54 protein-coding genes and 1 pseudogene (1 of these 55 running past the window's edge) are annotated in these 54,655 nt (G+C 71.5%); 6 read left to right on the forward strand and 49 right to left on the reverse strand.

Annotated elements, in window-relative coordinates:
- Nucleotides 1-2,232 carry the 3' portion of a DEAD/DEAH box helicase gene (locus tag VNG13_06960; GenBank protein ID HVA60261.1) on the forward strand. Its footprint begins 2,250 nt before the window's first position, so only the last 2,232 of its 4,482 coding nucleotides appear in the window; the start codon falls outside the window, past its left edge; the stop codon is at nt 2,230-2,232.
- Nucleotides 2,233-2,271: 39 nt separating this feature from the next.
- Here the strand turns inward: VNG13_06960 and VNG13_06965 are convergent, their stop codons facing one another.
- From VNG13_06965 to thyX, 11 genes are all read right to left on the reverse strand, one after another.
- Complete coding sequence (locus VNG13_06965) at nt 2,272-4,125, reverse strand: sialidase family protein (protein HVA60262.1); 1,854 nt, start codon at nt 4,123-4,125, stop codon at nt 2,272-2,274.
- Nucleotides 4,126-4,217: 92 nt separating this feature from the next.
- Entirely contained in the window at nt 4,218-4,847 is a 630-nt protein-coding gene (locus VNG13_06970; protein ID HVA60263.1) for a TetR/AcrR family transcriptional regulator, read from the reverse strand.
- An 8-nt stretch (nt 4,848-4,855) separates the two neighbouring features.
- Complete coding sequence (locus VNG13_06975) at nt 4,856-5,179, reverse strand: helix-turn-helix transcriptional regulator (GenBank protein ID HVA60264.1); 324 nt, start codon at nt 5,177-5,179, stop codon at nt 4,856-4,858.
- 70 nt (nt 5,180-5,249) lie between these two features.
- Nucleotides 5,250-6,512: a competence/damage-inducible protein A gene (locus tag VNG13_06980; protein ID HVA60265.1), complete on the reverse strand. Its 1,263-nt coding sequence runs from the start codon at nt 6,510-6,512 to the stop codon at nt 5,250-5,252.
- The gene (pgsA, locus tag VNG13_06985) at nt 6,509-7,168 is read right to left on the reverse strand and encodes a CDP-diacylglycerol--glycerol-3-phosphate 3-phosphatidyltransferase (protein ID HVA60266.1); all 660 of its coding nucleotides are present in this window, start codon (nt 7,166-7,168) and stop codon (nt 6,509-6,511) included. Before pgsA ends, VNG13_06980 begins: the two co-directional genes overlap by 4 nt.
- Nucleotides 7,168-8,526 (reverse strand): 30S ribosomal protein S12 methylthiotransferase RimO, encoded by a 1,359-nt coding sequence (rimO, locus tag VNG13_06990; GenBank protein HVA60267.1) that lies wholly within the window; start codon nt 8,524-8,526, stop codon nt 7,168-7,170. Before rimO ends, pgsA begins: the two co-directional genes overlap by 1 nt.
- A 7-nt stretch (nt 8,527-8,533) precedes the next feature.
- A complete protein-coding gene (locus VNG13_06995) occupies nt 8,534-9,325 on the reverse strand; it encodes a RodZ domain-containing protein (GenBank protein ID HVA60268.1) in 792 nt (263 codons plus the stop codon).
- A gap of 97 nt (nt 9,326-9,422) precedes the next feature.
- Nucleotides 9,423-11,918, reverse strand: a complete 2,496-nt coding sequence (locus VNG13_07000) for a DNA translocase FtsK (GenBank protein ID HVA60269.1) — start codon at nt 11,916-11,918, stop codon at nt 9,423-9,425.
- A 317-nt stretch (nt 11,919-12,235) separates the two neighbouring features.
- Nucleotides 12,236-13,921: a ribonuclease J gene (locus tag VNG13_07005; protein HVA60270.1), complete on the reverse strand. Its 1,686-nt coding sequence runs from the start codon at nt 13,919-13,921 to the stop codon at nt 12,236-12,238.
- The gene (gene dapA / locus VNG13_07010; protein HVA60271.1) at nt 13,918-14,817 is read right to left on the reverse strand and encodes a 4-hydroxy-tetrahydrodipicolinate synthase; all 900 of its coding nucleotides are present in this window, start codon (nt 14,815-14,817) and stop codon (nt 13,918-13,920) included. The genes VNG13_07005 and dapA overlap by 4 nt, the downstream gene beginning before the upstream one ends.
- Nucleotides 14,818-14,904: 87 nt before the next feature.
- Nucleotides 14,905-15,618 (reverse strand): FAD-dependent thymidylate synthase, encoded by a 714-nt coding sequence (thyX, locus tag VNG13_07015; protein HVA60272.1) that lies wholly within the window; start codon nt 15,616-15,618, stop codon nt 14,905-14,907.
- Between the two features lie 136 nt (nt 15,619-15,754).
- Here thyX and VNG13_07020 point away from each other — a divergent pair, with 136 nt between their 5' ends.
- Nucleotides 15,755-16,237: a GNAT family N-acetyltransferase gene (locus VNG13_07020; protein HVA60273.1), complete on the forward strand. Its 483-nt coding sequence runs from the start codon at nt 15,755-15,757 to the stop codon at nt 16,235-16,237.
- Nucleotides 16,238-16,262: 25 nt separating this feature from the next.
- Here VNG13_07020 and VNG13_07025 read toward each other — a convergent pair whose 3' ends face one another.
- A complete protein-coding gene (locus VNG13_07025; protein ID HVA60274.1) occupies nt 16,263-17,081 on the reverse strand; it encodes an FTR1 family protein in 819 nt (272 codons plus the stop codon).
- Between the two features lie 23 nt (nt 17,082-17,104).
- On the opposite strand from VNG13_07025, the gene VNG13_07030 reads away from it, so the two are divergent.
- Nucleotides 17,105-17,818 carry a metal-dependent transcriptional regulator gene (locus tag VNG13_07030; GenBank protein ID HVA60275.1) on the forward strand — a complete coding sequence of 238 codons (714 nt, stop codon included), beginning with the start codon at nt 17,105-17,107 and terminating at the stop codon, nt 17,816-17,818.
- On the opposite strand, the gene dapB is transcribed toward VNG13_07030, so the two are convergent.
- The 13 genes from dapB to rimP all read right to left on the reverse strand — a co-directional run bounded on the left by dapB (nt 17,815) and on the right by rimP (nt 31,073).
- Nucleotides 17,815-18,552: a 4-hydroxy-tetrahydrodipicolinate reductase gene (gene dapB / locus VNG13_07035; GenBank protein ID HVA60276.1), complete on the reverse strand. Its 738-nt coding sequence runs from the start codon at nt 18,550-18,552 to the stop codon at nt 17,815-17,817. The two genes, VNG13_07030 and dapB, sit on opposite strands and share 4 nt — an antisense overlap.
- The gene (locus VNG13_07040; protein ID HVA60277.1) at nt 18,553-19,899 is read right to left on the reverse strand and encodes a pitrilysin family protein; all 1,347 of its coding nucleotides are present in this window, start codon (nt 19,897-19,899) and stop codon (nt 18,553-18,555) included. It abuts the gene before it with no gap.
- Nucleotides 19,900-22,125, reverse strand: coding sequence for a polyribonucleotide nucleotidyltransferase (locus tag VNG13_07045; protein HVA60278.1), 2,226 nt, complete (start codon nt 22,123-22,125; stop codon nt 19,900-19,902).
- Nucleotides 22,126-22,327: 202 nt separating this feature from the next.
- Complete coding sequence (gene rpsO, locus VNG13_07050; GenBank protein ID HVA60279.1) at nt 22,328-22,597, reverse strand: 30S ribosomal protein S15; 270 nt, start codon at nt 22,595-22,597, stop codon at nt 22,328-22,330.
- A gap of 94 nt (nt 22,598-22,691) precedes the next feature.
- A complete protein-coding gene (locus VNG13_07055; protein ID HVA60280.1) occupies nt 22,692-23,678 on the reverse strand; it encodes a bifunctional riboflavin kinase/FAD synthetase in 987 nt (328 codons plus the stop codon).
- Between the two features lie 2 nt (nt 23,679-23,680).
- A complete protein-coding gene (truB, locus tag VNG13_07060; protein HVA60281.1) occupies nt 23,681-24,577 on the reverse strand; it encodes a tRNA pseudouridine(55) synthase TruB in 897 nt (298 codons plus the stop codon).
- 2 nt (nt 24,578-24,579) lie between these two features.
- On the reverse strand, nt 24,580-25,584 hold the full coding sequence (locus tag VNG13_07065; GenBank protein HVA60282.1) for a DHH family phosphoesterase: 1,005 nt from the start codon (nt 25,582-25,584) through the stop codon (nt 24,580-24,582).
- Nucleotides 25,581-26,039, reverse strand: a complete 459-nt coding sequence (gene rbfA, locus VNG13_07070; GenBank protein ID HVA60283.1) for a 30S ribosome-binding factor RbfA — start codon at nt 26,037-26,039, stop codon at nt 25,581-25,583. Before rbfA ends, VNG13_07065 begins: the two co-directional genes overlap by 4 nt.
- A gap of 10 nt (nt 26,040-26,049) precedes the next feature.
- Nucleotides 26,050-26,349: a DUF503 domain-containing protein gene (locus tag VNG13_07075; GenBank protein HVA60284.1), complete on the reverse strand. Its 300-nt coding sequence runs from the start codon at nt 26,347-26,349 to the stop codon at nt 26,050-26,052.
- 5 nt (nt 26,350-26,354) lie between these two features.
- Nucleotides 26,355-29,078: a translation initiation factor IF-2 gene (infB, locus tag VNG13_07080; protein ID HVA60285.1), complete on the reverse strand. Its 2,724-nt coding sequence runs from the start codon at nt 29,076-29,078 to the stop codon at nt 26,355-26,357.
- A 93-nt stretch (nt 29,079-29,171) separates the two neighbouring features.
- Entirely contained in the window at nt 29,172-29,489 is a 318-nt protein-coding gene (locus VNG13_07085) for a YlxR family protein (GenBank protein HVA60286.1), read from the reverse strand.
- Nucleotides 29,490-29,556: 67 nt separating this feature from the next.
- Nucleotides 29,557-30,597: a transcription termination factor NusA gene (gene nusA, locus VNG13_07090; protein HVA60287.1), complete on the reverse strand. Its 1,041-nt coding sequence runs from the start codon at nt 30,595-30,597 to the stop codon at nt 29,557-29,559.
- On the reverse strand, nt 30,594-31,073 hold the full coding sequence (rimP, locus tag VNG13_07095; GenBank protein HVA60288.1) for a ribosome maturation factor RimP: 480 nt from the start codon (nt 31,071-31,073) through the stop codon (nt 30,594-30,596). The genes nusA and rimP overlap by 4 nt, the downstream gene beginning before the upstream one ends.
- 87 nt (nt 31,074-31,160) lie before the next feature.
- Here rimP and VNG13_07100 point away from each other — a divergent pair, with 87 nt between their 5' ends.
- Complete coding sequence (locus tag VNG13_07100; GenBank protein ID HVA60289.1) at nt 31,161-31,610, forward strand: hypothetical protein; 450 nt, start codon at nt 31,161-31,163, stop codon at nt 31,608-31,610.
- A complete protein-coding gene (locus tag VNG13_07105; GenBank protein ID HVA60290.1) occupies nt 31,607-32,050 on the forward strand; it encodes a ferritin-like domain-containing protein in 444 nt (147 codons plus the stop codon). The genes VNG13_07100 and VNG13_07105 overlap by 4 nt, the downstream gene beginning before the upstream one ends.
- A 17-nt stretch (nt 32,051-32,067) precedes the next feature.
- Here VNG13_07105 and VNG13_07110 read toward each other — a convergent pair whose 3' ends face one another.
- From VNG13_07110 to ffh, 24 genes and pseudogenes are all read right to left on the reverse strand, one after another.
- Nucleotides 32,068-32,910, reverse strand: a complete 843-nt coding sequence (locus VNG13_07110; GenBank protein ID HVA60291.1) for a GNAT family N-acetyltransferase — start codon at nt 32,908-32,910, stop codon at nt 32,068-32,070.
- A 17-nt stretch (nt 32,911-32,927) separates the two neighbouring features.
- A complete protein-coding gene (ispG, locus tag VNG13_07115; GenBank protein HVA60292.1) occupies nt 32,928-34,085 on the reverse strand; it encodes a flavodoxin-dependent (E)-4-hydroxy-3-methylbut-2-enyl-diphosphate synthase in 1,158 nt (385 codons plus the stop codon).
- A 5-nt stretch (nt 34,086-34,090) separates the two neighbouring features.
- Nucleotides 34,091-35,281, reverse strand: a complete 1,191-nt coding sequence (locus tag VNG13_07120; protein HVA60293.1) for a site-2 protease family protein — start codon at nt 35,279-35,281, stop codon at nt 34,091-34,093.
- The gene (dxr, locus tag VNG13_07125) at nt 35,278-36,435 is read right to left on the reverse strand and encodes a 1-deoxy-D-xylulose-5-phosphate reductoisomerase (GenBank protein HVA60294.1); all 1,158 of its coding nucleotides are present in this window, start codon (nt 36,433-36,435) and stop codon (nt 35,278-35,280) included. The genes VNG13_07120 and dxr overlap by 4 nt, the downstream gene beginning before the upstream one ends.
- A 75-nt stretch (nt 36,436-36,510) precedes the next feature.
- Nucleotides 36,511-37,587: a 23S rRNA (adenine(2503)-C(2))-methyltransferase RlmN gene (rlmN, locus tag VNG13_07130; protein ID HVA60295.1), complete on the reverse strand. Its 1,077-nt coding sequence runs from the start codon at nt 37,585-37,587 to the stop codon at nt 36,511-36,513.
- Between the two features lie 157 nt (nt 37,588-37,744).
- On the reverse strand, nt 37,745-38,602 hold the full coding sequence (locus VNG13_07135) for a phosphatidate cytidylyltransferase (GenBank protein ID HVA60296.1): 858 nt from the start codon (nt 38,600-38,602) through the stop codon (nt 37,745-37,747).
- A complete protein-coding gene (frr, locus tag VNG13_07140; protein ID HVA60297.1) occupies nt 38,602-39,159 on the reverse strand; it encodes a ribosome recycling factor in 558 nt (185 codons plus the stop codon). The genes VNG13_07135 and frr overlap by 1 nt, the downstream gene beginning before the upstream one ends.
- Nucleotides 39,160-39,187: 28 nt before the next feature.
- Nucleotides 39,188-39,955: a UMP kinase gene (gene pyrH, locus VNG13_07145; protein HVA60298.1), complete on the reverse strand. Its 768-nt coding sequence runs from the start codon at nt 39,953-39,955 to the stop codon at nt 39,188-39,190.
- A gap of 18 nt (nt 39,956-39,973) precedes the next feature.
- A complete protein-coding gene (tsf, locus tag VNG13_07150; GenBank protein ID HVA60299.1) occupies nt 39,974-40,816 on the reverse strand; it encodes a translation elongation factor Ts in 843 nt (280 codons plus the stop codon).
- A 51-nt stretch (nt 40,817-40,867) separates the two neighbouring features.
- On the reverse strand, nt 40,868-41,797 hold the full coding sequence (gene rpsB / locus VNG13_07155; protein HVA60300.1) for a 30S ribosomal protein S2: 930 nt from the start codon (nt 41,795-41,797) through the stop codon (nt 40,868-40,870).
- Nucleotides 41,798-42,005: 208 nt separating this feature from the next.
- Nucleotides 42,006-42,821: an RNA polymerase sigma factor WhiG gene (whiG, locus tag VNG13_07160; protein HVA60301.1), complete on the reverse strand. Its 816-nt coding sequence runs from the start codon at nt 42,819-42,821 to the stop codon at nt 42,006-42,008.
- A gap of 52 nt (nt 42,822-42,873) precedes the next feature.
- On the reverse strand, nt 42,874-43,797 hold the full coding sequence (locus VNG13_07165; GenBank protein HVA60302.1) for a tyrosine recombinase XerC: 924 nt from the start codon (nt 43,795-43,797) through the stop codon (nt 42,874-42,876).
- A 52-nt stretch (nt 43,798-43,849) separates the two neighbouring features.
- Entirely contained in the window at nt 43,850-45,091 is a 1,242-nt protein-coding gene (gene dprA / locus VNG13_07170; GenBank protein ID HVA60303.1) for a DNA-processing protein DprA, read from the reverse strand.
- A 23-nt stretch (nt 45,092-45,114) separates the two neighbouring features.
- A complete protein-coding gene (locus tag VNG13_07175) occupies nt 45,115-46,665 on the reverse strand; it encodes a YifB family Mg chelatase-like AAA ATPase (GenBank protein HVA60304.1) in 1,551 nt (516 codons plus the stop codon).
- Nucleotides 46,665-47,018: a YraN family protein gene (locus VNG13_07180; protein HVA60305.1), complete on the reverse strand. Its 354-nt coding sequence runs from the start codon at nt 47,016-47,018 to the stop codon at nt 46,665-46,667. The genes VNG13_07175 and VNG13_07180 overlap by 1 nt, the downstream gene beginning before the upstream one ends.
- 136 nt (nt 47,019-47,154) lie before the next feature.
- Entirely contained in the window at nt 47,155-47,481 is a 327-nt protein-coding gene (locus tag VNG13_07185) for a DUF2469 domain-containing protein (GenBank protein HVA60306.1), read from the reverse strand.
- A 106-nt stretch (nt 47,482-47,587) separates the two neighbouring features.
- Nucleotides 47,588-48,214: pseudogene (locus VNG13_07190) on the reverse strand (ribonuclease HII).
- A complete protein-coding gene (gene lepB, locus VNG13_07195) occupies nt 48,211-49,143 on the reverse strand; it encodes a signal peptidase I (protein ID HVA60307.1) in 933 nt (310 codons plus the stop codon). Before lepB ends, VNG13_07190 begins: the two are co-directional and overlap by 4 nt.
- Before the next feature lie 84 nt (nt 49,144-49,227).
- Nucleotides 49,228-49,587 carry a 50S ribosomal protein L19 gene (rplS, locus tag VNG13_07200; GenBank protein HVA60308.1) on the reverse strand — a complete coding sequence of 120 codons (360 nt, stop codon included), beginning with the start codon at nt 49,585-49,587 and terminating at the stop codon, nt 49,228-49,230.
- Between the two features lie 88 nt (nt 49,588-49,675).
- Nucleotides 49,676-50,419: a tRNA (guanosine(37)-N1)-methyltransferase TrmD gene (gene trmD, locus VNG13_07205; GenBank protein HVA60309.1), complete on the reverse strand. Its 744-nt coding sequence runs from the start codon at nt 50,417-50,419 to the stop codon at nt 49,676-49,678.
- Between the two features lie 5 nt (nt 50,420-50,424).
- Nucleotides 50,425-50,934 (reverse strand): ribosome maturation factor RimM, encoded by a 510-nt coding sequence (gene rimM, locus VNG13_07210; GenBank protein HVA60310.1) that lies wholly within the window; start codon nt 50,932-50,934, stop codon nt 50,425-50,427.
- Nucleotides 50,935-50,939: 5 nt separating this feature from the next.
- Nucleotides 50,940-51,179 (reverse strand): RNA-binding protein, encoded by a 240-nt coding sequence (locus tag VNG13_07215; protein HVA60311.1) that lies wholly within the window; start codon nt 51,177-51,179, stop codon nt 50,940-50,942.
- Complete coding sequence (gene rpsP, locus VNG13_07220; protein HVA60312.1) at nt 51,180-51,755, reverse strand: 30S ribosomal protein S16; 576 nt, start codon at nt 51,753-51,755, stop codon at nt 51,180-51,182. It abuts the gene before it with no gap.
- Between the two features lie 144 nt (nt 51,756-51,899).
- Nucleotides 51,900-53,411 carry a signal recognition particle protein gene (gene ffh / locus VNG13_07225; protein HVA60313.1) on the reverse strand — a complete coding sequence of 504 codons (1,512 nt, stop codon included), beginning with the start codon at nt 53,409-53,411 and terminating at the stop codon, nt 51,900-51,902.
- Between the two features lie 51 nt (nt 53,412-53,462).
- On the opposite strand from ffh, the gene VNG13_07230 reads away from it, so the two are divergent.
- Nucleotides 53,463-54,655 (forward strand): AMP-binding protein (locus VNG13_07230; GenBank protein ID HVA60314.1); only part of this gene is annotated, 1,193 nt, incomplete at its 3' end.

Below are 54,655 nucleotides of genomic sequence, written 5' to 3' on the forward strand. Positions count from 1 at the left end.
CGCCGCCGGCCCGATCGGCGGACACCGTTGTGGCAGCAGCGGCAGCGGGCCGCCCAGTTGCTCGCGGTGGCCAGCCGATTCGGCTCGTTCCCGGTGGTGCTCGAAACGATGCGCGAGTGCCTCCAGGACGTGTACGACCTGCCGGGGCTGGTCGGGCTGATGCGGGAGATCGCCGGCCGCAAGGTCCGCGTCGTCGAGGTCGAGACCGAGGTGCCGTCCCCGTTCGCCCGGTCCCTGCTCTTCGGCTACGTCGCGGCCTTCATGTACGAGGGGGACGCGCCGCTCGCCGAGCGCCGGGCGGCCGCGTTGTCGTTGGATTCCAGCCTGCTCGCCGAGCTGCTCGGGCAGGCCGAGCTTCGCGAGCTCATCGACCCGGCGGCGCTGGAATCGCTCGAGGCCGAGCTGGCGTGGCTGACCCCCCAGCGACTCGTCCGCGACAGCGAGGGCGCCGCCGATCTGCTGCGGGTGCTCGGCGACCTAGCCGCGGCCGAGGCGGCCCTGCGCGGTGTTCAGCCCGACTGGCTGCTCACCCTCGAGGAGACCCGCCGGGCGATCCGGGTGCGCATCGCCGGCGAGGAGCGCTGGGCGCCGATCGAGGACGCCGGCCGGTTGCGGGACGCCCTCGGGACGCCGCTGCCGGTCGGGGTACCGGCGGCCTTCCTCGAGCCGGTGGCCGATCCCTGGGCCGAGCTCGTGGCGCGATACGCGCGAACCCATGGGCCGTTCCGCGCCGGCGATATCGCGGCGCGCTACGGGGTCGGCACGGCGGTGACCGGCGACGCGCTGTCCCGGCTGGCCGCTGCCGGCCGGGTGGTGCGCGGCGAGTTCCGGCCGGACGGGGCCGGGGTCGAGTGGTGCGACGCCGCGGTGCTGCGCGGACTCCGCCGGCGCTCGCTGGCCCGGCTCCGACAGGAGGTGGAGCCGGTCCCGGCCACCGCGCTCGCCCGGTTCCTTCCGGCCTGGCAGCAACTCGCCAGCGCGGCCGGACGGGGCCCGGAGACGCTGCTGCGGGTAATCGAAAACCTCCAGGGTTACCCGCTGCCCGCGTCCGGGCTCGAGTCCGCGGTGTTGCCCGCCCGCGTCAGCGACTACCACCCGGCCATGCTCGACGAGCTGTGCGCGGCGGGCGAGGTGGTCTGGATCGGACGCGGCGCGTTGCCCGGCGCGGACGGCTGGATCACCCTGTTGCGCAGCGACACCGCGGCCCTGCTTGCCGGGGCCCCCGGGCTCGACGAGGGCGCACCGACCCCGATGCACGCCGCGGTCCTCGAGGCACTGTCCGGCGGGGCGGCGCTGTTCTATCGGGCGCTGGCCGAACGGGTCGGCGGCGACGAGCCCGCGTTGCTCGGCGCGCTGTGGGACCTCGTGTGGGCCGGGCGGGTGACCAACGACACGCTGGCCCCGCTGCGGGCCCTGCTCGCCGGGGCGGGGGGGTCCGCAGCCCGGGCCCGGACCCGGGGCGGCGGGCGACGCCGACCGGCGCTGCCGTTGCGCTCCGGACCGCCGGCGGCCGCCGGACGCTGGTCACTGGTCCCGGCACCGGCGGGCGATCCGACCCGCAGGCTGCATGCCCTGGCCGAAACCCTGCTCGACCGGTACGGGGTCGTCACCCGCGGCGCGGTCGCCGCCGAGCATGTTCCGGGCGGCTTCGCCGCGATCTACCGGGTGCTCAGCGGATTCGAGGCCGCCGGCCGAGCCCGGCGCGGCTACTTCGTCGAGGGCCTGGGTGCCGCGCAGTTCGCCGCCCCCGGTGCGGTGGATCAGCTCCGCGCGCTGGCCGCAGGGGCCGGCGGGGAGGATCCGTGGCAGCCGCCGGTACCGGGCGGCTGGGCCGCCACCGGCTGGGCCGAGCAGCGCCGTCGCCGGGAGCGCTCCGGCGCCCTGGTCCTGGCCGCCACCGACCCGGCCCAGCCCTACGGCGCCGCCCTGCCCTGGCCGAAGGGCACCGGGCATCGACCCGGCCGCAAGGCGGGGGCGATCGTCGTCGTGGTCGACGGGACGCTGGCGCTCTACGTCGAGCGCGGCGGGAAGACGTTGCTGTCCTTCAGCGACGCCGCACAGGTGCTCACCCCGGCGGCGGACGCGCTCGCGCTGGCCGTCCGGGAGGGGGTCCTCGGCCGGCTGGCCGTGGAGCGGGCCGACGGGAGCCCGGTCGTCGACTCCCCGCTCGCCGCGGCGCTGGAGTCGGCGGGTTTCCGACCGACTCCGCGGGGGCTGCGGATGCGGGCCTGACCGGCCACCCGACGGCGACCCCGTCTCGCTGACCTCCCGCTAGCCCGCGGCCGAGCCGCCCCTCGAGGAACGACGCCGAGCGCGAAGCAGCAGTCCCGCCACGGCCAGCGCGAGCAGTCCCGCGATCGCGGCGCCCGGACCGGTTCCCGTGCTCGGCAGGCTGCCCACGGCCGGGCTCACCCGCGGCGGGGTGGTCGGCGCGCGCGGAGAGCCAGGATTGGAGACCGCCACCGCGGCGATCTTGCCGCAGCCGGTGATCGTTTCGCCCTGCAGGCCGACCCCGCCGTTCTGGCAGGCGAAATAGACGTGGGTCTTCTGGCAGGAGGCGGTCGCGGTCGGTCCCGACCGGCAGCTGCCGGTCCAGGAGTCATGCGCATCGGTCCAGGCGATCCGCGCGCCACCGTCCGGTCCGACCGCGACCCCTAGGTCGTCGTAGAGGATCCGGTCGGCCCCCCAGTTGTTGGCCCCGCTGAGCGGGGTGCCGCAGGAGATTCCGGTCGTGCAGTAGTCGCCGAAATAGATCGCATGGTCGGAGACCCGGGTGTTCGTCCAGCTGGTTCCGTGGTCGAGCGACTGAGCCATGTCGACGTTCCACAGCGCGGTCGGCGGGGCCGCGGCCGGCTTGTTGAAGCTGCCGACCCCCTCGACGTAGGGGGTCACGTAGTAGGCGACGTCGACCCCACCGTTGCCGCCGGCGGCGACCCACGGGGCGTAGTGCGTACCGGTGCCGTCCGGCGTCACCCGGTGGTTGACCCAGGTGGCTCCGCCGTCGGTGCTGGTCGCGAGATAGACGTCGTACTCGGCCTTGCTCCCGTCACTGACCGCACGCCGCGCGTAGGCAACGTAGATGTTGCCCGCATCGTCGCTGGCGACCGAGTTGAACAGCTCGCTGACGTCCTGGCAGGTGCCGACCGGTGGGTTGGTCACCACGCTCGGCGGCGGCGCCGGCGGGTTCGGGTCGCACGGATCGTTGAATACCGCCTGTGACGTCCAGGTGCTCCCGCCGTCGTCGGAGTAGGAGACGAAGATGTGGTCGAACGGCTGGAACTGCGAGTAGTTGCACCCGGTCGTCGCGTTGATCGCCGGGTCGCTGGTCGACCACACGGCGAACACCCGGCCGGCATGGGGGCCGCCCTGGGCTACCGCGATCCCACCTGGGATCGAGTTGCACGCCGAGGTGAGCTGGGCGGCGGAGCCCGGTTGCTCGACGTTGACCGGTGTCGTGCTCCAGGTCGCCCCACCGTCCGTGCTCTTCGTGAGCCACACGTTGGACGCGCAGAAATCGTGGTGCTCGGCGTAGATGGCGGTGTTCTTCGTGGCGACGGCCGTATTGCGGTCCGCCGGCGGGGTGTAGGCGGCGATCCACGGCCGGTCGACCTGGCAGGGCTGGCAGGCGGCGTCCTGGGCACCGGTCCAGTGGCCGCCCTGGTCGATCGTGGTGGCCGCCCGGATCTCGATTGCGCCGCAACTCCCCGGGCCCAGCTGGGCGAAGAAAACGCCGTTCGCGCCGGCCGGGCCGGCCGCCAGGTCCCGTCCCGTCGACGGGTAACTGACGTGCGCGAATGCGACATCGCCGTCGTTGGAGTGGCCCTTGTCCGGGTAGACGTACCGGGAGAAGGTCCGTGCGTCCCGGGTCGTGACCACCGGTGAGTCAGTGGCCAGGGCGATCTGCCAGGTCACGTAGGTGAGCCCGGTCTGGTCCACGGTGACCTGCGGCTCGTTCTGACCGAAAGACGCGCCGTCGGCGGCATCGGCACGCACGCTCGGCGTGAACGTGGGTCCCTGCGCGCCGCTCGCCGCGAGCGAGGCCGCGCCCAGCGGCTGAGCCAGGGTGAGCCCGAGCGCCAGCGGGACCGCCAGTGCTAGCACGTGGCGACGTTTCAACCTGGCCATGTCGGACACCGTCCATTCCGGTTCGGGGCGCCAGCGGCGCTCCGAACCGGCAGGAAACCACACCCCACCGACACATTCCAGGCAGGTTGCCCCTATTCGGGCGTGGGGCGCCTCGGCAGACCGGCGGCGAGGACCTCGGCACCGACCGCAACCGTGTGTCCGGAGCCGGGCGCCGCCGCATGGCTACTCACCCAGCGCACCACCGTGTCCACGCTTCCCGCGCCGGCGTCACGACCGGCAGCGTTCAGCAAGTCCGCGGCGGCGGAGCGCACGCTGCGCCACGTTCCCCCATCTCCCGGGGTCAGGAATGCGGCAAGCACCGCCGGCTCCTCGGTGGCGACCCGGCGCAGCGCCGGGTGACCCCCGACCCGGTCGGCGGCGAAAACGAGCGCCTCGGCAAGGTTGGTTCGGGCCAGCGCGGCGCACTCGTGACCGAGGTCAAGCACCGCCGCGTCGAGGGCCGCCCGGTAGACGTCGCCCTTGGTCCGGAAGTGGTTGTAGACAGTCGCCTTGGCGATCCCGGCGAGGGCGGCGATGTCGCCCATGGTCGTTCGCCGGCTGCCGTACTTCTCGACGGCACGGGCGGCACCGTCCAGCACGGCCGCCCGGGTTCGACCCATCGCATTGCCCGCGCGGCTTCGGGTGCCCCGGGCCCGGAGCGGTGCAGCCGACGGGTCAGCGACCGGCCCGCCGGTCGGGACGTGGCTGAGATCGGCCGACACGGCGACGGTCAGGCCGCGACGGCTGCGACGGAGGCGACCGGGCTGCCCACCGGCTGCCCGTCCGGCTGCCTCGCCGAGACCGGGACGCACGCCGGGGGTTCGGCGGCCGCGACCGCCTGGCCGACCTCGAAGAGCAGGTCGGACAGGCGGACCCCGAGGGCACCGCAAATGGCCGCCAGCAGCTCTGAGGACGGCTCCTTCTGACCGCGCTCCACCTCGGAGAGGTAGCCGAGAGAGATGCGCGCAACGGTCGAGACCTCACGCAGCGTCCGGGCCTGCTCCTGGCGGTGGCGACGGAGCGCGTCACCGAGCAGGCGGCGGAGCAGGATCATCGGCCGCTCCCTCCTCCCGCGCAGAACCGAAACCATAACGCTACCGGGCCCCGGAACCGTCCCCACCGCGTCACCGGCCGGGATGCGCCGCCGGGCGGGTCAGCTCGCGGCGCAGCAGGTCGAGGGCCGCGATCGCGGCGTAGCGACGAACCCGCGCCCGATCGCCGGGCAGGCGTAACTCCCGGACTTCCCCGGCCTCCGGTCCGGCGAGCCCGATGTACACCGTGCCCGGCGGGCGTCCGTCTTGCGGGTCGGGCCCGGCCACCCCGGTCAGGGCGAGCCCGTAGGTGGCGGAGAGGCGATCCCGGACACCCGCGGCCATCGCCGCGGCGACCTGCGGGCTCACCGGGCCGTGGGCGTCGAGCAGCGGCTGCGGGACCCCGGCCAGACCGGCCTTGAGATCGGTGGCATAGACGATGAAGCCGCCCCGGAAGGTCTGCGACGCACCCGGTGCATCGGTGAGCAGGGCGCCCAGCAGGCCGCCGGTGAGCGACTCGGCGACCGCCACGGTTGCGGCGCGGCCGCGCAGCGCTGCGTGCACCACCCCCTCGAGGGTGTCGTCGTCGGCCCCGTACACGGCATCGCCGAGCGCCGCACGGACCCGGATCTCGACCGGTGCGATCAACCGCTGGGCCTCCTCCCGGGTCCCCGCCTTCGCGGTGATCCGGACCCGGACCTGGCCGCCACCGGCGAGGTAGGCGAGTGTCGGGTTCCCCGCCGGCTCGAGCTCGCGGTCGAGGTCGCCGAGCAACTCCGCGACGGCGGATTCGTAACGGCCGACGGTGCGCAGGGTTCGCGAGACGATGGCCGCCGGCTGCCCCCGGCTCAGCAGGTCGGGACGCACCGAAGCGAGGAACATCGCCTCCATCTCGTGCGGCACCCCAGGTAGCGCGTACACGACGCCGCCGAGCAACTCGAGTCGGACCCCGGGCGCGGTGCCCGCGGCGTTCGGCAGCGCGGTCGCACCGGTCGGGAGGTCCGCCTGCGACAGGTTCATTTCCGGCATGACCCGGCCGAGGGCGGCGTAGCGACCGCGCAGCTCATCCGCCAGCCGCTCGTCGCGGAACAGAGCGACCCCGGCCGCGCTGGCCAGGCCGAGCCGGGTCAGATCGTCTTGGGTCGGCCCCAGCCCGCCCGTGCAGAGCACGGCATCCGCCCGGCCGAGTCCAGCGGAGACGGCCTCGGCGATCCGGGCGGCGTTGTCGCCGACGACGACGCTCGTCGTGACGTCCACGCCGATCTCGGCCAGCCGCCGCCCCAGCCACGCTGCGTTCGTATTTGTGAGGTCGCCGAGCAGCAGCTCCGTCCCGATGGCCAGGAGTTCGACCCTCACCGGTGGGCCGCCTCCGACGCTTCCTGCGGGCCGGGCCGTCGGGACGGCGCCCGGCCGGCTCGGCGCAGTGTGCTGGCACGGGCGACGTAGTCCAGGCCGGTGAGGAGAGTCAGCCCGACCGCCACCGCCATCAGCCAGAACCGCAGCGAACCCAGCGCCCCGGACAGCGGCAGGATGTAGAGCCCGATCGCCATCGACTGCAGCAGCGTCTTGACCTTGCCGCCCCGGCTCGCCGGGATCACCCCGTGCCGGATCACGACGAACCGCAACACGGTGACCCCGATTTCGCGAGCCAACACCAGCCCGGTCACCCACCAGGGCAAGTCCCCCAGGGTCGACAGGCCGAGCAAGGCGGCTCCGATCAGCGCCTTGTCCGCGATCGGGTCCGCGATCTTGCCCACCTCGGTGACCAAGCCCCGGCTGCGGGCCAGCGCCCCGTCGACCCGGTCGGTGATCGAGGCGACGGCGAACACGGCGAAGGCGGCGCTGCGCCAGCCCGTCGCCCGCTCGCCACCGGCGGCGAGGAAACCGGCGAAGACAGGGACGAGCAGCAACCTCAGTAGGGTCAGCCCGTTGGCGATGTTCGCGACGCCGGCGCCGCTGGCGGGCGCTGCCGCCGGGTCAGGTGCGGCGGCAAGCGGGCCACCGGGGCGCATCAGTGGCTCCCACCGGCGCCGAGCGGCCGAGCCACCAGGTCCACCCCACCGCTTGCGACTACCCGCGCCCGGACCAGATCTCCGACCGCGAATCCGGTGCCGAGCAACGTCGTGGAACCGTCCACATCCGGGGCCTGGTGGTCGGCGTGACCCTCTGCGGTGTCGGTAGCGACCGACTCGACGAGCACGTTGACGACGTCGCCGACCCGGTCCTCGGCCCGTTGCGCGGTGAGTTGCTCGGCGAGGCCACCCACGCGTTCGAGGCGCCGGAGCCGGGTCTCCGCCCGCACCTTCCGGTCGAGCCCGGCGGCCTCGGTGCCGTCCTCGTCGCTGTAGCCGAAGACTCCGACCGCATCGAGCCGGGCCTCGACCAGGAAGCGGGTCAGGACACCGACATCGGCCCGGGTCTCACCGGGGAAGCCGACGATGAAGTTGGAGCGGATCCCGGGGTTCGGCGCCAGCGAGCGGATCCGGCCGATCAGTTCCAGGAAGCGCTCGGCATCGCCGAAGCGACGCATCCGGCGCAGCACGTCCGCACTTGCGTGCTGAAACGACAGGTCGAAGTACGCGGCCACCCCAGGCGTCGTCGCCAGCACCTCGATCAGCCCGGGCCGCACCTCCGCCGGCTGCAGGTAGACCACCCGAACCCGTCGGACACCGGGCACCACGGCCAGCCGCGGAAGCAGCCGCTCCAGGGACCGCAGGTCCCCCAGATCCTTGCCGTACGACGTGGAGTTCTCGCTGACCAGGACCAGTTCCCGCACCCCTTGGCCGGCCAGCCACTCGGCCTCGGCCAGAACGTCCTCGGGCAACCGGGACACGAAGGACCCTCGAAACGACGGGATCGCGCAGAAGCTGCATCGACGGTCGCAGCCGGACGCCAGCTTCAGCGGCGCGACCGGGCCGTTGTCGAGCCGCTCGCGCGGGACCGGCGGTCCCGATGCCGGCCAGGACGCCTTCGGGACGACCGGCAACAACCGACGGTCGGCCGGCCGATGCGGGGGAATCGGACGACCGGCAAAGACGTCGTCCAGCCGGGCAGCGATGTCCGGGTAGGCGTCGAAGCCGAGCACCGCGTCCGCCTCCGGCAGCGCGTCCGCGAGCTGGGCGCCGTAGCGTTCGGCTAGGCAGCCGACCGCGACGACCTTGCGGCGGCCATCGGCAACCGCGAGCACCGAGTCGATCGAGTCCTTCTTCGCCGCGTCGATGAACCCGCAGGTGTTGACCACCACGGCGTCGGCACGGTCCGGATCGTCGGACAGCTGCCAGCCGGCTGCCGCGAGCCGCCCGGCTAGTTCCTCGGAGTCGACGTCGGCGCGACCGCAACCGACGGTGACGAACGTGACCGACCGGGTCACCCGGCGACTACCCGGCGCCGGTCTGCGCGGTCGGATCCCCGGGGGTAAAGGTATGCCGGTAGACGACGCCCCCACTCGACGACGACGGCGAGTGCAGGTCGTGACCGTTGACGATGAGGTCGACGACCGGCGCATTGCCGACGACCAGGGCGAGCGACTGCGGGTCGGTGAACAGTTTGGTCTGCCCGGGATTCACCAGGCCCTGGAACAGCGACGTGCCGGCGGAGTTGGTCACGCTCAACCAGGTTGTTCCGGTGAGGGCACGAAGTTCGATTGTGACGACGTTCGGATTGATCTGGGCCAGGGCTCCCGCCCCGGCCGGAGTCGGCTGGGCGCTCGCCGGGGGGGCGACCGTTTCGGTCGGGGTCGGGGGCGGGTTGGGCAGTCCGCTGCTGGCCAAGAGCGGCTTGTTGGTGTTGTGGCTGATCAGGTCGGCCGCCGCGAAGGCGATGATGAACAGCAGGCAGATCACCGCGGCCGCAGTCCAGTTGGGCTGCCGGCGGCGGCTGCGATGTTCGATTTCGGGGTCGAACGGCTGGATGGCCAGCGGAACGACCCCGCCGGGCGGCCCGCCTTGGCGTTTGTCGTAGTCGGCGATCAGCGGCTCGGGCTCCAGTCCCACGCTGTGCGCGATGCTGCGGATGTGGCCACGGGCATACACCGCGCCGCCACAGGGACCGAACTCGTCGGACTCGATCGCCCGGATCAGGGTGCCCCGGATCCTGGTCTGCCGGCTGACATCCTCGACCGTCAGCCCGCACTCCTCCCGCGCCTGGCTGAGCTGCTGTCCGATGGACATTGTGGGGAAGATCCTCCGACACTCGAGCGGCATCGCGCGGCGGACGCGGTCCGGCCCCGTGAGTCTAGAGCGGAATCCGATCTGTCGACAAAGCGGCTCAGTCGCTCGCGCGCAGGGTGAGCAGAATCGCGTCGAGCTCGTCCGGGCGGACGAGGACGTCCCGCGCCTTGGATCCCTCCGACGGCCCCACGATGCCCCGGGACTCCATCAGGTCCATCAACCGCCCGGCCTTGGCGAAGCCGACGCGCAGTTTGCGCTGGAGCATCGAGGTGGACCCGAACTGGGTCGTGACCACCAACTCGACCGCCTGACAGAGCAGGTCGAGGTCGTCGCCGATCTCCTCGTCGGCGTCCCGGCGGGTCTCATGACCGGCCAGGACTTCGGGGCGGTACTCCGGTTGGGCCTGGGCGGTGCAGTGCTTGACCACCGCGGCGATCTCGAGTTCGGAGACGAACGCGCCTTGCAGACGCACCGGCTTGCTCGCACCCATCGGGAGGAACAGGGCGTCGCCGAGCCCGACCAGCTTCTCCGCGCCCGGCTGGTCGAGGATGACCCGGCTGTCGGCGAGGCTCGCGGTGGCGAAGGACAGCCGGCTCGGGACGTTGGCCTTGATCAGGCCGGTGACGACGTCCACACTGGGCCGCTGCGTGGCGAGCACCAGATGGATGCCGGCGGCCCGGGCCAGCTGAGTGATCCGGACCACCGCGTCCTCGACGTCACGCGGTGCCACCATCATGAGGTCGGCGAGCTCGTCGACGATGACCAGGATGTACGGGTAGGGCGTGTACACCCGCTCCGACCCGAGCGGAGCGCTGATCCGACCGGACCGCACCGCCGCGTTGAACTCGTCGATGTGGCGCACACCGCTGGCCGCGAGGTCCTCGTATCGGAGGTCCATCTCCCGAACCACCCACTGCAGGGCTTCGGCTGCCTTCTTCGGGTTGGTGATGATCGGCGTGACCAGGTGCGGGATGCCCTGGTAATGGGTCAGCTCGACCCGCTTCGGGTCGATGAGCACCAGCCGGACGTCGTCCGGAGTCGCCCGGGACAGCACGGAGGTGATCAGGGTGTTTATGCAGGTCGACTTGCCGGCACCGGTCGCCCCGGCGACGAGGATGTGCGGCATCTTCGCCAGGTTGGCGACGATGAACCCGCCTTCGACGTCCTTGCCGAGGCCGACGAGCAACGGGTGATGATCCGCACCGGCTGCCGCGGAGCGCAGCACGTCGCCGAGGCTGACCAACTCTCGATCGGAGTTCGGGATCTCGATACCGATCGCCGACTTGCCCGGAATCGGGCTGATGATCCGCACGTCGGCGCTGGCCACGGCGTAGGCGATGTTCCGCGACAGTGCCGTGATCCGCTCCACCTTGACCGCCGGGCCGAGCTCGATCTCGTACCGGGTGACGGTTGGGCCACGGCTGAATCCCGTGACCGCGGCGTCCACCTCGAACTCGGTGAAGACGCCGGTCAGGGCCTCGATCACCGTCTCGTTCGCCTTGCTCCGGGCCCGCGGAGCACTGCCGGCTCGCAGCAGGGTGGCCGGCGGAAGCGCGTAACCACCGGCCAGGGCGAGTTGCTCGGCCCGAGCCGGCGGGGGCGTGTGCCCGGACGGGACGGGGCGCGGGATCAGCACCGGGGCGGTGTCCGCGAACGGGTCCGCACCGTCCGGGCCGGGCCCGGCATCGTCATGCGACAGGCCGGCGCGCTGTTCACCGGGCTCGGTGGCCGCCATCGAGCCCTGCCGGCGCCGGGAGGGACGGCGCAGCCGCGGCGGGGCGGTCGCGCTCGGCTCGGCTGCTGCCTGCGCTGCCGGCTGGGCACGGTCTCGATGTAGCCGGGTCCGAAGCGCGCGGAGCCGCACGGGCACGGTGTGCAGCGGGGTGCCGGTCGCCACGAGCAGGCCGAACAGGGCAAGCAGCCCGAGGAGCGGGGCCGCGACGTAGCCGGTCAGGGCGCTGGCCAGGGGGGCGCCGGCGAGCAGCCCAAGCAGACCACCGGCGCCGGCCCGGCCGTGCGGATCGGTGGGCGCGCCATGGGCGAGATGAAGTAGGCCGAGCACACCGAGGCCGGTGAGCAGGAGCCCCAGGGTGAGCCGACCCCGGGCGCCCGCGTCGGTCGGCCGGCGCAGCAGCCGCCAGCCGGCCGCGCCGAACAGGACCGGGAGCGCCAACGCGCCGGAGCCGACGGCGAAGCGCCCGGTGGCCGCCACCGCGGCGCCGACCGGACCAGCCCCGTGAAACCACAGCCCGACCATGGTGACGACGCCGGCGCCGAGGGCCGCCAGGCCGAGCCCGTCCCGGCGATGCGCGGGATCCAGGTCGTGCGCGCCGTGACCGACATGGCGGACAGCCGCTCCGAGCGCATGCGCCGTGAGCAGCCAGATGCCGGCGAGCATCCGCCACAGCGCGCGGGCGAGCCGGACGCCGAGCCCGGGGCGCCGGCTGGCGGGTCGCCGCCTGGCGGGTCGCCGCTGCCCGGGCGAACGGGTGCGTGGCTTCGCGCGGGATTGTGATTTCGCGCGGGGCGCCGACCGACGCGCCGGCGCCGGTCGACCGGCGGGCACTCGGGTGCGGGTCACGGTCCCAGCCATTGGGCCAGCCTAGCGGCTGGGTCTCACCAGCCCCGCCCGTCACAGCAGCGACACGCGTTTCAGCTTGCGGTGAGCCCGCCCCGTTCCGACGGGAGACGCCCCGCGTCGAAGCGTCCGGGGCCGGGGCTCGCCAGGCTTCCGGCGTCCCGGCGGGACACCCGGCGGAAGGTCGGTGCGGTCAGGCCTGCGGCAAGAGCGACGTGGATCGCGGCCTCATTGCCTTGGAGCGGCCACAAGCGCTCGGCCGGCTGGTAGCTGAGGATCTGACGGCAGCCAAGGGCACCGAGGCACTGCGCGATTCCAGCCAGTTTGCTTGCTCACAACTCGATGACGACCGGGATGATCATGGGCCGGCGGCGATAGGTGTCGTGGACCCACTTCCCGACCGTGCGCCGGACGATCTGCTGGAGCCCGATCGCATCGGCGACCCCCTGCGCGGCGGCCGCTTCGAGCGCGTCCTCGATCCGGGGCCGAACTCCGTCAAAGGCTGCGGAGTCCTCGTTGAAACCCCGGGCGAAGATTTCCGGGCCGCCCGACACCTTGCCGGTCACCGAGTCCATGACGACGACGATCGTGACGAAACCTTCGTCGCCAAGAATCCGGCGATCCTTGAGCGAGGCCTCTCCGACGTCACCCACGGCGAGCCCGTCGACGTAGACGTAGCCGCACGGCACCTTGCCGACGATCGACGCCACGCCATCGACGAGGTCGACGACCACGCCGTCGTCGGCGAGCACGATGCGCTCCGGTGGCACCCCGCTCGCGGTCGCGAGGGCGGCATGAGCTCGCAGGTGCCGCCACTCACCGTGGATTGGCATGACGTTCGAGGGCCGGGTGATGTTGAGGACGTAGAGCAGCTCGCCGGCCGGCGCGTGGCCGGACACGTGGACCAGCGCGACTGTCTTGTGGATGACCGAAGCGCCCCACCGGGCCAGGCCGTTGACGACGCGGTACACCGCCGCCTCGTTTCCGGGGACCAGCGACGATGCGAGCACCACCGTGTCCCCGACCTCGATCCGCACCGGGTGGTCCCGGTTAGCCATCCGCGAAAGGGCGGACAGGGGCTCGCCCTGCGAGCCGGTCGAGATCAGCACGACCGATGCCGGATCGAGCTCATCGACCTCACGTGCGTCGACGATCAGGTCCGGCGGCACGCTGAGGTACCCGAGGTCCCGGGCGATTCCCATATTGCGCACCATCGACCGGCCGATGAAGGCCACCCGGCGCCCGTGCAACGCGGCGGCGTCGAGCACCTGCTGCACTCGGTGCACGTGGCTCGCGAAGCAGGCGACGATGACCCGCCGACGTGCGGCCCGGAGCACCTCGTCGAGGACCGGCCGGATCTCGCGCTCGCTGGTGACGAACCCGGGGATCTCGGCGTTGGTGCTGTCGCTCATCAGCAGGTCCACGCCCTCCCGGCCGAGCCTGCCGAAACCGCCGAGGTCGGTGAGCCGGCCGTCCAGGGGCAGCTGGTCCATCTTGAAGTCACCGGTGTGCAGCACGAGCCCGGCCGCCGTCCGGATCGAGACCGCCAGCGCGTCCGGAATCGAGTGGTTGACCGCGAAGAACTCGCACTCGAACGGCCCGAAGCGGACGACGTCACCCTCGGCGACCACCCGCGCTTCGGGCACGATCCGATGCTCGGTGAGCTTTCCCCGGAGGAAGGCGAGCGTGAGCTTGGAGCCGACGATCGGCAGGCCCCGACGCTCCCGGAGCAGGTACGGCACGCCACCGATGTGGTCCTCGTGGCCGTGCGTGACGATGACCGCCTCGACATCGGCCAACCGGTCTCGGATGTAACCGAAGTCGGGAAGGATGAGGTCTACTCCGGGCTGCTCGTCCTCCGGGAACAGCACGCCGCAGTCGACGATCAGCAGCCGGCCGGCGTGCTCGAAGACCGTCATGTTGCGGCCGATCTCCCCGAGCCCGCCCAGCGCAACGATGCGCAGGCCGCCCGTCGGCAGAGCAGGTGGCGCTCCCAGCTCGGGGTGCGGGTGGCTCACCGCTGCGCCGCCGAACCGGGAACCTCGACGCCGGCGGCCAGCAGGTCCAACCGCAGAAGGTCGATCTCCGACTCGGTCGCGTCGACCAGCGGCGGGCGCACCGGGCCGGCCGGCTGGCCGAGCAGCGTCAGAGCCGCCTTGGCGAGGATTGCCCCCTGGGTTCGGAACATGCCGGTGTAGATCGGCAGGAGCTCCCGGTGGATGTTCGCGGCCCGGGTGAATTCCCCGGCCCCGAAGGCCGAAACCAGTTCGACCAACCGGCCCGCGACCACATGCCCGACGACGCTGACACAGCCGACCGCCCCGATTGAGAGCAGCGGCAGGTTGAGCACATCGGTTCCGGAGTAGTACGCGAGGGACGAGCGGGCAAGCACCCAAGACGACGCCTCGAGGTCATCCTTCGCATCCTTGACCGCCACGATCCGCTCGTGCTCCCCAAGGCGGACCAGGGTGTCGGTCGCGACCGCGACGCCGGTGCGTCCGGGGATGTCGTAGATCATGACCGGCAGCCCGGTTGCATCGGCGATCGTCGTGAAGTGCTGGTACAGCCCGGCCTGCGGGGGCTTGTTGTAGTAGGGCGCGACGACGAGAAGTCCGTGCGCGCCGGCCTTCTCCATCAGCCGGGCCTGCGCGACGCTGTGCGCGGTGTCGTTCGTGCCCGCGCCGGCGACGACCTGAGCCCGGTCGCCCACCGCCTCGACGACGGCGCGGACCAGCCGCTCTTTCTCCGCGTCTGTCGTGGCCGGCGACTCACCGGTCGTACCGTTGAGAACGATCCCGTCGTTGCCGGCGTCCACCAACCAGCCGGCCAGCCGTACGGCACCGTCGAGGTCAAGGGCGCCGTCCGGCGTGAACGGGGTGATCATGGCCGTCAGAACGCGGCCGAAGACGGTCATGGCCCCCACGCTACCGAGTCCGACCCGGAAGCCCCCAAGCCGCGGGGCCGCGATTCGGTTGCCGGTAACCGACGGCGACCGCAGGCGCTAGGGGGCGACCCGACCGCAGGCGCAGAACGAGGCGTAGGTGAGTGGCATGTGCGCCGCGAAGATCTGCTCGATCTGCTCGGCGACCATCTCGATCTCCCGTTGCGGGAAGGACGGGAAGGTCGCGTCCGGGCTGCTCATCCGCAGCGACAGGAAGTTCATGATCGCCCGGGCGTTCCCGGTCGCATACATGGAGGAGTAGGTGGACACCGGCAGCACGGCTCGCGCAACCTCACGGGCGACCCCGGCCTCGAGCATCTCCTCGTAGGCCGCGTAGGCGGTGCGGCAGACATGCTCGATCGCCTCACGGGTGATCTTGTACTGCTCGGCCGAGCCGGGGACGAAGTTGTACGCGCCGGCCTTGCCCTCCTGCACCAGGTGTCGGTTCTCGTCAGGCACGTAGAACACGGGCTCAAGCCGCCGGTAGCGGCCCGACTCCTCGTTGTAGCTGAAGGTGCGGTGCCGCATGAACTCGCGGAACACGAAGATCGGGGCGCTGACCCGAAAAGTGAAGGTCGAATGCTCGAACGGGGATCCGTGCCGGGAGCGCATGAGGTAGCGGATCAGGCCGGCGGATCGTTCCGGGTCCTCATGCACCGCCTCGATCGAGGCCTCACCGGCGGTGGAGACCCGGGCCGCCCAGACCACGTCCGAGTCCCCGGCGCTCGCCTTGACCAGCTCGACCCCGACGTCGCTGCGAAAGCGTGGATCCATGCTCACCGTCGCGACGATAGCCGGATCGCCCGCGCCCGCCTGCACGCCACGCCCGTGACCGGTTGGCCTCCCATGCCGCTCGCGCCAGCCGGCCCGGCGGCACCCTGATCGTCGACGACGACTAGCCTCACCTGTCGTGCCCGACGCCACGGTCCGGCCCGCCCGTCCGGCCGACGCCGAGGCGATGTGCGCGGTCCAGCTGCGATCCTGGGCCGGCCTCGACCTAGACCCGACCGAGGTAACCATCCGCTGGCGGGAGGCCGTCGCGGCACCCCCGTCGCCGAGGCACCGGGTGCTCGTAGCGCTCGAAGGTGTGGACGTCGTCGGGTTCGCCGCCTTCGGACCCGCCCTCGACGAGGATCTCGACCCTGCCACGGTCGCCGAGCTCTACATCCTGGTCGTGGATCCGGACCGCCGGGGGGCCGGCCACGGAAGCCGGCTGCTCGCCGCGTCGATCGAGCTGCTGCGAACCGAGGGCGTGATCACTGCGGTCAGCTGGCTGCGCGCCGGGGAGACCGGGTTCGCCGAGCAGACCGGGTGGGCCGCCGACGGAGCGCGACGTGAAGTACAAGCCAACCCTCCGTTGGCGCAGGTCCGGCTGCACACGGCGCTGCTTTGAGTAGCGCTTGGCTCCTTCGCGCGGGTCAGGCCCCGCTCGCCGCAGCCCGGGGCCGGCGCAGGAACAGGGCGACCACGACCGCCGCGTACCCGGCGTAAGTGAGGACCTGTAGCAAGGTCGGCGACTCCGCGTAGCCGAAAAAGGAATGCAGGACGTCACCGAGGGTCGTGGTCTCGCGCAGCACGCTCCCGCTGTGCCAAAGCGGTCGGGTGAGGAACGGCAGCCAGCCCAGGCGTTGGAAGTTCTCCACGGCGTCGACGAGCAGGCCAGCGGCGAACAAGGTCAGCAGGGTGCCGACCGTGCTGAAGAACCGGGCGAGGTTGATCCGGTGACCTAGCCGGTAGATAACGAACGCGATCGCCAAGGCGACGAGCAGCCCGGCCAGGCCGCCGCCGAGCAACCGGGCCCGGCTGGTCGAGAAGGCGATCGCCAGGGTGAACACGGCGGTCTCGACGCCTTCGCGGCCGACCGCCTGGCCGGCGAGAACGGACAGCCCGATCCGCGTCCGCCCGCTCACCGCGCTGTCCACCCGGCCGCGGAGCTCGGCGGAAAGGTGCCGGGCGTGGCTTCGCATCCAGAACGTCATGTAGGTCAGGACGGCAGCCGCGCTCAGGTAGGTGCAGGCTTCGACGATCGACTGCACCCTGGTATCGGCGTAGGTGCGGATCGTGAGGTAGACGGCGACGCCGGCGAGGGCCGCCAGCCCGAGCGCCACCCCGACTCCGATCGCGATGTCGCGGAACAGATCCCGGCGCCCGATCCGGTTGAGGTAGGCGAGGATGATCGCGACGATCATGCTCGCCTCGACGCCCTCGCGAAGGAAGATCACGAAAGCGGCGACCATGCAACTTAGGGTAACCTAACTCGATGAGTAAGGGCATGGTGGCACCGGCGACGGCACTGGCACCGGCGCCGGCCAGCGCGACCGCCGGCGTCGCCCGCTACCTCGAGGCGATCTTCTACCTCCGCGCCGAGGGCCTGCCCCCGCGGCCAGCTCGGCTCGCGGACTGGCTCGGCGTGAGCGCGCCGACGGTGAGCGAGGCGGTTCGCCGGCTGGCCAGGGACGAGCTCGTCGAGGCCGCTCCGAACCAGCCCATCGAATTCACGGCCAAGGGAGCGGCGACCGCCGGAGCGGTCGTCCGCCGGCATCGGGTGCTCGAACGCTGGCTGACCGGCGAGCTGGGACTGGACTGGGTGACCGCCGACGAGGAGGCCCACCGACTGGCGAACGACGTCTCCGACCTCGTCCTGGAACGCCTGCATGAGCGGCTCGGCCGGCCCTCGACCTGCCCGCACGGCAACCCGATCCCGGGCGAACCCCAGCCCCGGCTCGATCTGGTCAACCTGCCTGACCTCGCGGTGGGCCGGCCGGCGACGGTGGTCCGGATCTCCGAGCTGGCCGAGCACGACGCGCCCCAGGTGCTCCGGCTCCTCCAGGCCCGCGGCCTGGTCCCGGGAGTTCGGGTGAAGTTGCGGGCGGCGCCGCCGGCCGCCGACGTCGTGGAGGTCGAGACCGGCGAGGCGAGCGTGCATCTTGCAACCCAGGTAGCCCGCGCGGTCTGGGTGACGACCTCGACCTAGAGGTCGAGGAGCGACTCCAGGCCCACGGTCAGCCCGGGGCGCCCGCCGACCGAACGGACGGCCAGCAGGACCCCCGGCATGAACGAGGCGCGGTCGAGCGAGTCGTGCCGGATGGTCAGGATCTCCCCCGCCGCCCCGAGCAGCACCTCCTGGTGCGCCACCAGGCCCGATAGCCGGATCGAGTGCACCGGCACCCCGTCGACCGTCGCGCCGCGCGCACCGGGCATGGCGTCGCCGGTCGCGTCCGGCGCGGGGCCGAGGCCGGCCGCCCGGCGGGCCTCGGCGACCAGCTCAGCCGTCCGGCGGGCGGTTCCGCTCGGGGCGTCCGCCTTCCCCGGGTGGTGCATTTCCACGATCTCCACGGACTCGTAGAACCGGGCGGCCTGCACCGCGAAGCTCATCATGAGCACCGCCCCGATCCCGAAATTCGGCGCTACGACCACCCCGAGACCGGGGGCCGCCTCGAGCCACGCGGCCAACTCCGCGAGCCGTTCGGCGCTGAACCCGGTGGTGCCGACGACGACATGCCGCCCCGCGTCCAAGCACCAGCGCAGGTTGTCCATGACCGCGTCCGGCTGGGTGAAGTCGACGATGACCTCACCGGCCCGGAGCGGGTCCCGGTCCTCCCCGACGTCGACGGCGGCGACGAGCTCGAGGTCGGCAGCGGCGTCCAGTGCCCGGCACACCTCGATGCCCATCCGCCCGCGGGCACCGAGCACGCCGACCCGAATCACCTAGGCCACCGCCGCGGTGAAGTCGTGCTGGTCGAACGGACCGATCACGGCCAGGCCCAGTGGGCGGGACAGGACGTCCCGCGCCACGTCGTGGACGTCCGCGGCGGTGACGCCCTCGATGTTCGCGAGGATCTCGTCCACCGTGCGGAGCTCGCCGTAGACCAGCTCGCTCTTGCCGAGGCGGCTCATCCGGGATCCGGTGTCCTCCAGTCCGAGCACGATGCCCCCGGCCAGCTGGCCCTTGCCCCGCGCGATCTCGTCGGCCGCCAGTCCGTTCCGGGCGACTCGTTCGAGCTCGGCGCGGCACAGGGCGAGAACCTGGTCGGCCTTGGCCGGTAGACAGCCGGCGTAGACACCGAATAGCCCGGTGTCGGCGTAGTGGGACGCGTAGCTGTAGACCGAGTACGCGAGTCCGCGCTTTTCCCGGATCTCCTGGAACAGCCGGGAGGACATCCCGCCACCCAGGGCACCGTTGAGCACGCCCAGCGCGAACCGGCGCGGATCCGTTCGGGGCAGGCCCTCGCCCCCGAGCAGCAGATTGGCCTGCTCGGTCGGTCGCCGGACCACCCGCACCGCCGGCCGGGTGCTCGGTGGCGCGACTCCGGCCCGCGGGAGTGCCGGCTCGGCCTCGGCGCCGTCGGCGAGCCCGGCCCGCTCGAAAGCCGCGCGGATCAGCTTGACCAACCGAGCATGGTCCAGGTGCCCGGCGGCGGCGGCCACCAGTTGCTCCGGGCGGTAGCGGCGCCGGTAATGCCCGGCGATCGCGGTCCGGCTCAGCTTGCCGATGCTCGCGACCGATCCGAGGACCGGGCGACCGAGCGGCGCATCTCCCCACACCGCGTCGGCGAACGCATCGTGCACCGCGTCCCCCGGGTCGTCCTCGTGCATGGCGATCTCTTCGAGGATGACCCCTCGCTCGGAATCGACGTCGGTGGCCCGAAGCAGGGACCCGACCACCATGTCGACAACCACGTCTACGGCGAGGGGCAGGTCGGCGTCGAGGACCCGCGCGTAGAAGCAGGTGTACTCCTTGCCGGTGAACGCGTTGAGCTCACCACCGACCGCGTCGAGGGCGGCCGAGATGTCGAGGGCGCTGCGCCGCCGGGTGCCCTTGAACAACAGGTGCTCGAGGTAGTGCGACGCCCCGGCCAACGCCGGGGTTTCATCCCGCGAGCCGACGCCGACCCACAGCCCGAACGCCACCGAGCGCACGCCGGGGACGGCCTCGGTGATCACCCGCACGCCGCTCGGTAGCAGGGTCCGCCGGATCAGGCCGCCCCCGGTGCCGGCGATCAGGGTCCGGGTGGTTCCGGGACGTTGGAACCCCGGACCCAGACTTGTCGCCACCTATTCGGCAGGCGCCGCGGCCGGCTCCTCGGCCGGTGCCGCGGCCGGTGCCGCGGCCGGCTCCTCGGCCGTCACCGGGACGAGCGAGAGCTTGCCACGGGGATCGATCTCGGCCACCTCGACCTGTACCTTGTCGCCCACCTTGAGCACGTCCTCGACGTTGTCCACCCGCTTACCGCCGGACAGTTTGCGCAGCTGCGACACGTGCAGCAGGCCGTCCTTGCCCGGGGTGAGCGAGACGAACGCGCCGAAGTTCGTGGTCTTGACCACCGTGCCCAGATAACGTTCGCCGACTTCCGGCATCGTCGGGTTGGCGATCGCATTGATCCGGGCCACCGCCGCCTCCGCCTTGGGCCCGTCGATCGCCCCGACGTAGATGGTGCCGTCGTCCTCGATCGTGATGTCGGCGCCGGTCTCTTCCTGGATCTGATTGATCATCTTGCCCTTCGGACCGATCACCTCGCCGATCTTGTCGACCGGGATGCGGATCGTCACGATGCGCGGGGCGAACGGCGACATCTCTGCCGGTCCGTCGATCGCTTCGTGCATCACGTCGAGGATGGTCATCCGGGCATCGTGTGCCTGCCGGAGCGCGGCGCCGAGCACCGACGCCGGAATCCCGGTGAGCTTGGTGTCGAGTTGAAGCGCGGTGACGAAATCGCGGGTGCCGGCGACCTTGAAGTCCATGTCCCCAAACGCGTCCTCCGCACCGAGGATGTCGGTCAGCGTCACGTACTCGCCGCCCTCATGCACCAGGCCCATCGCAATTCCCGCCACCGGAGCCGCCAGCGGGACACCCGCGTCGAGCAGCGAGAGCGTGGACGCGCACACCGAGCCCATCGAGGTCGACCCGTTCGAGCTGATCGCCTCGGAGACGACCCGGATCGCGTACGGGAACTCCTCCTTGGTCGGGAGCACCGGGAGCAGTGCACGCTCGGCGAGCGCGCCGTGCCCGATCTCGCGACGCTTCGGCGAGCCGACCCGGCCGGTCTCACCGGTCGAGTAGGGCGGGAAGTTGTAGTGGTGCAGGTAACGCTTGCGGTTCTCCGGCGACAACGTGTCGATCATCTGCTCCATCCGGGGCATGTTCAGCGTCGCCGCGTTGAGGATCTGCGTCTCGCCCCGCTCGAACAGGCTGGACCCGTGCGCCCGCGGGATCACCCCGACCTCCGCGGCGAGCTGGCGGATGTCCCCCGGCCCGCGGCCGTCGATCCGGACCTGCTCGCCGATGATCCGCTCACGGACGAGCTGCTTGGTGAGCGAACGGAAGGCCGGACCGATCTCCTTGTCACGCCCGTCGAAGTCGCCGATCACCTTCTCCTTGGCCAGCGCCTTCACCCGGTCCAGTTCGGTCTCACGGTCCTGCTTGTCGGCGATCGTCAGCGCCTTGGCCAGGTCGTCACGAACCGCGGAGCTGACCGCCTCGAAAACGTCGTCCTGGTAGTCCAGGTAGAGCGGGAACTCGCGGGTCGGCTTGGCCGCCCGGGACGCCAGATCGCTTTGCGCGGCGCAGAGCGCACGCAGGGCGGGCTTGGCGGCCTCGAGGCCGCTGGCCACCACGTCCTCGGTCGGGGCCGGCGCCCCGTCGCGGACCAGGGAGATCGTCGAGGTGGTCGCCTCCGCCTCGACCATCATGATCGCGACATCTCCGTCGTCGAGCGCCCGGCCCGCGACGATCATGTCGAAGGTCGCCCGCTGGAGCTCGTGGTGGCTGGGGAACGCCACCCATGCCCCATCGATGTGCGCGACGCGGACGCCGGCGATCGGCCCGGTGAAGGGCAGCCCCGCAAGCAAAGTCGAGCAGGCGGCGGCGTTGATCGCCAGCACGTCATAGAGGTGGTCCGGGTCGAGCGAGAGGATGGTCGCGACGACCTGGATCTCGTTGCGCAGCCCCTTGGCGAAGGACGGCCGCAGCGGCCGGTCGGTGAGCCGGCAGGTCAGGACGGCGTCCTCGCTGGGCCGACCCTCCCGGCGAAAGAACGAGCCCGGGATCTTCCCGGCCGCGTACATCCGCTCCTCGACGTCGACGGTCAGCGGGAAGAAGTCGAGATTCTCCTTCGGCGCCTTAGAGGCGGTCGTCGCCGAGAGCACCATAGTGTCGCCGAAGCGGACGACGACCGACCCGGCGGCCTGCTGGGCCAGCCGGCCGGTCTCGAAGCGGATCGTACGGGAGCCGAGCGGGGTTTCGACGATCGCTTCGGCGTGGTGGACACTTTCCTGGCCCATGGGCGCAACCTCCTGCGGTGGACGGAACCGCCGTGGCGCCTGCGGGTTGCGGGCCGGTCTTCGATCGAAGCGCCCGGGGGGTCACCCACCCGAGGGCCACTACCGAGGACCGGCGCTCGCCCCCTGTCGGCGGCGTTGCGAGCGGCTCCGGTGAGGACACCGGCCCGCGGTGCGGGCCGGCGGTACTACGTCGGACCCGCTGCTACCGGCGCAAGCCGAGACGCTCGATGAGCGCGCGGTAGCGGCTGATGTCCTTTTCCGACAGGTAGTGCAGCAGCCGGCGGCGGCGACCCACGAGCAGGAGCAACCCCCGGCGGCTGTGGTGATCGTGCTTGTGCAGCTTGAGATGCTCGGTGAGGTCGTTGATCCGCCGGGAGAGCATCGCGACCTGCACTTCGGGCGAGCCGGTGTCGTTCTCGACGGTGGCGTACTCGCGCATGATGTCCTGCTTGACGGCGGCGTCGAGAGGCACGGAACTCCTTTCGGGCGGTGCGGCTAGGTGCGACTAGGTCCGGCCGGGTGCGGCTGGGTGCGGCTCGGTACTTAGCACCCGAGCAGAACAGGGCTCACCCTCCGGCATGGTCGCCGGTGGGTGTCACGGTATCACCCGGCGGCCCGCGGCCCGCCCAGCCAAGTGCGTCCCGGGTCCGCGCGACATCGTCGTCGATCGCGGCCACCAGCGACTCGGCGGAGTCGAAGGTCCGGGTCTCCCGGAGCCGGGACACGAAGTCCAGAGCCACGTGCTCGCCGTAGACGTCGACCTCGACATCCAGCAGGTAGGCCTCGACCTTGCGCTCGCGACCCTGGAATGTCGGGTTGGTGCCGATCGAGATCGCCGCCGGCCAACGGTCGGCCCGGCGCCCGCACCAGCCCGCGTAGATCCCGTCAGCCGGCACCGCGGGGTAGGGCGTCAGCTCGACGTTGGCGGTCGGGAAACCCAGGCCGCGGCCGCGCCCGTCCCCGCGGACCACGATCCCCTCGATCCGGTGCGGGCGGCCGAGCGCTTCGGCGGCCGCGGTGACGTCCCCGGCGTCGACGCAGGCCCGCACGTAGGTCGAGGAGAGGGTCGTCTCGGCCTCCCCGGCCTGAAGGCCGACCCCGTCGACGCCGAACCCGAACCGGCGCCCGAGTTCAGTGAGCTGGGCAACGTCGCCGGCGGCCCGGTGCCCGAACCGGAAGTTCTCCCCCACGACGACAGCGGCGACGTGCAGATGCTCGACGAGCACCGTGTGGGCGAACTCAGCGGGCGAGAGCCGGGAGAACTCGAGGGTGAAGGGCAGGACGAGCAGCGCGTCGACGCCCAGCCCTTCGATCAGCTCCGCCCGGTGCCGGGGGGTGGTGAGCAGCGCCGGATGAGTGCCCGGTCGGACAACCTCGCTGGGGTGCGGATCGAAGGTGACCACCACGGTCGGCATGCCGGCCTTGCGGGCGCGGGCGACCGCCCGCTCGATGATGACCCGGTGCCCCCGGTGAACCCCGTCGAAGACGCCGATCGTGACTACGCAACGCCCCCAGCCGGGGGGCACCGAGTCGAGGCCTCGCCAGCGCTGCACGGCTAGAGGGTGCCAGAGCCGGCGAAGACGACGAGCGGACGGGCTGCCCCATCCCGGTCCGCGACCAGGGCGAGAACCGCCCCATCCGGGCCGAACACCCCGACCGGCCCGGGCCCGACCGGGGGGAGCGGGACCCCGTGCGAGATCAGCCGGGCGGCTTCCTCGTCGACGTCGACCCGCGGGAAGGTGGCCGCGACCACCTCGCCCAGCGGCAGGACCGAGAGCTCCGCGCCCAACGGGTGCGCCGCATCGAGCGTGAAGCCGGCCACCCGGGTCCGGCGCAGCGCGCTGAGGTGGCCACCGACCTCGAGGAGCACGCCGAGATCGCGGGCGATCGCCCGGATGTAGGTCCCGGTCGAGCAGTCCACCTCGAGGTCCAGCTCGGTGCTGTCCCCGTCGCGGCGCAACTCCCGCAGCTCGAGGCGGTGGACGGTGACCCGGCGGGCAGCCAGCTCGACCCGCTCACCGGCCCGGGCCCGCGCGTAGGCCGGCCGACCGGCGAGCTTGACCGCGCTGAACGCCGGTGGGACCTGCTCGATCGGCCCGGTGAGCCGGGCCAGCGCCGAACCGATCGCCGCCTCGCTCACCGCTCCGGCCGGCTTGATCTCGACGACCTCGCCCTCGGCGTCGTCGGTGGTCGTCGACGCCCCGAGGCGAACCGTGGCGGTATACGACTTGTCGGCGGCCGCGAGATGGCCGAGCAGCCGGGTCGCCCGGCCGATCCCGACCAGCAGGACCCCCGTCGCCATCGGGTCCAGCGTGCCGCCATGGCCGACCCGGCGGGTGCCCGCAAGCCGGCGGATCCGGGCGACCACGTCATGGGAGGTGCAGCCGGCAGGCTTGTCCACCACGACCAGACCGTCGATCACCGGTCCCCCGCCATCGCCGGACGCGGGCAGGATCACCGGGCTGCGGCGAGGGCCTGGCGCAGCCCGTCCATCGTCGCGTCGAGCCCATCCGCGGATGTGTAGCCGGCCGCGAAGCGGTGGCCTCCACCGCCCAGCCCGGCGCACACCCCCCCGACGTCGACCGCGCCCTTGGACCGGGCTGACACCTTGAAACCGCCGTCTCGGTCGCCCTTGCAGACCACCGCCACGTCGGCCTCCGCGGTGGTGCGTACCAGATCGATCAGCCCCTCGATCTCGTCCAGCCCAACCCCGAACCGGACCAGGTCGGCCGCGGTCGTGTGGGTCCAGACCAGGCCGTGCCCGGCGGCCGCTTCGGGCTCGAGCCGGGCCCGGGACAACGCGGTTCCGAGCAGCCCGATGCAACCGAAGGAGTTCGTGTCCCAGACCGCCCGGGCGATCAGCTCGTGGCGGATCCCCGTGGCGAGCAACCGGGCGGCCAGCTCGTGCACGGCAGGCGTGGTCGAGACGAACTTGAACGAGCCGGTGTCCGTGGTCAGCCCGGTGTAGAGACAGCAGGCGATGTCGGCGTTCAGCACCACACCGAGCCGGTCGACGAGTTCGGCGACGATCACCGCGGTCGCCGCGGCGGCGTCGTCGACGAGCCGCGTCCGACCGAAGCCGTCGCCCCGGACGTGGTGGTCGACAACGATGACCTCACCGGCCGAGTCGACCAGCTCCGCGAGCCGGCCAAGCCGGTCCCGGCTGCTCGTATCGAAGGTGACGAGAACCTCCGGTGATCCGGGGATCGCCGCGGGAGGCACCAACAGGTCCTGACCCGGCAGGAACGCGTAAGCGCGTGGAACGCGAAACGGCTCGTCACCGAACGAGCAGAAGACCGGCCGGTCGAGCGCCCGCAGGGCGAGGCCGGCCGCGAGCATCGACCCCAGGGCATCTCCGTCCGGTGCGACGTGACAGGCCAGGACTATGGACTCCGCCCCGGCGAGGGTGCCGACGACGTGCGACCACAGCTCCTCGGGCAGGTTCGGGGCGGCTGTCACATCGGGTCCGACTCGTCCGCGGGCTGGGTGTCGATCACCGGACCCCCTCGGTACGGGTCGGGATCACCGGCCGGAACCGCGTTCGAGGCCGCCCGCGCAACTTCGGCATCGGCGGCCCGGGCTACCGCGATCAGTTCGCTGATGTGCGCAGCGGTGTCGGGGACGGCGTCGAGGACGAAGGTCAGGGTGGGGGCGTAGCGGACCCCGGTCTGGCGACCCACCTCGGCCCGAAGCACGCCCTTCGCGCTCTCCAGGGCGAGCGAGGTACCGGCCCGGTCGATCGCCGAGCCGAGGACGGTGTAGAAGACGGTCGCTTCGCGCAGGTCGGGCGTGACACGCGCGTCCGTGACCGTCACCATGCCGAGCCGGGGATCTTTGACTCCGAGCTCGATGGTGCTCGCGACGATCTCCCGGATTCGCCCGGCGAGCCTCCGCGCCCGCGCGACGTCGGTCACTGCCGCCTCCTCACCTGTCGTCGTCGGCCCCGTAGAGGCGCCGGTGGGCCGAGAGCAACTCGATCTCCGGTCGTCCCGCGACCAGCCTTTCGCACGCATCGAGCACCTCGCCGCAATGCCGGGCGTCCGCCGCCACGACCGCCACCCCGAGCAGCGCCCGACGGTGCAGCTCGAGGTGGCCTGCTTCCGCCGCGGCCACCATGAAGCGCCGTTGCAACTCCGCCACGATCGGCCGAACCATTCCCCGCTTCTCCTTCAGCGACCGGCTGTCGCCGAGCAGGACGTCGAGGGCCAGGCTGCCCACGTACATCGGCGCTACCCGCGCGGCTTCTCGCGCATCTCGAAGGTTTCGATGACGTCCTCGACCTTGATGTCGTTGAACGATCCGAGGCCGATACCGCATTCGTAGCCTTCGGCGACCTCGCGGGCGTCGTCCTTGAACCTTCTGAGCGAGTCGATCGCCAGATTCTCCGCGACGACGACCCCGTCGCGGACCAGCCTGGCCTTGCTGCCGCGCACGATCGTCCCGGACCGGACGAGCGACCCGGCCACGTTGCCGATCTTCGGCACCCGGAAGACTTCACGCACTTCCGCGGTACCGAGCTGGACCTCCTCGTACTCCGGCTTGAGCAGACCGGTCAGTGCGGCTTCGACGTCCTCGATCGCCTGGTAGATGACCGAGTAGTAGCGGACGTCGACCCGCTCGCGCTCAGCCAGCTCGCGGGCCTTGCCCTCCGGCCGAACGTTGAACCCGAGGATGATCGCGTCCGAGGCCTTGGCCAGGTTGACGTCGTTCTCGGTGATCGCACCGACGCCACGGCCGATGATCCGCAACCCGACCTCTTCCCCGATGTCGATCTTGAGCAGCGAGTCCTCGACCGCCTCCACCGAACCGGACACGTCGCCCTTGAGGATGAGCCGCAGCTCGCTGATCTCACCCTCCTTGATCCGCTGAAGGACGTCCTCGAGGGTCATCCGCCCGCGCTGGGCCGCCAACTCGGCGTAGCGCTCGCGAGCCGCCCGACGTTCGGCTATCTGCCTGGCCACCCGGTCCTCGGGCACGACGAGGAAACTGTCGCCCGCACCGGGAACGCTGGTAAAGCCCAGCACCTGGACCGGGCGGGACGGGCCGGCCTTGTCGACCGGGTCGCCGTTCTCGTCGAGCATGGCCCGAACCCGGCCGAACGCCTCGCCGGCGACGATCGAGTCGCTTACCCGCAGGGTTCCGCGCTGGACGAGAACGGTGGCCACCGGACCGCGGCCGCGGTCCAGGTGCGCCTCGATCGCGACGCCCTGCGCGTCCTGGGTCGGGTTGGCCCGCAGGTCGAGTGCCGCGTCGGCGGTGAGCAGCACCGCTTCCAGCAGCTCGTCGAGGCCGATCCGGCTCTTCGCCGACACGTCGACGAAAAGCGTCTCACCGCCGTACTCCTCCGCGACCAGCCCGTACTCGGTGAGCTGCTGGCGCACCTTGGCCGGATTCGCGTCCTCCTTGTCGACCTTGTTCACCGCGACGACGATGGGGACATCGGCGGCCTGCGCGTGGTTGAGCGCCTCGATCGTCTGGGGCATCACCCCGTCGTCCGCGGCGACGACCAGGACCGCGATGTCGGTCACCTTCGCCCCACGGGCTCGCATGGCGGTAAATGCCTCGTGCCCGGGGGTGTCGATGAAGGTGAGCATGCGCTGGCTGCCGTCGCTCGTCGTGGCGTGCACCTGGTAGGCGCCGATGTGCTGGGTGATCCCGCCCGCCTCGCGGGCCACGACGTCGGTCTGCCGGATCGCATCGAGCAGCTTGGTCTTGCCGTGATCGACGTGGCCCATGACCGTGACCACCGGCGGACGCGAAACCAGGTCGTCCTCGCCGCCCTCGTTCTCCCCGTAGTCGATGTCGAAGGACTCGAGCAGCTCGCGATCCTCGTCCTCGGGACTGACCACCTGAACGTCGTATCCGAGCTCGTTCCCGAGCAGCTGGAGTGTCTCGTCGCTGCACGACTGGGTCGCCGTCACCATTTCGCCGATCTGGGTGAAGACCACCTGAACCAGCGAGCCGGGATTAGCCCCGATCTTGTCGGCGAAGTCGGCCAGGCTGGCCCCGCGCGGTAGGCGCAGCGCGTCCCCGTTCCCGCGGGGGACGACGACCCCCCCGATCGTCGGGGCCTGCATGTTGTCGAACTCTTGGCGACGCTGCTTCTTGGACTTCCGCCCGCGAACCGGCCCGCGCCCGCCCGGGCGACCGAAGGCGCCCTGCGTGGCAGCACCGCGCCCGCCACGACCACCCGGACCACCGGGGCGACCCCCGGGGGCGCCGCGGCCGGCTGGCGCGCCGGCCGCTCCGGCACCGGCTCCGGGGCCGGCACCACGGCCCGGAGCGCCCATGCCGCGCCCGGCTGCCCCGGGCCGACCGGCCTGCGGACGGGCACCGGGGAACATGCCGGGGGCCGGCCGGGGGCCGCCGGGTCCGGCGCCTGGGGAACGTTGTGGGTAGGAACCTGGCGCCGGCCGGGGTGGCATGCCGGGGACGCCGGGCCGCACGCCGGGTCGGGGCGGCATGCCCGGCGCGGGGGGCCGCAGGCCGGGCCGCGGAGCCACCGGTGCCATCCCGGTGCCGCCGGCGCTGGTGAACGGGTTGTTGCCGGGCCGAGGCGCGCCGGACGGTCGCGGAACAGCCGGGCGCGGGTGGGCGGCGGCGGGACGGATCCCGGGCTCGCCGGCCGGCGGGTCGATGGCCGGCGCGGCCGCCGGGAAAGGCGCGGCCGGCGCGGACTCGACCACCGTCGGTTCGGCGACCACCGGCGGCTCGGGGGCGACATCCGGCTTCGCGGCCTTGCCGCGGCCCTTTGCCGCAACCGGCGAAGCCGAGCCGTTGCCGGCCGGCTCTGGGACGCTCGGGAAGGCTTCCTTGAGCTTGCGGACCACCGGCGCCTCGACCGTCGAGGACGCCGAGCGGACGAACTCACCGAATTCCTGGAGCTTGGCCATGACGACCTTGCTCTCCACGCCGAATTCCTTGGCGAGCTCGTAGACCCGGACCTTGGCCACTCAGACTCCTTGTCCCACGGTCCGCGGGTCTGTCGCTCGCGAACCGACGTCCTAGCGCATGGCTGTGCTCATCGCTGACTCATCGAGCGCTCATCACGAACTCGACCCACTTCCCGTGCTCGTGCCTCCGACCGCTTTCCGGCCGCTCGCCCGCGCCCCCGCGACGTGGTCTCGGACCGCGCCGACATCGGGCGGCCGCGCGAGCCGGAGGGCCCGCACAAACGCCCGCCGCCGTTCGGCCTGGTCGAGACAGGCCGGGTCTGGGTGCAGGTGCGCGCCTCGACCCGGCGCCCGGCCCCGGGGGTCGACGACAAGCACGCCCCCGACCACCACGACACGCAGGAGATCGGACTTGGACGCTCGTTCCCGGCACCCCACACAGGTGCGGACCGGGAGCGCACGCCCTGTCACCTCGGGAGTCTAACCCGTTCGACGCCCGGGCGCGGCCCGGGCGCGGCCCGGGCGCCGCCCGGGCGGTTCAGGCGTCGGTTGTCACCGGGCCGTCTTCGCCCACCGGGGCGTCGCCGAGCGGCCGCTCGGAGTCGGACCGGATGTCGATCCGCCAGCCGGTGAGCCGGGCCGCCAGCCGAGCGTTCTGACCCTCCCGGCCAATCGCCAGGGACAGCTGGTAGTCCGGCACGATGACCCGGGCGGCCCGATTCTCCAGATCGACGACGCGCACCTCGGAGACGTTCGCCGGGGACAGCGCGTGCCCGACGAACCGGGCCGGATCGGCATCCCAGTCGACGATGTCGATCTTCTCGCCGTGCAACTCGGCAACCACGGCCCGGACCCGGGCGCCGACTGGGCCGATGCAGGCCCCGCGGGCCCGGATGCCGGGCACCAGAGATCGCACGGCGATCTTGGTCCGGTGGCCGGCCTCGCGGGCGACCGCGACGATCTCGACCGAACCGTCGGCGATCTCGGGCACCTCGAGGGCGAACAGCTTGCGCACCAGATTGGGATGGGTCCGCGAGACGTTGATCGACGGCCCGCGCACGGTCTTGTGCACCTGCACGACGTAGACCCGCAGTCGGTCACCGTGCAGGTAGGTCTCCCCCGGCACCTGCTCGGAGACCGGCAGCACCGCCTCGACCTTGCCGAGGTCGACGAACACCGGGCGACGTTCACCGCGGACCTCCGGGCGAGGGTCGTGTTGCTGCACAACCCCGCTGACGATGTCGCCCTCCCGGCCGGCGTACTCACCGTAGGTGAGCTCCTGCTCGGCGTCGCGGAGCCGCTGGAGGATGACCTGCCGGGCCGTGGTCGCAGCGATCCGGGAGAAGCCCGGCGGGGTGTGGTCGAACTCGACCCCGAGCTCCTCGTCCGGACCAACCTCCCGCGCGAACACCGCGACCGCCCCGGTCTTGCGGTCGAGTTCGATCCGAGCGTGCTCGTAGGCGTCGTCCGCCCGCTGGTAGGCGGAGAGCAGGGCGACCTCGATCGCTTCGATGACCGTGTCGAAGGACACGTCCTTCTCCCGGGCCAGGCTCTTCAACGCCGCCATGTCGATGTTCACGGCGCGGGCTCCCCGGATGCGCGCTGGAACTCGACCTGAACCTGTGCGCGAGCTACCTCGTCGTAGCCGAGCCGCCGTGGCGATCCGGCCACGTCGATGACCATCCCCGCCTCATCGGCATCTACGACCCTGCCGACCAGATCCCCGCCGCCGGACAGCGCCACCCTGACCAGATGGCCGCGGGCTCGCCGCCAGTGCCGTGGGGCGACGAGCGGACGGTCGACCCCCGGCGAAGAGACCTCCAGGACGTAGCCGCCGGTACCCATGGCATCCGCGGCGTCTAGGGCCGCGGAGCTCGCCGCACTGACCCGGGCCACGTCGTCGAGGTCGACGCCGGCGTCGCCGTCGATCACTACCCGGACCAGCCGGCGGCGCCCGGCCGGGGTGACCCCGACATCTTCGAGGTCGTAGCCGTGCGCGGCCACCACCGGCTCGAGCAGTTCACGGAGCAGGTCGCGGGTCGAGGGCTTGGTCATCTCGCCGCCTCCCGTCCGGACCGACCGCGTTTATGGGTCAGCCTAGTCGCCGGGATGGCAGACTCCCGGCCGCGGAAAGGAGGCGCCTTGTCCCTGTCCCGGCGCGCGCTGCTCGCCGGCGCGATCGGTGTCGCCGCCGCCGGCTGCCACCGCGCCGTCCGACCGCCGCCCGCACCACCCCCGCCGATCCCGGATGCGCCCGCGCTGGCCGCCGCGGCGGACCGCGAGCGGGCGCTGATCGCTGGTTACGACGCCGTCCTCGCAACCCCGTTGGCGCCGGCGGCCCTGACCGCGTTGGCGGCTCTCCGGGCCCAGCACCTCGCGCACCAGGCGGCGATCGGCGTCGCCCAGTTACCCGCCCGACCTTCGTCTCTAACGACCCTCCCCGCCCTCACCGCACTGGAGCACGCCTCGGCCGTCGCGGCGCTGGCGAGTGTCGGCGCCGCCGTGGACCCGGCCCACGCCCAGCTGTTCGCCTCGATCGCCGGCAGCGAGGCGAGTCACGCCGTGGTGCTCGCCGCCCTGGCCGCGCCATGACCGCTCAGGTCGCCGCGCTCCAGGCGGCGCTCGTCGCTGAGGCGGCGGCCAGCTACGGCTACGGGGTCGTCGGGGCCCACCTGACCGGCAGTCTGGAACAGTTGGCGGCTTCCGCGCTCGCGACCCACACCGGTCGGGCCGACCGGTTGGCCGAGCTGCTCCGCCGCGACGGGGCCCGGCCCGGACCGGTCCCCCCGGCCTTCGCGCTGCCGTTCCCGGTCACCGGCCCGGCGTCCGCCCTCGAGCTCGCCGAGCAGCTCGAGGACGGCACGGCCGGGGTCTACTACGACCTGATCGGGAGCACCGCGAACCCGGGGCTGCGCGAATTCGCCGCCGAAGCCCTGGTCGATGCCGCCGGCCGGGCGGCCCGCTGGCGCGCCGCGACGGGCCCTTTCGACCCCGGCGTCACCACCTCGTTCCCGGGGCGCGAGGCCCCCTGAGAAGCCCAGGGGCTTGCTCAGAACAGGACCGACATGAAACGGCCGACCTCGGCGAAGCCGACCCGATCGTAGGCCCGACGGGCGATGTCGTTGAAGTCGTTGACGTAGAGGCTGACCACCGGCGCCAGCGACGCCTGGGCCTGCGCGACGACCGCCGCCATGCCGTGGCTGCCAAGTCCGCGGCCGCGCAGCTCCGGGTCGACCCACACCCCCTGCACCTGGCAGGCGTCGCGCGCCAGCGCACCGATCTCAGCCTTGAACACGACCCGGCCATCGTCGATCCGGGCGAAGGCCCGGCCCTGGCCGATCAGCTCGGCGATCCTCGCGCGGTACAGGGCGCCGCCGTCCGCCGCAACCGGGGAGACCCCCACCTCCTCGGTGAACATGGCGATGCAGGCCGGGAGCAGGATGTCCAGCTCCTCGAGCCGCACCGGGCGCACGGCAGGATCACCGGCCAACCGCGGCGGTCGGCCGATGGTCAGCAGCGGCTGGCGCTCCCGGACCTCGCGCGGCCGCCCCCAGGACGGCCCGAGCAGTCGCCAAAGCGGCGCCACCATCTCGGCCGGCCCGACGATCGACGAGCAACGCCGACCCTGCCGACGGGCCCGGTCGGCGAACGCCCGGATCGCCGCGTCGTCAGCACCGACCGGGACCAGGTTGGCTCCGGCGTAGCAGAGCGCGGACAACCGGCCGTCGCCCGGGTGTCCCCACACCTCGGCGCCGAGCCGCCAGGGGTCAAGGCCGACCGCGTCGATCCGGGAGCGGACGAAGACGTTGGCGATCGGATCGCGGTCGAGCAGATCGAGCGCGACCGGCAGGTCCCGGTCGTCCAGCACCCGCAGTGGCACGGTTCGCAACATCGGGTCAGCGCTCCGTCTCAGCTGACCGAGACGGCCGGCTCTCCCGAGGCCACCCCGGCGGCCTCCATCTCGGCAGCGATCTTCAGCGCCTCCTCGATGAGGGTCTCGACGATGGCCGCCTCCGGAACGGTTTTCACGACCTGCCCCTTGACGAAGATCTGCCCCTTACCGTTACCGGAGGCGACCCCGAGATCGGCCTCTCGAGCCTCCCCGGGTCCGTTGACGACGCAGCCCATCACGGCAACCCGGATCGGGACGGTCATCCCCTCCAGGCCGGCCTGGACCTGTTCGGCGAGGGTGTAGACGTCGACCTGAGCCCGTCCGCAGGACGGGCAGGACACGATCTCCAACCGGCGCTGCCGCAGGCCGAGCGACTCGAGGATCGCCAGCCCGACCTTGACCTCCTCGACCGGGGGGGCCGACAGCGAGACCCGGATCGTGTCGCCGATCCCCTCGGCGAGCAGCGCGCCGAAGGCGACGGCGGATTTCACCGTGCCCTGGAAGGTCGGCCCGGCCTCGGTGACGCCGAGGTGCAGCGGGTAGTCGCACCGGGCGGCGAGCAGCCGATAGGCCTGGATCATCACCACCGGGTCGTGGTGCTTGACCGAAATCTTGAGGTCACGGTAGCCGTGCTCCTCGAACAGCGACGCCTCCCACAGCGCGGACTCGGCGAGCGCCTCCGGCGTGGCCTTGCCGTACTTATCCAGCAGGCGCTTGTCGAGCGAGCCGGCGTTGACTCCGATGCGGATCGGGATTCCGGCGTCGCCCGCGGCCTTCGCGATCTCCCCGATCCGGTCGTCGAACTTCTTGATGTTTCCGGGGTTGACCCGGACCGCGGCACATCCGGCGTCGATCGCGGCGAACACGTACCGCGGCTGAAAGTGGATGTCGGCAATGACCGGGATCTGCGAGTGCTTCGCGATCTCGCCCAGCGCCTCGGCGTCGTCGGTGTCCGGCACGGCGACCCGGACGATCTCGCAGCCCGCGGCGGTCAGCTCGGCGATCTGCTGAAGGGTGGCGTCGACGTCCGCGGTCTTCGTCGTCGTCATCGACTGCACGGAGACCGGCGCGCCACCGCCGACCGGGACCCGCCCGACATGGATCTGCCGACTCTCCCGGCGCGGCGCGAGCGGCGGCGGCGGGATCGGCGGCATCCCGAGCGGGATCGAGGTCATGGCTCCTATCCGGAGAGGTTGAGCGGGTGGGCGATGTCGGCGTAGAGCAGAACCGCCGCGACCCCGACGAACAGCACGACGAAAGCGTACGTGAGCGGCAGGACCTTGTTGATGTCGACGCGACCGGGATCCCCACGGCGCAGCAGCCGGTACAGCCGGCGGCGCAGGCCCTCGAAGGCCAGGATCGCGATGTGGCCGCCGTCGAGTGGCAGCAGCGGAAGCAGGTTGAAGATGCCGATGAAGAAGTTGAGCTGCGCCATGATCGAGAGGAACTGACCGACCCTGAGGTGCAGCGGTACCCGGGAGGCACTGGCGATCTGCCCGCTCACGTTGGCCACCCCGAGGACGCTGAGCGCGCCGTTCGGACTGCGCTTGCCGGCCAGGTCTTCGCGCAGCGTGGATGGCAGGCTGGCGAGGGCCTTCCCGGTGGCGCTCAGGTAGAAGCCGAGCGAACCGAACGTGCGGGGCACCGCCGCCAGTGGGCCGTACGTCGGATACACCCCGGTCGCGGAGACCGCGATCCCGATCCGGCCGATCGTCCCGTTCCCCTGCCGAACGGCCACGGGCGTGACGCTCACCGCGACCCGGGCGCCGTGGCGGATCACCGTCAGCCCGAGCGGACGGCCGACGTGGGAGGTCACCGCGCCCGTCAATTGGGTCGGGTCCGTGAGCGGATGCCCGTCCACAGCGACGATCCGATCGCCCGCGAGCAGCTTTCCCTGCGCCGGCGCGGCCGGCGCCCCGGGCGGGCAGCCCCGCTGGGTGTCACCGACCGTGACGCACGGGGTGACGCCGCCGACGGAGACCTGCTGCTGGGTCGAGGTGAAGTCACCGGCGAACACGAGCACCAGATAGGTAAGCAGGATCGCCAGCACGAAGTGCACGAACGAGCCGGCGGCGAGCACCACGACTCGCTGCCGGGCCGGCTGCTTGTAGAAGACCCGGTCCTCGTCGCCCGGTTCGACCGCCTCGAGCGGCGTCATCCCCACGATCTTGACGAAGCCGCCGGCCGGGATGGCCTTGATCCCGTACTCGGTTTCGCCGCGCCGGAACGACAAGAGGGTGGGCCCGAAGCCGACGAAGAATCGGGTCGCCTTCATGCCGTAGTGCTTCGCGGTCACGAAGTGCCCGGCCTCATGCAGCATGACCGAGGTGAGCAGCACGAACACGAAGGCGAGCACACCGACGGCGGTCATGCCTGGAACTCCTCGATCCGGGTGATCTCGCGGGCCCGCCGGCGGGCCCAGCCGTCGGCTTCTAGGACATCGGCAAGTCGCAGCCCGGACTGGTGGGGCAGGTGCTCGGCGACGACCCGCTCGACGGTGTCGACGATGTCGAGGAAGCCGAGCCGACCGGCGAGGAATGCGGCGACGCACACCTCGTTCGCCGCGTTGTACGCGGCCGGCAGGGTGCCGCCTCCGGCGCCGACCTCCCGGGCCAGCCGCACGGCCGGGAAAGTCTGCTCGTCGAGCGGCTCGAACTGCCAACAGGCCGCCGCGGTCCAGTCCAGCGCGGGGGCGGCGTCGGGCACCCGGTCCGGCCAGCCCAGGGCGAGCGCGATCGGCAGTCGCATGTCCGGAGGCGAGGCCTGCGCGATCGTCGCTCCGTCGCTGAATTCCACCAGCGAATGCACCACCGACTGCGGATGGACAACCACGTCGATCCGGTCCAGCGGGATCCCGAACAGCAGGTTCGCCTCGATCACCTCGAGACCTTTGTTCACCAGCGTCGCCGAGTTCACCGTTACCAGCGGGCCCATGTCCCACGTCGGATGCGCGAGCGCCTCCGCGGGGGTGACCGCACCCAGCTCGGACCTGGTCCGGCCGCGGAACGGACCCCCGCTGGCCGTGAGGACCAGGCGGCGCACCTCGCCAGGGGAGCCGCCACGCAGGCACTGCGCCAGCGCCGAGTGCTCGGAGTCCACCGCCACGATCCGGTCCACCCGGTCGGCGATTAGCGGGCCGCCGATGATGAGCGACTCCTTGTTCGCGAGCGCGAGCCGGCGCCCGGCGTCGAGCGCGGCGAGCGTGGCACCCAGGCCGGCGGCGCCGGCGACGGCGTTGAGCACGACGTCGCAGGGCCAGCCGGCCAACTCGGCGACGGCGTCCGGGCCGACCAGCAGCTTTACCCCACCGTTCAGCGCGTCGCGCACCGCCGCCGCCGCCTCGGGGCGGCTTACCGCGACCACCTCCGCCCCGGTCCGGGCCGCCTGGGCGGCGAGCTGCGCGGGGTCCGAACCGGCGGCCGCGAGCCCGATGACGCGGAACCGCTCCGGATTGCGCGCGACGACGTCGAGGGCCTGCCGGCCGATCGAGCCGGTGCTACCGAGCAGCACGACGTCGCGGGTCACCGGTCAAGTGTCCCATCCGCGGCCGCAGGTCCCCGGCCGGAACCACGCCGCCCGCGGGCTCAGCCGCTCGCGGGCTCAGCCGCTCGCGGCAGCCAGCTGCCCGCAGGCCCCGTCGATATCGCGGCCCCTGGTGTCCCGGACCGTTGTCGCGATGCCGTGGCCCTCCAGCCTTCGGACGAACTCGCGCTGCGCAGCCGGTCGGGACGCCGTCCACGCGCTACCGGGCGTCGGATTGAGCGGGATGAGATTGACATGGGCCAGCCGGCCGGCGAGCAATTCGCCGAGCAGGTCGGCACGCCAGCCCTGGTCGTTGATGTCGCGGATCAAGGCGTACTCGACGGAGAACCGTCGCCCGGTGACCGCGGCGTAGTCGACGGCTGCGGCGATCACGTCGGCGACGGGCCACCGGGTGTTCACCGGTACCAGGGTGTTCCGCAGCTCATCGTCCGGCGCGTGCAACGAGACTGCGAGCGTGATCTGCAACCCCTCCGAGCTCAGCCGGCGGATCGCGGGGACCAGCCCTACCGTGCTCACCGTGATCGAGCGCTGCCCGAGGCCGAGGCCGTGCGGGCGCGGATCGGTGAGCCGGCGGACGGCCGCGAGGACCGCCCGGTAGTTGGCCAGCGGCTCCCCCATCCCCATGAAGACGACGTTGCTCACCCGGGCCGGGGCGCCGGCGAGCTCGCCACGGCCGAGAGCACGGGCCGCCGCGACCACCTGCTCGACGATTTCGGCGGTGCTGAGGTTGCGGGTGAGCCCCGCCTGCCCGGTAGCGCAGAACGGGCAGCCCATCCCGCAGCCGGCCTGGCTAGACACGCAAACGGTCACCCGCTCCGGGTAACGCATGACCACCGATTCGATCAGCGTCCCGTCCAGGCCCCGCCACAGCGTCTTGCGGGTGGCCCCGCGGTCGCTGGACAGGTGGCGCACGGCGGTCAACAGGTCGGGCAGCATGGCCGCCGCCAGCGGACCCCGCTCGGCGGCCGGGATGTCGGTCATCGCGTCCGGGTCATCGCCGAGGCGGGAGAAGTAGTGCCGGGCAAGCTGATCCGCCCGGTAGGCCGGGGCGCCGAGAACCGTCACCGCGGCCCGCCGCTGCTCAGGGGTGAGGTCGGCGAGATGGCGGGGCGGTCGCGCGGCGCGGGTGGGCATCGCCCGCCAGTCTCACACGAAGCCGGAGCCCTCATGATCCACACCGATGGGGCCCGTTCCCGCTCGCCAAGCCGCGAGTGTGCAATTTCCGACAGCGTCCACGCGTGGACCTTGTCGGAAATTGCACACTCGCGCCGGTCTACCCCGGCTAGCGGGCTCAGTGGTGCACGTGCGGGACGAACGCGCTGAGCAGCAGCCAGGCGACCGGGGCGCTCGGGAGCAACGAGTCGAGCCGGTCCATCAGTCCGCCGTGGCCGGGCAACACGCGGCCCATGTCCTTGACCCCGAGATCCCGCTTGATCATCGACTCTCCGAGGTCCCCGAGGGTCGCGGTGCAGACCATGGCCAGGCCGAATACCACGCCCTGCCAGACCGCCCCGCCGAGCAGGAACGGCACCGTCAACCCGCCGAACGTCGCGCATGCGATCGTCGAGCCGGCAAATCCCTCCCAGGATTTCTTGGGGCTGATCGTGGGGGCCATGAGATGCCGCCCGGCGAGGACACCTGCGGCATACCCGCCGACGTCGGAGCAGACGACCGTCGCGATGAACACCGTGACCCGGCGGGCACCGTCCGCCGGCACGACGAGCAGGATGGCGAACCCGGTCAGGAACGGCACGTACAGCAATGCGAACAATGCGGCAGCGATGTCGGGCAGCACGTGGGCGGGTCCCCCCGCGAGGCGCCAGACCACCACGGCAACCGCGGTCAGCAGCCCGGCGACGACCATGGCTTCGGAGCCGTCGACGTAGGCCAGGCACAACATCGCGGCGCTGCCGACGGCGAGCGGCACGAAGGGCGCTGCCGGGCCGGCCGAGCGCAGGGAATGCACGAGCTCCCACAGACCGACGCTGACCGCGGCGACGACGACGACGAGGAATGCCGGCCGGTACGTGTACAGCGTGCCCAGGAGCAACCCCCCGAGGGCGAGACCGACCCCGATCGCGACTGGCAGGTTCCGACCGGCCCGCCCCGGGGCAGCGGCAGCCGTGGGCTCGGTGTCGACGCCGGTCATCAGACTTCGAGCAGCTCGGTTTCCTTGTGCCGGAGAACGTCCTCGACCTGGGCCACATAGCCGTGGGTGAGGTCCTCCAGCTCCTTCTCCGCCCGCCGAACGTCGTCCTCGCCGGCCTCGCCATCCTTGACCAGCCGGTCGAGGGTGTCTTTGGCGTGTCGGCGGATGTTGCGGATCGCGATCCGGCCCTCTTCCGCCTTGTGCCGGGCAACCTTGATCAGCTCTTTGCGTCGCTCCTCCGTGAGCTGCGGGAACACGACCCGGATCAGGTTTCCGTCATTCGTGGGATTCACGCCGAGGTCGCTGTCCCGGATGGCCTTCTCGATCGCCCCGGTCGATCCCTTGTCATAGGGGCTGATCACGGCCATCCGCGGCTCCGGCACGTGAAATGAGGCCAGCTGATGGATCGGCGTGGGGGCCCCGTAGTAGTCGGCGACGAGCTTCTGGAACATCTGCGGCGACGCCCGCCCGGTGCGGAGCGTGGAAAGGTCCTCGCGGAGGACGTGCACCGCCTTCTCCATCTTCGCTTCGGCCTCGAGCAGAGTCTCGTCGATCACGTCGGCTCCTCCGAATGGGCGGAACGGCTCACGACGCCGGCGGGGCGATCAGCGTGCCGATCTTCTCCCCGCGCACCGCCCGGGAGACGCTGGCCTCCTCGAGCAGGTCGAACACCACCACCGGCAGGAAGTTGTCCATACATAGGCTGATCGCCGCCGCGTCCATGACCTTGAGCCCTCGGGCAAGCACCTCGGCATAGTCGAGCCGGTCGAAGCGCACCGCGTCGGGATGGGTCCGCGGATCGGCGTCGTAGACGCCGTCGACATGCGTCGCCTTGAGCAGGACTTGCGCGCCCACCTCCAGCGAGCGCTGAGCAGCGCAGGTGTCGGTGGAGAAGAACGGGGCACCCAGACCCGCACCGAAGATGACGACCCGCCCCTTTTCCATGTGTCGCACCGCCCGGCGCGGGATGTAAGGCTCGGCGACCTGACCCATCTGGATGGCGGTCTGCACCCGGGTCTCGACGCCGAGCTTCTCCAGGAAATCCTGCAACGCCAGGCAGTTCATCACCGTCCCGAGCATGCCCATGTAGTCGGCCCGGGCCCGGTCCATTCCCCGCTCCGCCAACTCGTGACCGCGGAAGAAGTTCCCCCCGCCGACGACGACAGCGGTCTGCACACCGCGGGCCACGACCTCGGCCAGCTGCCGAGAGATCGCCTGGACCACGTCCGGGTCGACCCCGAGGCGGCCGCCGCCGAAGACCTCACCGGACAGTTTCAGCATGACCCGGGTCCATACCGGAGCGTCGTGCGTTTCGGCCGCCCGAGGCGTCACGGCGCCCTCCTCGCTGGTCATGGTGATAGGGAGTCTGCCCTACGCCTCGCCGACCTTGAAGCGGGCGAAACGCACCAAGCTGAGGCCACCCTCCTCGAGGATCTGGCCGACCGTGCGCTTGTTGTCCTTCACGAAGGCCTGCTCGAGCAGGACTACCTCCTTGTAGAAGCCACTCACCCGACCTTCGACGATCTTGGAGAGCGCAGCCTCCGGCTTGCCCTCCTCGCGGGCCAGCTGCTCCGCGATCCGCCGCTCGGTCTCCACCGTGCCGGCCGGAACCTCGTCCCGGGCAAGGAACTGCGGGGCGGCCCAGGACACGTGCTTCGCAAGGTCGCTGGCCAGCTCCGCGTTCTCGCCGCCGAGCTCGACGAGGACCCCGATGGTCGGGGGCAGGTCGGGGCTCGTGCGGTGCAGGTAGGCCGCCACGTACGCACCTTCGAAGGTGACGAAGCGGTTGACCTCGAGTTTCTCGCTGAGCGCTATCCCGGCTTCGCTGAGATGGGCTTCGACCGTAATGTCCTCGGCACCGGCCAACGGGCCGCCCAGCAGCTCCGCGACGTCCGCCGGGCGCCGTTCGACGACAGTGCGCAGGACGTCGGCAGCGAGCGCTTGAAACCGCTCGCTCTTCGCGACGAAATCGGTCTCGCAGTTCAGCTCGAGCAGGGTGCCTGCGCGGGTGCCGTCGAGCCAGGCGGTGACCAGCCCGTTGGAGGCGGTTCGCTCCCCACGCTTGACGACGCCCTTGAGACCTTTGAGGCGGAGGCTTTCGATCGCCTTGTCGAAGTCGCCGTCAGCGGCGACGAGCGCCTGCTTCGTGTCGGACATGCCAGCGCCGGTCAACTCCCGGAGCTTCTTGATGTCAGCCGTCGTGATCTCAGCCATGACTCACTTCCGTCGTCGCAGGTCAGGGGGTCGGGAAACCGGGGCAGGCGATCAGGCCTCGGAGGGGGGGCCCTCACCGGCCGGCGTCTGCTCCGCATCGGATGCCGCGGCCCGGTCGGGTTCCTCGGCCGGGGGGATGGACGCGCCATCCGCCGCCGCGGTTTGCGCATCGGCACCGGCCGGAGCCGCCGACGGGGCCTGTCCGGCGAGCAATTCGCGCTCCCAGTCGGGAAGCGGCTCCTCACCGGCAAGTTCCGCCGCCGGCTCGGGCTTCTCCTCGGCGCTGGCCAGACCCGCCCTGGCGATCAGGCCTTCGGCGACCGCGTCGGCGATCACCCGGGTCAGCAGGGTGACTGACCGGATCGCGTCGTCGTTGCCGGGGATCGCGTAATCCACCTCGTCCGGGTCACAGTTGGTGTCGAGGATCGCAACCACCGGAATGCCGAGCTTGCGTGCCTCCCCGACCGCGATGTGCTCCTTCTTCGTATCGACGATCCACACCGCACTGGGAAGCCGGCCCATGTCCCGGATCCCGCCGAGCGAACGGTCGAGCTTCTCCCGCTCGCGTTGGAGCTGCAGCGACTCCTTCTTGGTCCGGACCTGGGTGTCCCCGGTCTGCTCGATCACCTCGAGCTCCTTCAGTCGCTGGAGCCGCTGGTAGACGGTGGAGAAGTTCGTGAGCATCCCCCCGAGCCAGCGCTGGTTCACGTAGGGCATCCCCACCCGGCGGGCCTGATCGGCGATCGATTCCTGGCCCTGCTTCTTCGTGCCGACGAACAGGATGGATCCGCCGTGAGCGACCGTCTCCTTGACGAAGTCGTACGCCCGGTCGATGAACGCCAGCGACTGCTGGAGATCGATGATGTAGATGCCATTGCGCTCGGTGAAGATGAATCGCTTCATCTTCGGGTTCCACCGTCGGGTCTGATGCCCGAAGTGAACGCCGCTCTCGAGCAGCTGGCGCATGGTGACGACGGCCACGGCCGGAAGCCCCTTCCAGCGCCCGCACCGGGGCGCGCTCGGTTCGTCGCGGCGGCCGGTGGCCGCCGCCCTGGCGCCCCGCCGTGGGCCACCGTCTCCAGTGGACCGAGCAGACCGGCACCGGCACGAGGCCGGGTGGGCGCGCGATTGTCAGCCCACGGGTACGCGGGCTGCAGGGTGCAGTGTACGGGAGGCGGCAGCGCCGCGCTCAGTCCCGACCCTCGGCGAGCTTGCCGCGAAGCTGGAGCACGGCCTTCGTATGCATCTGGCAGATCCGGCTCTCGGTTACGCCGAGCACTTGACCGATCTCGGCGAGCGTCAAGCCCTCGTAGTAGTACAGCGTGACGACGATCTTCTCCCGCTCGGGAAGCATGTTGATGGCCCGAGCCAGCAGGTACTTCGTCTCCTCGGTTTCGAATGCCGCTACCGGATCCTCCGCCCGGGTGTCCTCGAGCGTGTCCACCAGCGAGAGCTTGTCCCCGCGCTCGCCACCGACGTTGAGCAACTCGTCGAGGGCCACGACGTTGACGAACGACACCTGGCTGAAGATCGTGTGCAGCTCGTCGAGGGTGAGCCCGAGCTCATTCGCGACCTCCCCCTCGGTCGGCGTACGGCTGAGCTTGCCTTCGAGCGCGGCGTAGGCGCGTTCGACCTCACGCGCCTTGTAGCGCACCGAGCGCGGGATCCAGTCGATCGCCCGCAACTCGTCGATGATGGCGCCCTTGATCCGACTTATGGCGTAGGTCTCGAACTTGATCGCCCGACTCAGGTCGAACTTCTCAATCGCGTCGATGAGCCCGAAGATGCCGTAGCTCACCAGATCGGCCTGCTCGATGTTCGACGGCAACCCAACGCCGACCCGCCCGGCGACGTATTTCACCAGCGGTGAGTAGTGCAGGATCAAGCGCTCCCGAAGGTGCGCCTCGCCCCCGGCTTTGAACTCGCGCCAAAGCTGGCCGATCGCAGCATCGACCGCAGCCGGGTCTGGTTCTAGGCTGCCCGGTTCGTCCGGGGTGTCCGCCACGGTCGCCGCGGAAGCCGCTGAGGCGCCGCCCGCGCGTGCGCGTCCCCGAACTTCACGCCCTGGGGTGCGCCCGGTCATAGGTGGCCTTCAGTCGGTCGATGGACACGTGGGTGTATATCTGCGTTGTTGCGAGCGTAGCGTGACCGAGCAGTTCCTGGACGCTTCTCAGGTCAGCTCCGCCTTCCAGCAGATGTGTGGCCGCCGTGTGTCGCAGCCCGTGCGGTCCCATGTCCGGGGCGCCCGGGACGGCCGACAGCCGGGCATGGACGACGCGCCGAACGGTGCGCGGGTCGATCCGCCCCCCCCGGGCGCCGAGGAAGAGGGCCGGCCCACTTACCGGGCCCACGGCGCGGGGTCGCCCCTCGGCGAGATAGCTCCGGACGGCCCGCAGAGCCGGCACCCCGATCGGAACCGTGCGCTCCTTGCCGCCCTTTCCGAGCACGCGGATCACCCGACGGCCTTCGTCGAGGTCGTCGATGTCCAAGCCGGTCAGCTCGCTGACCCGGATCCCGCTGGCATAGAGCAACTCGAGGATGGCCTGGTCGCGCAGTTCGGCGCCGGGATCGGCGACCAGGTTCGCGGCGGCTTCGCTCGGCGGCGGGTTCATCAGCTCCGCCACCTCAGGTCCGGTGAGCACATGCGGCAGCGCCCGCTGCGCACGAGGGGTACCGAGCAGCTGCCCGGGGTCGTGGTCGAGCAGGCCGCGACGGAACCCCCAGGCGGTGAAGACCCGCGCGGCGGCCGCCCGGCGACCGAGCGTGCTCCGGGCCGCACCCTGGCTACGGAGCCGGGCCAGCCAGCTGCGCAGGACCGCGAGGTCGAGATCGGCGAGCTCGGTGTGTCCGAGCCGGGTCGCGTGGTCGAGGAGGCTGGCCACGTCGCCGCCGTACGCGCGCACGGTGTGCGCGGACAGCCCGCGCTCGAGAGCCAGGTGCCGGATGAAGCCAGTCCATGCGGCGGCGAGCGGGGGCGGCAACTCGCCGGGCGGGGCGGACACCCATGAACGGTCCGGCCTGGCGTGCGGCGGGTCAAGCCGCCCCGCCGCTGCCGCCGAAGGGCAACTGCCGACCGGCCGGGCGGGACTGCACCGCCTGGCGGCCGTTTGGAGCGCCCGGCGGGCGGAACCGCGGCCCCGCGCGTCTGCTGGGCATGGCCGCGGGGCCGAGTCGCCACCCCTCGCCGGAGCGCTCGACCAGGCCGAGCCCGGCGAGCAACCCCAGGCTGCCGAGCACGGTTGCCGGGTCGAAACCGGCGGTGACGGCGATCTGCTCGGGACCAACCGCGCGGCGGACGGGAACCGCGTCCAGGACCCGGGCGGCCTCGGCGGGCAGTCCGTCGCGGGCCGATCCGGACGGCGACCCCGGCCCCTCCGGCCCGAGATCGGCCCCCAGACGCCCCACCGCCTCCACCACGTCGTCGATCCCCCGGACCAGGGTCGCGGCGACGTCGCGGATCAGCCGGTGGCAGCCGGCGGAGCCGGACTCGGTGACCTGCCCGGGAACGGCCATGACCATCCGGCCGAGCCGGGCGGCATGCGCCGCCGTGGAGAGGGCGCCGCTGCGGACCCCGGCTTCGACGACGACCGTGCCGAGCCCGAGGGCCGCGATCAGCCGGTTGCGCTGGAGGAAACGGGTCCGGAACGGTTGCGCCCCTGGGGGGTGCTCGGAGACGAGCAGGCCGGACTCCCGGATCCGATCGAAGAGCCGGGCATGGCCGCTGGGGTAACGCACATCCACGCCGCAGGCGAGGACCGCGACGGTAGCGCCCTCGGCAACCAGGCAACCGCGATGCGCGGCCCCGTCGATGCCGTAGGCCCCGCCGGAGACCACCACCCACCCCCGGTCGGCGAGCCCGGCACCGAGTTCGCCCGCGACGTAGAGCCCGTACTCGCTGGCCGCCCGGGTGCCGACGACCGCCACCGCTCGGCCGTCGAGGCTCGCGAGGGACCCGCTGCCGCGGACCCAGAGCGCGAATGGGGCGCAGTCGGCCGCGACGAGCACGTCGAGCGCCTCGGGCCACTCGGCGTCGCCGGGGCAGACCAGCCGGCCGCCCTCCCGGCTGATGGTCTCGAGGTCGCGCTCGGGATCGGTGACGTCGGCCCGCAGGGCGACCCCCGCCAGTCGGCTGTCCCGCACGCGCGGGTCCCGCGACCGAAGCGCGGCCCAGGCGGTGATCACCCCCACCGAGCGCACCAACCGAGCCACGTCCTGGTGTCCCGGCTCGCTGACCCGAGTCAGCGCAGCTCGGGCCAGCCGTTCCTCGTCACTCACCGGAGCCGATCCGCGTTGGTCCATCACGCGACCACCCCGACCGGCATCCGCAGCCCGCGCGCCTCACCGATCTCGCGCCAGCCCGGGCTGGCGATGCCCGCCAGGTCGGCAAGCGTCCAGGCCACCCGAAGAACCCGGTCGAGCCCACGCGCCGATAGTCGGCCCGCCGCCAGATCGGCCTGCAACGGCGCCCACGCGCCCCCCGGCAGCGGCCAGCGGGTGCGCAGTTCCCGGCCCGGCACCTCCGCATTGGCCCGCCACGGAGTCCCGGCAAGGCGCCGCCGGGCCCGGCACCCCGCCTCGGCCACCCGCTCGCGGACCAGCGAGCTGGGCTCGGTGAGCTCCCGATCGGCGAGCAGCGCGGCCCGAGACACCGGCTGGACCTGGCAACGGAGGTCGACGCGGTCGAGCAACGGCCCGGACAGCTTGGTGAGGTAGCGCCGCCGGGCACTCGGGCTGCACGTGCACACGCTGCCGTCAGCCCGGCCGAGACCGCACGGGCAGGGGTTGGCCGCCAGGACGAGGGCAAACCTGGCCGGGTACCGCGTCGTGCCGGCAGCCCGGGCCAGGATGATCTCTCCGGATTCCAACGGCTGGCGCAGCGCGTCGAGCGCGCCGGCCTGGAACTCCGGCGCCTCGTCGAGGAACAGCACTCCGCGGTGCGCGAGCGATGCGGCCCCGGGCCGCGCGAGCCCGCTTCCGCCGCCGACCAGAGCGGCAGTCGTCGCCGTGTGGTGCGGATGGCAGAACGGCGGCCTCGTCACGAGCCCAGCCCCGGGCGGCAGCTGGCCGGCCACGGAGTGGATGGCGGTGACCTCGAGGGCGGCCGTCCGGTCCAGGTCGGGCAACAGCCCCGGCAGTCGTTCCGCGAGCATCGTTTTGCCGGCCCCCGGCGGACCGACCAGGAACAGGTGATGACCACCGGCCGCGGCCACTTCAACCGCCCGCCGGGCGGCTAGTTGGCCGACGACATCAGCCAGGTCCGGCTCCGGCTCGAGCTGCCGGGCAAGGGAACGCACCGACGGCTCCGCCGGACATTCCTCTTCAACGAGCCCGCTCGCCGCCCCGCGCAGCCGAGCCAGAAGCGCGGACAGCGTGGCTACGGGCAGTACGTCGATGTCCGGGACGAGCCGCGCCTCTTCGGCGTTCGCGGCCGGGACCGCAGCCCGCACGAAACCGGCCCGGCTCGCCGCCAGGACCGCCGGCAGAACGCCGCGTACCGGCCGAACCCGGCCGTCGAGGCCCAGCTCGCCGAACAGCACGAGGTCATGCAGGGACGCGATCGGAACCGTCCCGGCGGCCGCAAGAATGGCCACGGCCATCGCGAGATCGAACGCGCTGCCGCCCTTGGGCAGTGACGCCGGCGACAGGCCGATCGTGATGCGCTGCTGCGGCCAGCGTTCGCGGCTGTTTGCGATCGCCGCCCGGACCCGGTCGCGAGCCTCGTGCAGAGCGGCATCCGGCAGCCCGATCAGCGTGCATCCCGGAAGGCCGGGCGCGAGGTCCGCCTCGACTTCGACGGCATGGCCATCGATGCCGACCAGCGCGACGGTGCGGGTTCGGGCCAACGCCATCAGCACACCCCGGGAAGGTGATCCAGCTGCACGCCGTCCCCGCGGAGCAGAACGGTGATTACGTCGATCCGCACCGCGGCAACCCCGGGCCGGTGCTGTGCCAACCATCTCCCGGCCAGGCGACGCAGCCGACGTGCCTTGGCCGCCGTGACGGCGTCTGCCGGCGAACCGAACCGAACCCCCCTGCGGGTCTTCACCTCGCAGACCACGAGTAGGTCCGCGCCGCGGCCGATCAGGTCCAGCTCACCTAGCTCGCACCGCCAGTTTCGGGCGAGCAGGACGAAACCGTCCTCCTCGAGGTGGCGGGCGGCGAGGTCCTCGCCCCACCGGCCGAGCACTGCGGCACTGACCACGCGGTCACCTCCCGGAGACCACCGTGACCGAGACGGGTGCTGCTTCGCTAGCCGCGAAGGTCGAACTGTGGACGGCGATGGCATGGTCGGGCAGCTGTGGACAGGCAAACGTGACGAGCCGTGCCCCCGTGCGGAATCAGGTCGACGGATCCGGCCGCTCGCCGGGGACCTCGAGGTCGCTTTTCGCGAGCTCTTCGATGTTGACGTCCTTGAAGGTGAGCACCCGGACGTTCTTGACGAATCGGGCGGGCCGGTACATGTCCCAGACCCAGGCGTCCTGCATCGTGAGCTCGAAGAAGACCTCGCCGGCGGCCTCGCGGACCTCCACGTTGACATCGTTCGTCAGGTAGAAACGCCGCTCCGTTTCGACAACGTGCGTAAACAGCCCGACCACGTCGCGGTACTCCCGGTAGAGCTGAAGCTCCATCTCGGTCTCGTACTTCTCGAGGTCCTCGGCACTCACCAGGGTTCTCCGGGTCGTCGTCGCCGGCTGACCGGGTTCACGCCGGCCAGCCGGCCAGGGTCTTCTGCCTGGCATTCTCCACCAAGAACCCGCCCTCGGCGCGGGCCACGTTGATGAATCGTCGACGGTGCTCGGCGCAGGGGCCGAGCCGGGTCAGTGCGACGTCATGCTCGGGCGTGACGTAGCCCTTGTGCACGGCGAATCCGTAGCCTGGATAGTCGACATCGAGCTTGACCATGATCCGGTCGCGGGTGACCTTGGCGATCACCGAGGCGGCCGCAATGCAGGCGGCCACCCGGTCGCCCTTCCAAACCGCGAGACCGGGGACGTCGACCCCCGGGACCGGGAAGCCGTCGGTCAAGACGAAGCCCGGACGCACCGAGAGCGTTGCCAGGGCCCGGCGCATCCCCGCCACGTTCCCTACATGAAGGCCATCGCGGTCTATCTCCCGGGCCGGCAGCACGACCACGGACCAGGCGAGCGCCCGGGCCAGCACCTCGAGGTAGACCTTGTCCCGGACGGCGGGGGTCAGCAGCTTCGAGTCGTTGAGATCGGGTACCTCGCCGCGCCGCCCCGCGGGGAGCACGCACGCCGCCACGACCAGCGGCCCGGCGCACGCACCGCGGCCAGCCTCGTCCGCGCCGGCGACCGGCGACAGCCCGTGCCGGGCGAGAGCCCGCTCGTAGCTCCGAAGTCCCCCGTCGCGGCGGATCGCGACCCGTGGCGGCCTCACCGAGCGGCGCGGCGGCCCCGTCGCCGACGCCACCGGCGGCGGATCCCCACCATCGGGACCGCACCGACCAGCCCGAGCGCAACCGGAGCGTTGGCCACCGCCACCGCCGCCGCCTTGGCCTTCAGTCCGGGTTGTCCGAACGTCGACGGTACCGAGAGCAGCCCCCAGCGGGAGGCTGGCCAGACCACGACGAACGCGCGTCCGATCACGTTGGAGATCGGAATCGAGCCGTTCGCAGCATCGCCCATGTGGGCCCGAGAGTCCGCTGAGTCGTCTCGGTGATCGCCCATCACCCACAGGTGGCCGGCCGGCACGGTGACCTTGAAGGGTTGGTAGGCCTGCTGCGGGTCGGCCTGAGCCAGGTAGATGTAGGGCTCGTTGAGCGCTATGCCGTTGACGGTGATCTGGTTCTGCGCGTTGCAGCATTGGACTACGTCCCCCGGCAGTCCGATCACCCGTTTGATGAAGTCCCGGCCGCTGGGCGGGGAGACGCCGATGACCCTGCCGATGCCTTGGAAGAATCTGGCGATCGGGTTGGACGTGACCGGCGAAGCGAACTCCGCGTTCCAGTCGCTCGGCCCCTGGAAGACGATGATCTCGCCGCGGTGCGGGTCTCGAAATCGGTAGACAAGCTTGTTGACGAGCACTCGGTCCTTGATGTGCAGGGTCTGCTCCATCGACCCTGACGGGATGTAAAAGGCCTGCACTAGAAACGCCTTGATCAGCAGGGCGAGGACCAGCGCGATGAGGATGAGGAAGGGCAGTTCCTTCAGGAACGAGGCCTGCTTGCGCTTGTCGGCCCGCTCGGGGCCCGCCGCGGTCGGGTCGGTAGATGCAGGCTCGGGCGACCCTGGATCAGTGGCTACCGGATCCATTGCGGTCGGCGATTCCACGGCGTCCCCGTAGCCGCCCGGATTGTCGGTGCTCACCTGTCCCGCTTTCCTGCTCGAGGGTTCCGGGCCCAGGCTAGTCGGCGGCAGTCCCGCGCTAAGCGAACGACGCCGGGTGTTCGCTCAGGCGCCAGGGCCGGCGTCCCGCTTCTCCTTGATCTTGGCCTTCTTGCCGCGAAGCTCACGCAGGTAGTACAGCTTTGCTCGACGCACGTCACCTCGGGTGACAACCTCGATCTTGTCCAGGACCGGGGAATGGACCGGGAAGGTCCGCTCGACCCCCACCCCGAAACTCACCTTTCGCACCGTGAAAGTCTCCCGCGCCCCGCCGCCCTGGCGGCGAATCACAACACCCTGGAATACCTGCACCCGCGAACGGTTGCCTTCCACCACTCGGACATGGACCTTGAGGGTGTCCCCGGGCCGGAAGTCCGGGACGTCGGTGCGCAGCGATGCCGCGTCGACACTGTCGAGGGTGTGCATCGGCCGGTCGCTTCCTCGGGCTGGCGGGCGCGCGCTGCCGCGCGGGGGGTCGGGATGGGCGCGGTGGTAGAGCTGCCGCCGCTGGGTTCTACTCTGCCACATCCCGCGGCCCGGCGGGCAACCCGCAGGCATCGGGAGCCTCGAGCCGGTCGAGGAGGTCCGGACGAAGGTCCGCGGTTCGGCGCAGCGCCTCAGCCCGACGCCAGCGGGCGATCGCCGCATGGTCGCCCGAGCGCAGCATCTCGGGCACGTCGAGCCCGCGCCACGAGGGCGGCCTGGTGTACACCGGCCCCTCCAGCAGTCCGGTGGAGAATGAATCGTCGTCAACGCTTTCGGCGTTCCCGACAACGCCGGGCAGCAGTCGGGTGACGGTCTCGATGATCACCAGCGCGGCCGCCTCCCCACCGGCGAGCACGTAGTCGCCGATCGAAATCTCGTCGACCACCATCCGGCGCGAGGCATCGGCCGCGACCCGAGCGTCGATGCCCTCGTACCGGCCGCAGGCGAGAAGGAGCCAGGGCAGCGTCGCGTACTCCGCCGCGAGCTGCTGCCGGAATGGACGCCCGGATGGCGTCGGGACGATCAGCCTGGGAGGTTCGGACGATCCACCCACGACCGCATCCAGCGCGGCGCCCCACGGCTCGGCCCGCATGACCATTCCCGGGCCCCCGCCGTACGGGGTGTCGTCGACACTGTGATGCGGATCCTCGGTCCAGGCTCGCAGGTCGTGAACCCTCAGCTCGATGAGACCACGATCGCGAGCCTTGCCCAGCAGGGACATCGAAAGCGGAGCGAGATAGTCCGGGAAGATCGTCACGACGTCGATTCGCATGCTGCTCAGAGCTCGAGCAGGCCGGCCGGCGGGTCGACGACTACTCGCCCACCTGCGACGTCCACCTCGCGGACGATGCTCGCGACGAACGGAACAAGGAGCTCGGCGGCGTCCGGACGCTCGACGACGAGCAGATCCGGGCCGGGCGGATGAAGCACGTCGATGACGCGCCCGAGCGCGCGCCCCTCGACATCCAATGCGGTGAGGCCGATGAGCTGATGGTCCCAGAACTCGTCGGGACCGTCGGCCGGGAAGCTCGTCGACGAATCCGCGACCAGCAGGACGCCGCGCAACCCCTCGGCAGCGCTGCGGTCCTCCACGCCGTCGAAGTGCACGAGCAGGCGACCGGAATGCCAGCGCGTCTGCACCACCCGGAGCGGCCCGGTCGCCTCCGGGTCGGTGTCGAGGACGGATCCGGGGGCGAAGCGGCGATCGACGTCGTCGGTCCGCACCTCCACCGCCACGTCGCCGCGGATGCCGTGCGCACGGCCGATCCGGCCGACGACCAGTTGCACCGCGGTCAGCGGACCTCGTCCACGTCGAGCAGGTCGACCCGGACACCGCGGCCGCCGATGGCGCCCATGACCGTCCGCAGCGCGCGGGCGGTTCGCCCGCCCCGACCGATGACCTTGCCAAGGTCCTCCGGATTAACCCGGACCTCGAGGACCTTGCCCCTATGCCGTTCCCGGAGCGCGACGTGAACGTCGTCTGGATGTTCGACGATGCCCTTGACCAGGTGTTCGAGGGCCTCCTCGAGCACCTAGGCCCCCGCGGGTGGCTCGTCGACCGACTCGGCGACGGCCGGAGCGGGCGATTCGACGCCGGTGGCCTCCTCAGCCGGCGGCTCGACGGCCGGAGCGGGCGATTCGACGCCGGTGGCCTCCTCAGCCGGCGGCTCGCCGGCCGGCGCGGCCGGCGCCTCCGCCGCCACGGCTGCTGCCTTCTTCGGGCGGGCGGCACGCTTGGCTGGCGCGGCTGCTTCTGCCTCGGTCGCGGCCAGACCCTCGCGCGCAGCTGCCTCGAAGGCGACTCGCTTGTCGCTGCGCGGCGCCGCAACCTTCATCGGCTCCGGAGCGGGCAGCCCCTTGAACTTCTGCCAGTCTCCGGTGACCTTGAGGATCGCAGTGACCGGCTCGGTGGGCTGCGCACCCACGCCGAGCCAGTACCGGGCCCGCTCGGGGTCGACCTCGATGAACGACGGGTCTTCCTTGGGGTGGTACTTGCCGATCGTGTCGATGACCCGGCCATCGCGCTTGGTACGGGAGTCAGCGACGACGATCCGATAGTAGGGGGCGCGCATCTTGCCGAGGCGCATCAGCTTGATCTTGGTGGCCACAGGTGCGGGTGCTCCAGATCTCGGACGTGGGTGAAGGTCGCGCGCCGGGTGGGTCCGGCACGGAACGCCTCGGTGGACACGTCCGGACCCGGAGAGAGGGCCGCGGCCGGACGGTACTCGCCGACATTGTGCCAGATCCCGCGCTCAGCCGTCCTCGCGTGGCCGGAGCCGGGACAGATCCCCGAGCGACCATTCATCCGGAAGCCCGCCGGGCAGGCCCCCGCCTCCGCCGGAGAGGGCGCCCGGCAGGCCGCCCGGGAGCCCGCGGATCGGGCCTCGCCCGCCACCTTTGCCGCTGCCCTTGCGGCCCTTTTTCCCCTTGCCCTTGGCCTGCCGCCGGCGCATTCCCGGCATCATCCCGGACATCTGTTTCATCATTTTGCGGGCCTCGAAGAAACGGTCGACCAGCTGGTTGACCTCGTTCACGCTGACGCCTGAGCCATTCGCGATCCGCAGCCGACGCGAACCGTTGATGATCTTCGGGTCGTGCCGCTCATCGGGGGTCATCGAGCGGATGATGGCCGCCACCCGGTCGAGGTCCCGATCGTCGACCTGGGAAAGTTGGTCGCGGATCTGCCCCATCCCGGGCAGCATCCCGAGCAGGTTCCCGATCGGGCCCATGCGGCGCAGCATCATCATCTGCTCGAGGAAGTCTTCCAGCGTGAGGTCCGCGCCGCCGGCCAGCTTCTCCGCCATCGCCGCGGCCTCGTCCGCCTCGAACGCCCGCTCGGCCTGTTCGATCAGGGTGAGGACGTCCCCGAGTCCGAGGATCCGCGAGGCCATCCGCTCGGGATGGAACACGTCGAAGTCTTCGAGCTTCTCGCCCGTGGAGGCGAACAGGATGGGCCGCCCGGTGACGTGTGCGACGGACAGGGCCGCGCCGCCGCGAGCGTCACCGTCCAGCTTGGTCAAAACGACGCCAGTGAAGCCAACGCCGTCTCGAAACGCCTCGGCCGTGGTCACGGCGTCTTGGCCGATCATGGCGTCGACGACGAACAGGATGTCGTCCGGCGTCACCGCGTCCCTGATCGCGGCCGCCTGGGCCATGAGCTGCTCGTCGACCCCGAGTCGACCGGCGGTGTCGATGACGACGATGTCGTGGCCACGCCGACGGGCGTAGTCGAGCGACTGTCGGGCCACCGCGACCGGGTCTCCGATCCCGCTGCCCGGCTCGGGGGCGAAGACCTCGACGCCGGCCCGCTCGCCGACCACCTGAAGCTGTTGCACCGCGTTGGGTCGCTGAAGATCGGCCGCGACGAGCAGCGGTGAATGCCGCTGGGCGACCAGCCATCGCCCGAGCTTACCGGCCAGCGTGGTCTTCCCGGTGCCCTGGAGGCCGGCGAGCATGACGACGCTCGGCGGCGTCTTCGCGAACCGAAGGAGATGCGTCTGGCCGCCCAGGATCCCGACAAGCTCCTCGTTCACGATCTTGATGACCTGCTGTGCCGGGTTGAGCGCCTGGCTGGCGGCCACCGCGGCCGCCCGCTCCTTGATCGCCGCGATGAAGTTCTTTACGACGGGCAGGGCGACGTCGGCCTCGAGCAGGGCGATCCGGATCTCCCGCGCGGTCGCGTCGATGTCTGCTTCGGACAACCGGCCCTTGCCGCGCAAGGCGGTAAACACCGATTCGAGTCGGCTGGAGAGGGTGTCGAACACCCGGTCAGGGTATGCGCCGGGCGACTGGGCGCGTGCGGCATGCTTCCTTCCATGCAGGTCCCCCTCCTGACGACCGACTTCCTGGAGCGCGCCGAGGCGGTATACGGCCGGCGCACCGGCATCGTCGACGAGCCGACCGCACCGGATGGCCTCGGCGACCTCAGCTACGCCGACACAGCCCACCGGGTCCGAGCCGTTCAAGCGGGACTGGACGAGTTGGGCGTCGCACCTGGTGAACGCGTCGCCGTCGTCAGCCCGAACAGCGCACGCCTGCTCGAGCTGTTCTATGCCGTCCCGGCTTCCGGCCGGATTCTCGTGCCGATCAACTTCCGGTTGGCTCGGGGCGAGGTCGAGTACATCGTCGAACACAGCGGCGCCACCGTGCTGCTCGTTGACGGAGAGCTCGACGACGAGCTGGGGTCGATCGCGGCGAAGCATCGGTTCGTCCTCGGTAGGCACAGTGACGAGGCCTTGCTCCGTTACGACCGGGACCCCACGCCGTGGCCCGAACCGGACGAGAATGCCACGGCGACGATCAACTACACGAGCGGGACGACCGCCCGGCCCAAGGGCGTCCAGATCACCCATCGCAACATCTGGACGAACTCGGTGCTGTTCGGCTGGCATGCCGGCGTCCAGGACCGGGACGTTTACCTGCACACACTCCCGATGTTCCACGCCAACGGCTGGGGCATGCTGTACACGGCGGCGGCCGTGGGCGTGCCTCAGGTGGTGCTGCGCAAGGTCGACGGCACCGAAATCCTCCGCCGGGTCGCCGACCACGACGTGAGCTACATGTGCGCCGCACCGGCCGTCGTGAACGCCGTCCTCGAGGCGGGCCGGAGCTGGTCCGGTCCCATCCCCGGCACCGGCCGGCGGACTCGGATCATCTGTGCCGGAGCGCCACCGCCGTCGAAGACCATCGAACGGATCGAGACCGAGCTCGGCTGGGAGTTCTGCCAAATCTATGGACTCACCGAGACCTCACCGCTGCTCACCGTCAACCGTCGCCGGAGCGAGGAGGACGCGCTACCGATCGAGGAGGCGGCCCGCCTGCTCTCCCGCGCCGGCGCTCCCGCCCTGGGTGTCCGGCTGCGGATCGCGGATTCGGGTGAGGTGCTGGCCCGGGGCAACGTCGTCCTCGAGGGCTACTGGCGGCAGCCGGAGGCCACCGCGGAGGCCCTCGAAGGAGGCTGGTTCCACACCGGCGACGGGGGACTGCTCGACGACGAGAACTACCTGAC

Source organism: Mycobacteriales bacterium (assembly GCA_035533475.1).
Taxonomy (GTDB): Bacteria; Actinomycetota; Actinomycetes; order DATLTS01; family DATLTS01; genus DATLTS01.

What these genes read in the sequence shown, in the direction of transcription:
- VNG13_06965 (HVA60262.1), bottom strand. Translation starts at nt 4,125, where the DNA reads ATGGCCAGGTTGAAACGTCGCCACGTGCTAGCACTGGCGGTCCCGCTG.
- VNG13_06975 (HVA60264.1), bottom strand. Translation starts at nt 5,179, where the DNA reads ATGATCCTGCTCCGCCGCCTGCTCGGTGACGCGCTCCGTCGCCACCGC.
- pgsA (HVA60266.1), bottom strand. Translation starts at nt 7,168, where the DNA reads ATGCGCCCCGGTGGCCCGCTTGCCGCCGCACCTGACCCGGCGGCAGCG.
- VNG13_06995 (HVA60268.1), bottom strand. Translation starts at nt 9,325, where the DNA reads ATGTCCATCGGACAGCAGCTCAGCCAGGCGCGGGAGGAGTGCGGGCTG.
- VNG13_07000 (HVA60269.1), bottom strand. Translation starts at nt 11,918, where the DNA reads ATGGCTGGGACCGTGACCCGCACCCGAGTGCCCGCCGGTCGACCGGCG.
- dapA (HVA60271.1), bottom strand. Translation starts at nt 14,817, where the DNA reads ATGACCGTCTTCGGCCGCGTTCTGACGGCCATGATCACCCCGTTCACG.
- thyX (HVA60272.1), bottom strand. Translation starts at nt 15,618, where the DNA reads ATGGATCCACGCTTTCGCAGCGACGTCGGGGTCGAGCTGGTCAAGGCG.
- VNG13_07025 (HVA60274.1), bottom strand. Translation starts at nt 17,081, where the DNA reads ATGGTCGCCGCTTTCGTGATCTTCCTTCGCGAGGGCGTCGAGGCGAGC.
- VNG13_07030 (HVA60275.1), top strand. Translation starts at nt 17,105, where the DNA reads ATGAGTAAGGGCATGGTGGCACCGGCGACGGCACTGGCACCGGCGCCG.
- VNG13_07045 (HVA60278.1), bottom strand. Translation starts at nt 22,125, where the DNA reads ATGGGCCAGGAAAGTGTCCACCACGCCGAAGCGATCGTCGAAACCCCG.
- VNG13_07075 (HVA60284.1), bottom strand. Translation starts at nt 26,349, where the DNA reads ATGTACGTGGGCAGCCTGGCCCTCGACGTCCTGCTCGGCGACAGCCGG.
- rimP (HVA60288.1), bottom strand. Translation starts at nt 31,073, where the DNA reads ATGACCAAGCCCTCGACCCGCGACCTGCTCCGTGAACTGCTCGAGCCG.
- VNG13_07105 (HVA60290.1), top strand. Translation starts at nt 31,607, where the DNA reads ATGACCGCTCAGGTCGCCGCGCTCCAGGCGGCGCTCGTCGCTGAGGCG.
- VNG13_07110 (HVA60291.1), bottom strand. Translation starts at nt 32,910, where the DNA reads ATGTTGCGAACCGTGCCACTGCGGGTGCTGGACGACCGGGACCTGCCG.
- ispG (HVA60292.1), bottom strand. Translation starts at nt 34,085, where the DNA reads ATGACCTCGATCCCGCTCGGGATGCCGCCGATCCCGCCGCCGCCGCTC.
- VNG13_07120 (HVA60293.1), bottom strand. Translation starts at nt 35,281, where the DNA reads ATGACCGCCGTCGGTGTGCTCGCCTTCGTGTTCGTGCTGCTCACCTCG.
- rlmN (HVA60295.1), bottom strand. Translation starts at nt 37,587, where the DNA reads ATGCCCACCCGCGCCGCGCGACCGCCCCGCCATCTCGCCGACCTCACC.
- VNG13_07135 (HVA60296.1), bottom strand. Translation starts at nt 38,602, where the DNA reads ATGACCGGCGTCGACACCGAGCCCACGGCTGCCGCTGCCCCGGGGCGG.
- pyrH (HVA60298.1), bottom strand. Translation starts at nt 39,955, where the DNA reads ATGACCAGCGAGGAGGGCGCCGTGACGCCTCGGGCGGCCGAAACGCAC.
- tsf (HVA60299.1), bottom strand. Translation starts at nt 40,816, where the DNA reads ATGGCTGAGATCACGACGGCTGACATCAAGAAGCTCCGGGAGTTGACC.
- VNG13_07175 (HVA60304.1), bottom strand. Translation starts at nt 46,665, where the DNA reads ATGGCGTTGGCCCGAACCCGCACCGTCGCGCTGGTCGGCATCGATGGC.
- rplS (HVA60308.1), bottom strand. Translation starts at nt 49,587, where the DNA reads ATGCACACCCTCGACAGTGTCGACGCGGCATCGCTGCGCACCGACGTC.
- trmD (HVA60309.1), bottom strand. Translation starts at nt 50,419, where the DNA reads ATGCGAATCGACGTCGTGACGATCTTCCCGGACTATCTCGCTCCGCTT.